Raw genomic sequence first — 57,671 nt, forward strand, 5'->3', positions numbered from 1 at the left:
AAGTACCCAGAGGAAAAGTAATCAAGCGAGATTCCCTAAGTAGCGGCGAGCGAACGGGGAAGAGCCCAAACCGATTCAGTTTACTGATTCGGGGTTGAGGACCAGCATAATTCAAGTCAGGCTTAGTCGAACTACCTGGAAAGGTAGACCATAGGGGGTAACAGTCCCGTAGACGAAAAGCAGAGCAAGATGGCTGAGATCCAGAGTACCACGAGACACGTGAAACCTTGTGGGAAGCAGGGGGGACCACCCTCCAAGGCAAAATACTCCTTGGCGACCGATAGCGTATAGTACCGTGAGGGAAAGGTGAAAAGCACCCCGGGAGGGGAGTGAAAAAGAACCTGAAACCGTATGTCTACAAGCAGTCGAAGACCCTTATGTGGTCGACGGCGTGCCTATTGAAGAATGAACCGGCGAGTTACAGTAACTAGCGAGGTTAAGCAGAAGATGTGGAGCCGCAGCGAAAGCGAGTCTTAATAGGGCGATTAGTTAGTTGTTGTAGACCCGAAACCGCAGTGATCTATCCATGGCCAGGTTGAAGCGCAGGTAAAATTGCGTGGAGGACCGAACCCGTGAACGTTGAAAAGTTTTGGGATGAGTTGTGGATAGGGGTGAAATGCCAATCGAACGCGGAGATAGCTGGTTCTCCCCGAAATAGCTTTAGGGCTAGCCTCAAGAAATAAGTACAGACGGTAGAGCTCTGATTGGGCTAGGGGCCTTATAGGTTACCGAACTCTGTCAAACTGCGAATGGCTGTACTCGGACCTTGGGAGTCAGACTGCGAATGATAAGATCCGTAGTCAAGAGGGAAACAGCCCAGACCATCAGCTAAGGTCCCCAATGCCGTACTAAGTGGCAAAGGATGTGGAACTTCAGAAACAACCAGGATGTTGGCTTAGAAGCAGCCACCATTTAAAGAGTGCGTAATAGCTCACTGGTCGAGAGGTTTTGCGCCGAAGATGTCCGGGGCTAAAGTACGGAACCGAAGCTATGGATTTGTATCTTAGGATACAAGTGGTAGGGGAGCGTTCTATACGCATCGAAGCAGTACCGTAAGGAGCTGTGGAGTATATAGAAGTGAGAATGCCGGTATGAGTAGCGAAAAGACAAGTGAGAATCTTGTCCACCGAAAGCCTAAGGTTTCCTGAGCAACGCTCGTCGTCTCAGGGTAAGTCGGGGCCTAAGCCGAGGCGTAAATGCGTAGGCGATGGACAACTGGCAAACATTCCAGTACCACCCACATCCGTTTGAGTGATGGAGTGACACAGAAGGGTAAGTAATCGCGTGAATGGAAGAAACGCGTCTAAGCTTGTAGGGTGTTTAGTAGGCAAATCCGCTAAACGTTAAGCCTGAGGAGTGACGGGGAGTTGACCGTAAGGTTGATGAACTTACTGATCCCATGCTGTCAAGAAAAGCTTCTAGCGAGGCTGTGGGTGCCCGTACCGCAAACCGACACAGGTAGGCGGGGAGAGAATCCTAAGGTGCGCGGGAAAACCCTCGTTAAGGAACTCGGCAAAATGTCCCCGTAACTTCGGGAGAAGGGGAGCCTCTTTAGGTGATTACCCTAGCGGTATGAGCTAAAGGAGGTCGCAGAAAAGAGGCCCAAGCGACTGTTTACCACAAACACAGGTGCCTGCTAAAGCGAAAGCTGACGTATAGGTGCTGACACCTGCCCGGTGCTGGAAGGTTAAGGGGAGTGCTTAGAAGCAATTCGAAGGTGTGAACTGAAGCCCCAGTAAACGGCGGCCGTAACTATAACGGTCCTAAGGTAGCGAAATTCCTTGTCGGGTAAGTTCCGACCCGCACGAAAGGTGTAACGACTTGGGCACTGTCTCAACGAGGGACCCGGTGAAATTGAAATACCTGTGAAGATGCAGGTTACCCGCGACTGGACAGAAAGACCCCATGGAGCTTTACTGTAGCCTGACATTGAATTTTGGTAAATGATGTACAGGATAGGTGGGAGACTGCGAGACATGTACGCTAGTATGTGTGGAGTCGTTGTTGGGATACCACCCTTTATTTACTGGAATTCTAACTTTAGTAGTAACGATACTAAGGACAGTGTCAGGTGGGCAGTTTGACTGGGGCGGTCGCCTCCGAAAATGTAACGGAGGCGCTCAAAGGTTCCCTCAGCGCGGTTGGAAATCGCGCGCAGAGTGCAAAGGCAGAAGGGAGCTTGACTGCGAGACGTACAGGTCGAGCAGGGACGAAAGTCGGACTTAGTGATCCGGTGGTACCGCGTGGAAGGGCCATCGCTCAACGGATAAAAGCTACCCTGGGGATAACAGGCTAATCTCTCCCAAGAGTCCATATCGACGGGGAGGTTTGGCACCTCGATGTCGGCTCATCACATCCTGGGGCTGTAGTAGGTCCCAAGGGTTGGGCTGTTCGCCCATTAAAGTGGTACGTGAGCTGGGTTCAGAACGTCGTGAGACAGTTCGGTCCCTATCCATCGCGGGCGCAAGAGATTTGAAGGGAGCTGCTCCTAGTACGAGAGGACCGGAGTGGACGAACCAATGGTGTACCAGTTATTCCGCCAGGAGTACAGCTGGGTAGCTACGTTCGGAAAGGATAAACGCTGAAAGCATCTAAGCGTGAAACCAGCCTTAAGATGAGATCTCTCATAGCGTAAGCTAGTAAGTCCCCTTGTAGATGACAAGGTTGATAGGCCAGGTGTGTAAGTCCAGCAATGGATTCAGCTGACTGGTACTAATAGGACGAGGGCTTGACTTAAATTTAGTTAGCAGCATGCTGCTAACAACTAACATGCAGTCTTTCTTCTGTGAAGTTTTGAGAGAACATAGTAGTATGTTTATCTCTATTGTAGAGCCATAAGGTTCTATGATGTTAACATTTCGATGTTAACGAAGCGACTTACACAAATCTTTTAACAAAGATTTGGTGCGCTGCTTCACTTTAATCCAGTGGCGATAGCTAAGGGGTTCCACCTGTTCCCATACCGAACACAGCAGTTAAGCCCTTATACGTCGAAAGTACTTGGTTGGAAACGGCCTGGGAGGATAGATAGTTGCTGGTTAGAGCACTCATTCTTTGTGAGTGCTCTTTGTTTTTCTCAAAAAATGCTTATTGCGGTAAGCGATACTGGATCTTGATGTATTTGTATCTGGTGACGATAGCTAAGGGGTTCCACCTGTTCCCATACCGAACACAGCAGTTAAGCCCTTATACGCCGAAAGTACTTGCTTGGAAACGAGCTGGGAGGATAGGTAGCTGCCAGTAAAAGCACTCCTGTTATGAATGCTTTTCAAAAGATCAGAACCAAAGAAAAAAGATGAAAAATAGTACTTGACATAATGTGTGACAAAGTGTTATACTGAATAAGTTGTCAGCGACGCTGGCAATAAGTACTAAAAGAAAAGTGTTGACAGAAAGTAACCTTTCATGTTAACATAAAGATCCGCGCTAAACGGCGGAACGATCATGAATAAATGATCGAATGTGTTCCTTGAAAACTAAACAATGTAAGTAAGGTTAAAATAAGCCAGATGTGCGGTACTCGTTTTTCGAGTGCAAAACAAAGTTGTTCTGCGAAAGTGAGAGCAACACAAACAAGTTTTTTAAAGAGCCATCAAGGTTCTTCATAATATAACTTTTATGGAGAGTTTGATCCTGGCTCAGGACGAACGCTGGCGGCGTGCCTAACACATGCAAGTCGAACGGTCTGGTATTCAACACTGAATATTTAGCAGTGTAGCCAAGCGTCAAGCGCGAAAGAAGAGAGCGCTTCACGCATTTAACAAGTGCCAACACAAAAGCTAAGGATTGAGTGTTGAATATCAGATAGTGGCGAACGGGTGAGTAACGCGTAGACAACCTACCTTCTAGCTGGGGACAACACTGCGAAAGTGGTGCTAATACCGAATGTTGTATTTTGAGTGCATACTTAAAATACTAAAGGTGGCCTCTATTTATAAGCTATCACTAGAAGATGGGTCTGCGTCTGATTAGCTAGTTGGTGAGGTAATGGCTCACCAAGGCGACGATCAGTAGCCGGTCTGAGAGGATGAACGGCCACACTGGGACTGAGACACGGCCCAGACTCCTACGGGAGGCAGCAGTGGGGAATCTTCCGCAATGGACGAAAGTCTGACGGAGCAACGCCGCGTGAGTGAAGAAGGTTTTCGGATCGTAAAACTCTGTTTTCAGGGACGAATGTGTGGATTGTAAATAATGGTTCATAATGACGGTACCTGACAAGAAAGCCACGGCTAACTACGTGCCAGCAGCCGCGGTAATACGTAGGTGGCAAGCGTTGTCCGGAATTATTGGGCGTAAAGCGCGCGCAGGTGGGATAATCAGTCTGATGTTAAAGTTCGGGGCTTAACCCCGTGAAGCATTGGATACTGTTATTCTTGAGTGCAGGAGAGGAAAGTGGAATTCCTAGTGTAGCGGTGAAATGCGTAGATATTAGGAGGAACACCAGTGGCGAAGGCGACTTTCTGGACTGTGTCTGACACTGAGGCGCGAAAGCCAGGGTAGTGAACGGGATTAGATACCCCGGTAATCCTGGCCGTAAACGATGGGTACTAGGTGTTGGGGGTATCGACCCCTCCAGTGCCGGAGTTAACGCAATAAGTACCCCGCCTGGGGAGTACGGCCGCAAGGTTGAAACTCAAAGGAATTGACGGGGGCCCGCACAAGCGGTGGAGTATGTGGTTTAATTCGACGCAACGCGAAGAACCTTACCAAGGCTTGACATCGTCTGATGACTCTAGAGATAGAGAGTTCTTCTTCGGAAGACAGATAGACAGGTGGTGCATGGCTGTCGTCAGCTCGTGTCGTGAGATGTTGGGTTAAGTCCCGCAACGAGCGCAACCCTTATCCTATGTTGCCAGCACGTAAAGGTGGGAACTCATGGGAGACTGCCGTGGATAACACGGAGGAAGGTGGGGATGACGTCAAGTCATCATGCCCCTTATGTCTTGGGCTACACACGTACTACAATGGGCTTAAATAGAGGGTAGCGAAGCCGCGAGGTGAAGCCAAACCCAAAAACAAGCTCTCAGTTCGGATTGCAGGCTGCAACTCGCCTGCATGAAGTCGGAATCGCTAGTAATCGCAGATCAGCATGCTGCGGTGAATACGTTCCCGGGCCTTGTACACACCGCCCGTCACACCACGAAAGTTGAGAGCACCCGAAGCCGGTGAGGTAACCAGCAATGGAACCAGCCGTCGAAGGTGAGATCAGTGATTGGGGTGAAGTCGTAACAAGGTAGCCGTATCGGAAGGTGCGGCTGGATCACCTCCTTTCTATGGAGATTTGAAGGATGAAATACTCTTTCATATCCAAGGTCGACACATCTGGTTGTTCACTTTTACTTACATTGCTTAGTTTTGAGGGAATACATCCCATGCTGCTGCCAGTGATGGTAGTAACATGAATATGTAGTACCTTTGATGTTCTTTGAAAACTGCACAGAAGAAAGCAACGTAATAATTCTAATAGCAATATTAGGGTGATTACCGAGCATGTTAGGATTTTTTGAAACATGTATATGTATATATTTCGGCGTTAAACCCGAATATACACAAACCACAGGTTGGCAAGAAATAGTTAGCTGCTAGGAGCGACGAGGACATGAAATGAGTCGTACTACTTGTACGTCGAATGGAATGCCCGCAGAAGCGACAACGCAGATGACTGTTTATTGACAGCCGACTATTAGAGTGACGAAGTCAAGCTAATAAGGGCATACGGTGGATGCCTTGGCGCCAAGAGCCGAAGAAGGACGGGGTAAGCTCCGAAAAGTCACGGGGAATCGCAAGCAGGTATTGATCCGTGAATATCCGAATGGGGAAACCCAACAATGGTAATGCATTGTTACCCATGGCTGAGACCATGAGGAGGGCACCTGGGGAACTGAAACATCTAAGTACCCAGAGGAAAAGTAATCAAGCGAGATTCCCTAAGTAGCGGCGAGCGAACGGGGAAGAGCCCAAACCGATTCAGTTTACTGATTCGGGGTTGAGGACCAGCATAATTCAAGTCAGGCTTAGTCGAACTACCTGGAAAGGTAGACCATAGGGGGTAACAGTCCCGTAGACGAAAAGCAGAGCAAGATGGCTGAGATCCAGAGTACCACGAGACACGTGAAACCTTGTGGGAAGCAGGGGGGACCACCCTCCAAGGCAAAATACTCCTTGGCGACCGATAGCGTATAGTACCGTGAGGGAAAGGTGAAAAGCACCCCGGGAGGGGAGTGAAAAAGAACCTGAAACCGTATGTCTACAAGCAGTCGAAGACCCTTATGTGGTCGACGGCGTGCCTATTGAAGAATGAACCGGCGAGTTACAGTAACTAGCGAGGTTAAGCAGAAGATGTGGAGCCGCAGCGAAAGCGAGTCTTAATAGGGCGATTAGTTAGTTGTTGTAGACCCGAAACCGCAGTGATCTATCCATGGCCAGGTTGAAGCGCAGGTAAAATTGCGTGGAGGACCGAACCCGTGAACGTTGAAAAGTTTTGGGATGAGTTGTGGATAGGGGTGAAATGCCAATCGAACGCGGAGATAGCTGGTTCTCCCCGAAATAGCTTTAGGGCTAGCCTCAAGAAATAAGTACAGACGGTAGAGCTCTGATTGGGCTAGGGGCCTTATAGGTTACCGAACTCTGTCAAACTGCGAATGGCTGTACTCGGACCTTGGGAGTCAGACTGCGAATGATAAGATCCGTAGTCAAGAGGGAAACAGCCCAGACCATCAGCTAAGGTCCCCAATGCCGTACTAAGTGGCAAAGGATGTGGAACTTCAGAAACAACCAGGATGTTGGCTTAGAAGCAGCCACCATTTAAAGAGTGCGTAATAGCTCACTGGTCGAGAGGTTTTGCGCCGAAGATGTCCGGGGCTAAAGTACGGAACCGAAGCTATGGATTTGTATCTTAGGATACAAGTGGTAGGGGAGCGTTCTATACGCATCGAAGCAGTACCGTAAGGAGCTGTGGAGTATATAGAAGTGAGAATGCCGGTATGAGTAGCGAAAAGACAAGTGAGAATCTTGTCCACCGAAAGCCTAAGGTTTCCTGAGCAACGCTCGTCGTCTCAGGGTAAGTCGGGGCCTAAGCCGAGGCGTAAATGCGTAGGCGATGGACAACTGGCAAACATTCCAGTACCACCCACATCCGTTTGAGTGATGGAGTGACACAGAAGGGTAAGTAATCGCGTGAATGGAAGAAACGCGTCTAAGCTTGTAGGGTGTTTAGTAGGCAAATCCGCTAAACGTTAAGCCTGAGGAGTGACGGGGAGTTGACCGTAAGGTTGATGAACTTACTGATCCCATGCTGTCAAGAAAAGCTTCTAGCGAGGCTGTGGGTGCCCGTACCGCAAACCGACACAGGTAGGCGGGGAGAGAATCCTAAGGTGCGCGGGAAAACCCTCGTTAAGGAACTCGGCAAAATGTCCCCGTAACTTCGGGAGAAGGGGAGCCTCTTTAGGTGATTACCCTAGCGGTATGAGCTAAAGGAGGTCGCAGAAAAGAGGCCCAAGCGACTGTTTACCACAAACACAGGTGCCTGCTAAAGCGAAAGCTGACGTATAGGTGCTGACACCTGCCCGGTGCTGGAAGGTTAAGGGGAGTGCTTAGAAGCAATTCGAAGGTGTGAACTGAAGCCCCAGTAAACGGCGGCCGTAACTATAACGGTCCTAAGGTAGCGAAATTCCTTGTCGGGTAAGTTCCGACCCGCACGAAAGGTGTAACGACTTGGGCACTGTCTCAACGAGGGACCCGGTGAAATTGAAATACCTGTGAAGATGCAGGTTACCCGCGACTGGACAGAAAGACCCCATGGAGCTTTACTGTAGCCTGACATTGAATTTTGGTAAATGATGTACAGGATAGGTGGGAGACTGCGAGACATGTACGCTAGTATGTGTGGAGTCGTTGTTGGGATACCACCCTTTATTTACTGGAATTCTAACTTTAGTAGTAACGATACTAAGGACAGTGTCAGGTGGGCAGTTTGACTGGGGCGGTCGCCTCCGAAAATGTAACGGAGGCGCTCAAAGGTTCCCTCAGCGCGGTTGGAAATCGCGCGCAGAGTGCAAAGGCAGAAGGGAGCTTGACTGCGAGACGTACAGGTCGAGCAGGGACGAAAGTCGGACTTAGTGATCCGGTGGTACCGCGTGGAAGGGCCATCGCTCAACGGATAAAAGCTACCCTGGGGATAACAGGCTAATCTCTCCCAAGAGTCCATATCGACGGGGAGGTTTGGCACCTCGATGTCGGCTCATCACATCCTGGGGCTGTAGTAGGTCCCAAGGGTTGGGCTGTTCGCCCATTAAAGTGGTACGTGAGCTGGGTTCAGAACGTCGTGAGACAGTTCGGTCCCTATCCATCGCGGGCGCAAGAGATTTGAAGGGAGCTGCTCCTAGTACGAGAGGACCGGAGTGGACGAACCAATGGTGTACCAGTTATTCCGCCAGGAGTACAGCTGGGTAGCTACGTTCGGAAAGGATAAACGCTGAAAGCATCTAAGCGTGAAACCAGCCTTAAGATGAGATCTCTCATAGCGTAAGCTAGTAAGTCCCCTTGTAGATGACAAGGTTGATAGGCCAGGTGTGTAAGTCCAGCAATGGATTCAGCTGACTGGTACTAATAGGACGAGGGCTTGACTTAAATTTAGTTAGCAGCATGCTGCTAACAACTAACATGCAGTCTTTCTTCTGTGAAGTTTTGAGAGAACATAGTAGTATGTTTATCTCTATTGTAGAGCCATAAGGTTCTATGATGTTAACATTTCGATGTTAACGAAGCGACTTACACAAATCTTTTAACAAAGATTTGGTGCGCTGCTTCACTTTAATCCAGTGGCGATAGCTAAGGGGTTCCACCTGTTCCCATACCGAACACAGCAGTTAAGCCCTTATACGTCGAAAGTACTTGGTTGGAAACGGCCTGGGAGGATAGGTAGTTGCTGGTTAATTAAAAAGCACTCATTTATGTGAGTGCTTTTTGTGTATTAAGAAAAAAAGTATATTTCTTTAGTTTTTTATTAGGTTTTGCAGGAAGGCAATGTCTTTTTGGGGAAGAATACAAAATGGAAGGAGTGTCATATGTGAATATAGTTCTAGAACAAATTGAGGCAAAAGTCATGCAGGGAATTCGTCTTAATCGAGAAGATGGCATTGCTTTATTTGAATGTAACAATTTGACTTGGTTAGGTTATTTAGCAGATATCGTTAGACAAAATGTGAGCGGCGATTATGTATATTATAATGTGAACCGTCATATTAACCTTACTAATATCTGTACTGCTCGTTGTGAGTTATGCGCTTTTGGATGTGATGCAGATAGTGTCCACTCCTATGCCATGAATAAGGAAAAAGCTTTAGAAATTGCTAAACAGGCAGCGAAAGATCCAGACCTTAGAGAACTGCATATCGTGAGCGGCTTGCATCCAGATTGGCCTTTTTCATACTATGTTGATGTAATAAAGGAATTAAAACAGGCATTGCCACATATTCATTTAAAAGCGTTCACAGCAGTAGAGATTATATATTTTTCTACTATTTCCAGAAAGTCCGTTACCGAAGTATTAATTGAACTGCAAGATGCTGGTTTAGACTCTATGCCTGGGGGTGGTGCTGAGATATTGTCAGATCGGGTAAGAAATGAGATTTGCCCTAAAAAGGCTACTGCCGCTGAATGGTTGGAGGTAGCTCGCGTCGCACATAGTCTAGGGATCCGCAGTAATGCTAGTATGTTATATGGTCATATTGAAACAGTAGAAGAAAGAGTAGATCATTTATTATCGTTACGCAATTTGCAAGATGAAACAGGCGGCTTCCAAACGTTTATTTGTTTTCCTTTTCATCCTAATAATACAGTACTTGGTGAACGAATAGAAAGAACTTCAGTATGGGATGAACTTAAGACGATGGCTATTTCTCGTTTGATGCTAGATAATTTTAAGAATATAAAAGCTTATTGGGTCATGCTAACACTGCCGATAGCTCAGCTTGCATTGGGATTTGGTGCAAATGATATTGATGGTACAGTAAGTGAAGAGAAAATAATGCATGCAGCAGGTGCAAAATCTGCTACATCATTGAGTAAAGATACGATCATTAAGACAATTCGTCAAACTGGGCGTATTCCAGTGGAGCGGGATTCTATGTATAATATAGTTAATATATTGTAATAAAAAGGAACAGCCTAAATTGATATTAGCTGTTCCTTCTTTATGAATCGAGCTGTAGAGGTTAAATTAAATCTTCTTTATAGGGGTTCATTCAGTGTAGAAACCAGTAAATGCGCACAGACTACATTTGTTGCAACTGGGATATTATGAACATCACATATTCTAAGAAGGGCTGTGATATCTGGTTCATGGGGTTGAGCCGTTAGAGGATCTCTTAGAAATATTACTAAATCAATTTCTTCACAGGCAACACGTGCTCCGATCTGTTGGTCACCACCAAGCGGTCCGGATAAATACGTGGTGACATCCAGACCAACAGATTCTTTAATTAGGCGACCAGTAGTGGCAGTAGCCACTAAATGGTGTTTAGCTAGAATTTGTTGATGTTTAACAACAAATTCCAACATGGTTTCTTTTTTTCGATCATGAGCAATTAATGCAACAGTTTTCATGACAACACCTACCTCTAATTATAGATAGGTAAATTATATCATAATTAACTTTACTAGTATGTTAAAGTTAATAACATAGTGTTAATTTTTTCAAAGAACTAATCCTGCTAAGAGAAATAGGCTGTAGAATTTAAACTAAGACTGTTCTGTGGATTTTTTTGATTCTAGGCTCACTTATACTTTGGATCAATAATTTATTATATAATATGATTCTGGGGAAGAAGCAGGATGAGTATTGATTTATGGCGAATAGAAAGTAGTAATGAAGCTTTAATTTGCAAGGAGTGATTAAATGTGTTGCCATTTCTAATAATAGCATTCTTAGTAGTTAATTTCCTATATTTCTTTATGGAAATGCCCGTATTAGCATTTGGTTTTACGGATTGGTCGAATGTGATAATAGCCTGGGGGATATTATTTTTGTTTATCTCAGCATTAATTTTGCTGAATAAGTTTAGGCTATTTATATCCAAAACAGCCTGGGGAGAAGTATTAAAAAAATTATTCCCTCAGTTATTTCAGGAACGGCCGCATGTTGTCGATATTGCTAATTATCAAAATCAAGGACAAAATTATAAACGCTATAGAATGCTCGGTTTGGTAGGGATTATATTATTAGTGGTTGGTGTGAGTAATTTGTTGATTCTACCAATATTAACAAGCGCTCCGATGCTATATAGCAGCTCTTACAGAGGTTTATTGGGCGAGGTCAAAGAAAGTTCCTTTACTTCTGATATCGAGCCGATAAATTTATCGCAAATACGAATTGTAGATGAGGAAACGGCTCGTAAGCTGGCAGAGAAAATCATTGGTGAAGTACCGGCTTTAGGTAGTGAAGTGCAAATTGGTGAATTATCACTGCAAAAGGTACGAGAAAAGTTATATTATGTAGCACCTCTAGAGCATCGCGGTATTTTTCAATGGCTGACGAATTATACTAGAGGCAGTAAAGGCTTTGTTATGGTCTCTGCTACGAATCCGCAAGATGTACATTTAGTGCAGTCGGTTAATGGCAAAGAGGTGTATCTAAAGTATCAAATGAAGGGTTTCTTCTTTGATTATTTACCCAGATATGTATATTTTAATGGATTCTTTAATATCGGGATTTCAGATTTTTCTTTTGAAATAGATGATGATCTTAATCCATATTGGGTTGTGACCTTATATAAAAATAAAGTAGGTTATCATGGTTCTGATGCAGTAGGTGCAGTGATTGTAAATGCTCAAACAGGTGAAATCAGCCGGCACACTATTGAGGATTTGCCTCGCTGGATTGACAGGGTTCAGCCAGAATCCTATGTGTATAAGCAAGTTAAAGATTGGGGCGATTACATAAATGGTTTTTGGAATAGTGTATTTGCCAAAATGGGAACATTAAAGCCAACGGGAGATGAGCTTCATCTCATTTATGGCAATGATGATAGTGTATATTGGTATACAGGGATTACCTCATCAGGTAAAGATGGAAGCTCGGTCGGTTTTATTTTGATCAACTCTCGTACGAAAGAAGCAAAATGGTATAAGGTTTCTGGTGCTGATGAAGGCGGCGCAAAAAAATCAGCAGAAGGTCAGGTACAGGAGAAATCCTATCGAGCTGGATATCCTATTTTGTATAACATCGGCGGTGTGCCAACGTATATTGCTCCTTTAAAAGATAAAGAAGGATTATTAAAGGCTGTATCCTTTATCTCGGTAGAAAATTATAATTTAGTAGGCGTTGGAGCTGATATTGAAGGTGGCTTGCGTGCTTACCAGCAAGTATTAGCCAGCAAGGGAAATCAATTTGTTCCAAGTCAGGAAAATAAAGCATTGAAATTGCAAGGTAAAATCAGCCGTGTTTCTCAAGTGGTGAAAGGTGGAGAATCTTACTTTTATTTTATGATTGAGGGCGATAATCGAATTTTTGTGGGAAGTTCGAATACGTCACCGAAAATTCCTTTAGTTAAGGTAGGAGATCTCATATCGGTAACTGCAAATGATACGAAAGAAAATACATTAAGCATTACTGAGTTTATCGGTGAGAATTATTAAATAAACAAGTCATCCTGCTACAGCAAGTAGAAGGATGACTTGTCTTTATATGGCAGATAAATTATAGTAGTGGTATAGAGAGATACTATAAAAGAATAAATCAGTATCTTTCTATAGGAGGTTTTTCGTATGAACTTTGATTTTGAGAAATACTCGACAAAATATACAGATAAAAAGCTGTTTGAGAAATTAAAAAGATTTTCCCTTAAAGCGGGTAAAAAGTTAGTATATGTTGTGTTACTTTTATATTACACGCTGCAAAAAGACAATGTTCCCAAAAAAGTGAAGGCGGTTATTATTGGCGCACTGGGATATTTTATTTCCCCTTTTGATTTCATTACAGATTTTTTGCCTTTTCTGGGATATACAGATGATTTTGGTGCGTTGATGATGGCGTTAGCGGTAGTTGCTATCTATATTGATAAAGAGACAAAAATCCGAGCAAAGTCCCGTTTGGAGTCTTGGTTTGGCGAAGTGGATGAAAGTGAGCTGGAAGAGGTTAATGCTAAGCTATGAGTGCTAATAAATATAAGGCCACTTGTATATTGGGGATTGTTTCTTGTGGATTCTTAGCAAGCTATCCTTTTTCCCATACGTTCTTTGGCGGTCTTTTAGCCAGAGGGTTTGGTGCTGCAATGATAGGCGGCTTAGCGGATTGGTTCGCTGTGTCCGCCTTATTCCGCCGCCCCTTAGGCATACCTTTTCGGACGGCGATTATCCCCCGAAATCGGGAAAAGATATTTCAAGCTTTGATTGATATGGTGGAGCATGAGATATTAATAAAAGAGAATATAAAGAAAAACTTGGATGACTATGATTTAACGGCTACATTACTGTATTTTGCCAATGAGAATAGTGGTAAGCAAGATGTGAAAAAAATGCTATATCGCTTTTGGCAGGACTTTGCTCTTCAAGTGAACCCGGAAGATTTAGAGGTATTAATTCAAGATTTTGTGGAAGATAATATGGACAATATTAAGGTTCTTCCCTATGGGATTCCCATTGCCCAATGGTTTATGGATCACGAATATGATGACAAAATATTAGATCTTATCATTGAGCAGTGTATCCTTGCCGCCGAAAATGAAAAGTTTGTCCATTTGCTGGCAAATGTTTTTGCTGCTGTCACCAAGAAATATGAACATGGTATGAATCGGAGGAAATTATTTAATTTGCTGATGGATTTATCTCCTAAGCAATTGGCGAAGGCAGCTCAGCATGGACTGGTCAGTATATTATTAGAAATGAAATCTCCCCAGCATCCTTTCAGGCTAGACGGAAAGGCAAAATTCAAACAGTTTGTAGCCAGGTTGCAAACTGATGCCGATTTTGGGCAACAGGTGGAGTTGTGGCTCCAGCAAAATATAATATACAAATTTAAATTAGGCGAAAAAATATCCCGGTCCATGGTAGCTGTATTTCATAAAGTGATTCGTGATAATAGACTGGCAGTGCGAGGGATGGAGTCTCTTATGGCGCAGCTGGACATCGTTCTGGAAGATTTCGCGAACAATCAGGAAGATCGGGTGAAGATGGATTTGTACCTTAAGACTGTTTTAGGGGAATGGCTGGATCGCAACCATGACCAAATTGGCAGAATTGTAAAGGAGAGCCTTAATGAATTTACCAATGAGCGATTGGTAAATTTCATTGATAGCAAGATGGGCAATGATTTGCAGATGATTCGTATTAATGGCTCATTTGTTGGCGGTTTGGTAGGAATGATTCTATACATATTGACCTATTGGTTATAAATGCAGGTGAAGAGAAATGAATAATAAAAGCATGGCAAATCAAATTTTACTATTGGTATTTTTACTTTTTTTATTGTCTGTCGGGCTTAAACATTACTATCAAGATCGATTTGCTGCAGAGATGTTCTTTGCTGTAATGGAGGCGGCGTTGGTAGGTGGGATTGCCGATTGGTTTGCGATTACTGCACTTTTTAAAAAACCTTTAGGTTTTCCTTGGCATACAGCATTGATCCCCAGGCATCGTCAAAAGGTAATCAGGTCCATTCGGAATATGATTGACCAAGATTTGCTTACGGTACAATCCATTAAAAAAAGAGTAGAGAGCAGCTGCTTTGTTACTTTGCTGATTGGTTTTGTAGATCATGAGAGAGGAAGAGAGTTTATAAGAAATTCTCTGGAGCGATTGGGTAAGGATATGATCAGTAAGCTTGATATTCGAGATTTCGTTAATCATATGGAAGGTTTTATTAAGAAAGAAATCAAAAACATTGATCTTATCTCGCAAATGAACAATGTAGTCAGATGGTTATTAGAAAATGACCGTGCTCGAGTTTTAACAATGTATATTGTAGATGAACTTATCAATCAATTAGATAAGAATGAGGCAAAAAGCAATATTTATCAATATTTAGAAGAAATGACGCAAACAAAGAATCGGTCACCCTTAGAAAGAGCCTTCATTTGGTTAGGCGAGCAGACGAATAGTGTAAGTCTTTCCGATGCAACGGATGCTTTTTATGCAGAGATTCTGGCGATTTTGCAAGAGATTAAGAACTCTGATCATGTTATACATAATAAAATTCATGAAAATTTAACAGCGATAGCCGAAGCACCTGAAAAGAATTATATGTGGTTAGAAGAAGTGGAGAGCTGGAAAATGACGCTGGCGACAGAGGTAGAATTAGGTGATGCAGTGATTCATGTATCGGAGGATTTTCTAAAGACAGCGAATCCGCAGCTCAGTCCTCAACTCATCGATTGGATCTATACTCAAATGGATCGGTACTGGATGTTTTTTAAGGGAAATATTGAGCTGCAAGAATGGCTGGAAGTTCGTATTAAGCAGGTGATTTATGAGCTTATCGAAAAAGAGCATTATATCATCGGTGAAATTGTTCAAAGGGTTTTAGGGGAATTTAACGATGAGAAGCTGAATCGTTTCGTGGAAGAGAAAGCAGGGGATGATTTACAATGGATTCGCATCAATGGATCTATCGTAGGCGGTATAGTCGGTTTAATGATGTTTTTGTTCTTACGTTATGTTTATGATCCCTATGTCGTTCCCACTATCCAAAGCTGGTTTTAAGGAAAAATGATGAAAGAACGTTTTGTAATTGCAATACTTATCATTATGGTAGTCATATTAGAAATCGTTGATGAAGTCGCAAAAAGAATCACCTCTCTATACACGAGAAGGTGATTCTTTTTTGTAGTACAATGATATTAAAACGCTATTTTAAGAGTTCGGTCATATACTGATAGAAGGTCGCTGGGAAGTTATTTTATAAATAACAAGGGAGTGGTGCAGGTGAAGATTGGTTTAGTAGGGATTGGACGTATGGGAAGAGTGTTGGCAGGATTATTAGCAGGTCAGGTAGATTTAGTCATATTTGATCGAAATATAGAGAAGGTGGAAAAAGCAGCAGAAGAACTTAGTGTTTCTACTGCTGATTCATTAGAAGAGATGGCAGAATTGGGAATCGTAATTTTGGCTCTCCCTGATCCCGAAGTAGTGAATTGTATTAAAATATTTAATAGCATAAATAAAAATGTAATTGTGATTAATATTGCAACGAATGCGAGCCAAGACATGCTAAACAGTATAGCAGATTCCCATGTGAAGTGTATTTGTGCTAAATTTGTTGGGCATGCAGGTGAGATTGCATTAGGACATTCTCCGGTCATTATTGTCAATCAGTTTCCTGTAGAATTAGTTGCGCAGACTGTGGAAATTTTTCAATTAGTTGGACAGGTAATCATCGGCAAGGCGGATTTAGTATATACCATTAATACGGTAGCTGCTCAGAAAGCGATTGAAGCGGGCGTGGCTATTGAGGAGGTCTTAAAGCAAAACGGGGTTTCAGATCCAGGGATTATTAAAAGCGCTATCGGGCAAGTTGCCGCTGGAGTGATGAAATCCTATGCTGATGGCACCTTGGGACCTTTTGCCAGGGAAATCGTCCAATCTGTCAAACATAAGAAAGAGACAAAAAGCTTGTAATTTTTGTGGGTGAAAAGATAAGGAATATTATGAACCACAAAGGCGCAATGCCGCTGATGCGGCACACAAAGGAGTACACAAAATAAGTTATAAATAGAACCCTTTGTGTCCTTTGCGTCTTTGTGGTTCGATTTTTTTCAAATCTGTACCTATTAAAAAATATGATTCTGTATATTTTAAAGAGGTCTATTTTGTTTTATAATAGCATTATATTTTTAGAAGTCCTCAATAAGATCCTAGGACGTAAATAAAAAATAAGTACAGGAGGCATAACAATATGCAGCAAGGAACTTTTCGCGTAAAGGCCGGCTTGGCAGAGATGCTTAAGGGTGGCGTGATTATGGATGTAACTACGCCTGAACAGGCAAAAATTGCTGAGGAAGCAGGAGCTTGTGCTGTAATGGCATTAGAACGTGTTCCAGCAGATATTCGCGCGGCAGGCGGGGTCGCTCGGATGGCTGATCCCACGATTATCTTGAATATCATGGAGGCTGTGACCATTCCAGTTATGGCTAAAGGAAGAATTGGTCATTTTGTAGAAGCGCAGATCATAGAGTCACTAGGGGTTGATTATATTGATGAAAGTGAAGTACTAACCCCTGCCGATGATAAATATCATATTGATAAACATCAGTTTAAAGTTCCCTTTGTATGTGGTGCTAAGAATCTTGGTGAAGCACTGCGTCGTATTGGTGAAGGGGCAGCGATGATTCGTACCAAGGGAGAGCCAGGAACGGGCAATGTAGTTGAGGCGGTAAAGCATATTCGTATGGTTATGAGTGAAATTCGTCAGCTGCAGAACTTACCGAATGAAGAAGTATCTGCCTTTGCCAAAAATATTGCAGCTCCTTTAGAGCTTGTTATGGAAGTGAAAAAACTAGGACGTCTGCCAGTTGTTAATTTTGCTGCAGGAGGTATTGCGACACCGGCTGATGCGGCTTTGATGATGCACTTAGGCTGCGACGGCATTTTTGTTGGTTCGGGTGTCTTTAAGTCAGGTGATCCTGTAAAAAGGGCAAAGGCAATTGTAGCAGCTACTACCTATTATAATGATCCCAAGATTTTGGCTGAAATTTCTCGCGATCTTGGCGAGGCTATGGTGGGGATTGAGATTTCTACTATAGCAGATCATGAGCGCATGCAGGATCGTGGCTGGTAAGCAGGAGAGAAAGCAGGGGTTATTATGAAGATCGGAGTATTAGCATTGCAAGGCGCTTTCCGGGAACATTGCCGGATGCTGGAAGGCTGTGGGGTAACAGCAGCAGAGATTCGAAAGCCAGAGGAATTAGACGAGGTTAAGGGTTTAATCATTCCTGGGGGAGAAAGTACCACGATTGGCAAGTTAATGATAGAGTGGGGACTGATGGATAAGATTAAAGTAAGAGTGGAGCAGAAAATGGCGGTATATGGAACTTGCGCAGGAATGATTCTGCTGGCGAAGGAAATTAAAGACAGCAGCCAGCCTCGTTTAGGGATCATGGATATTGTAGTTCGACGTAATGCTTTTGGCCGTCAGCGTGAAAGTTTTGAAGCGGATATGACAGTGCCTGAATTTGGTCCAGAATCATTAAAAGCTGTCTTTATTCGCGCACCTTACATTGAAGAGGCAGGTCAGGATGTAAAAGTAATGGCAAAGGTACATAATAAAATTGTTATTGCCAGACAAAATAATATTCTTGTTACGGCATTTCATCCTGAATTAACCAAAGATGATCGAATTCACCAGTATTTTATTTCAATGGTCAAGAATGCGTAATAACTAAAACATCATTGAACACTTTATTTGTTTAATGATGTTTTTCTGTTGCATCATCGACTGAATTTTCTTTGAAATATAAATAGATATCATAGCAATTACAGGAGGGAATAACAAAATATTACAGAATATTACAAGGGAGAACTAATAATTGAAAAATCAGGAAGAATATTGACATAATCAGTAAAATGATAGTATAATTTTCAAAATTAATAAGGACGGTCATGAATACTGTAAGGATGGTGAGTCTAATGGAAATATGCAATTCAAAACCCAGTTTAGGATTAGTTATTTCTTTAGCAGGGAGCTTGTTGACACTGCCTTTAAATAAAAAATATCATATTGCTTTTGGCATTCTGCTCACGGTGTGGTCGGGGATACATTCTTGGCAGCATCGCAAAAGCTTAGGGAAGAATATATCCAAGGAGGTGAACACTGTGAGAGGGTTATTTGCTGGTTGTGCTAATTTTTTTAACCAGAAAACGGCTGTCTCCTTTTTATCTCAGAATGTTGAAGTACTGCATTATGTGCCAGGCAGGGTACGGCTTTATTCAAATCAGCTAATCAACAATCCTGGCAACGTGCAGCAGGTTGAAAGCTATTTGAACTCTGTTTCTGAAATTCAGACATTTTCCATCAATCCAGGAACAGGTTCTGTTCTGATTCAGTATTCGCCGGATGATGTGGCAGGTAATCCATTGTTGACAGAAGTGGAGAAATTGGTGGCTAGGCAGTACAGGAGGAGATGAAAGGATGAGTTATTTAACCGGATTGGCTTTAGGAATTTCTGCAGGGAAGCAAGTCGGAAAATTATATCGCAGCAAAGGGTTTCAATTGGTGCATAAAAGTCGCGGACGGCGTCGCTATTATCATGAAGGATTGGTTAATAATGCCGGATTCGCTGAAAAACTGGAGCAACAGCTAGCAGGTGCTTCTGCTTTGCAGCGTTTTACCATCAATCAGGTAACGGGGACTCTATTACTGGAATATACTTGCCAAGATGAGCAAATGGATAGGATCATCGGATATTTAGAAGATCTTGCACATCGCCCTAGCCCTACTAGCGCCTATGGAAAGATTGGCAGTGACATTCGCCGCGGTTTTGGCAGCGTGAATAAAAAAATCAAGGAAAATACGGGTTTAACCTTTGATTTGCGTACGCTGGTATCTTTATGGCTAATGGCTTGGGGTGCCAATAAAATGTGGACGTTGGGACAGCGTCCTTCTGGACCGCAAATGCTGTGGTGGTCCTATTCCTTGCTGAAAGGACGAGACTCATGACGTATCAGTATAGTGTATTTCCTGTTCCAGCTGGGATGAGTGTACAGCAAAAAACCATGCTGGAAATACAAGTTCGGAAGCTGGCAGGAGTCGTTAGCGCTTATGTTGATGACAAGGGCGGTATGACAGTACGTTCTTGTGGCGTTCCTTCCAAAAAGATCATCGGACGATTGATTCAGGACACAACGTTTCATTCAAAAACGATGGTGAACGCTGTAGCCTTAAGAAAAAAAGAAAAGCACTCTGAGGTAAATGAATACAGGCGTGATGCGATTACTGCAGGTCTGGGTTTAGTAGGACTTCAGTTACTTCGTATGTATTCCCCCATGGCTTTTAATGGCATATATCTTGTTAGGAGTGCATTTACCTTATTTGTTGCTCGCAATTTTATCAGCAACGGTATTAAAGGACTAATAAAAGATCGGCAGCCAAATGCGGATACACTTACTGCTACGGCGGTTCTGGCATCGGTTATATCTGGCAAACCCGAGTCAAGTTTAACCTTATTGATGTTGGCCAATGCAGCAGAAATGCTGACAACATATACGGCAGAGAAAGCTCGCAATCATATTTCAGATATGCTGCGCCTGGATCAGCCTCATGCTTGGAAAATCGAAGAGGATGGATATGAAAGAAGGGTATCTGTTGAGAGTCTAAAACCCGGGGATCACATTGGCGTACACTTGGGTGAAAAGATTTGCGTTGATGGCAGGGTAAAAGATGGTGTAGCAGCGGTTGATCAATCATCCATTACCGGTGAATATATTCCCGTAGAAAAATCCAAAGGGGATTATGTATATGCGGGTACAGTGGTTAAGAATGGCTTTTTAGAAATTATCGTAGAAAAAGTGGGCGACGCTACGGCTCTTGCTCGTATTGTTCATATGGTGGAAGAAGCACAGTCCAGGCGTGCGCCCGTGCAGAATTTTGCCGATCAAATGGCAACTAAGCTGGTTCCCATTTCCTTTATTGCCGCTGGCTTAGTATATGGATTGACTAAGGATTGGCAGCGGGTACTGAATATATTGTTTATTGATTATTCCTGCGGCTTAAAATTATCTACTGCCACTGCAATTTCAGCGGCGATTGGACATGCTGCTAAACGAGGCGTACTGATTAAGGGCGGGAATTATGTAGAATCTTTAGGCAGCATTGATACGGTTGTTTTGGATAAAACAGGTACCATTACCGTAGGTACTCCTAAAGTAATGCTGGTAGAGCCAGCTCCAGGGATACAGGATAAGGAGCTAGTGTTATTAGCAGCTGCCGCGGAATATCATTCTGCTCATCCCTTAGCTTCAGCCATATTAGATTATGTAGAAGAGCAGGGCTGGGAGGTTCCGCCGCATCTTACAACGGAGACCATCGTAGCCAAGGGAATTCAGGCTAATGTGCCTGATTATGAGAAAATCGTTGGTGGTGAAATTCTAGTCGGCAGCATTCCTTTTATGCGTGAAAATCATGTAGAATGTCAATCGGCAGTCGAGCGGGGAGAGACCTATTCTGATTGCGGCTATAACGTGGTATATGTAGCTCGTGATGGCATCTTGTTAGGGATGCTGGTTATTAATGATCCCATCAGACCGAATATGAAAAGGACAATCAATCGTTTGCGACGCATTGGTATTGACGAGATTGTAATGCTTACGGGTGACAGTAAGAATGTGGCACAGCATGTAGCCGCAACATTGGATATTGACTCTTATCACGCCGAAGTATTGCCTGCGGACAAAGCTCTATTGGTGTCTAAATTGCAGCGGGGTTCTCAGGTGATGATGATTGGGGACGGCATCAATGATGCTCCGGCCTTAGCCTTTGCCGATGTAGGTGTAGCTATGGGCGGGCGGCGTACAGATATTGCAGTTGAATCTGCAGCCATGACAATTAATTCGGATGAACCTTTGATTATTCCTGAAATGATTGATTTAGGACGAAATACAATGAAAATTGTACAGCAGAATTTTACTACGACCATTGCTGTTAACACAGCAGCAATGCTGCTGGGAGCCATTGGGAGAACCAGTCCCATGGTTTCGGCTCTTATCCATAATGCTGCTACAATTGGTGTGGTTTTAAATAGCGCACGCATTTTATTAATGGAGAAGAAAAAATGAGAAGTAGAGCGTATGAGATTGTTCATGTACTCCCAGGCAGAGTGAGAATTGTTATCGCATCTTCGTTGTCAGTACTATTTTCCAGCCATTTACCGCAACTAGAGGAAATCCGCGGCATAAACAAAGTGACTTGGAACCCGGTTACTCGTTCGATAGTGGTGGAATATGCGGTTGCCACCATGGAGTTATCAGGGGTATTATTAGTTTTTGATCAGATTTTTGCTGAAATGGGATATAAAGTGGGGGGGCAAAATTGCAGCAATGATTTGTTCTGGTCTCTCTTAGCTGGTGGGGCGATTGTTTTGGCTTTTGCGTTAAGGCGAGTTACGCCCAATAGCGGAGCAGCCAGTGTGCTGGAGACAGCGGCCTTTGGCATTACAGCGTATTCTGTTGTAACGCACTGCGGTGGACAAAATAGCTCTTCTAAGGCCCTTCATTTAGATAGTATTGCCGGTCTGGTAAGTGTGCTGAATCTTGGTTCCAATAGAGCCTTTGCAGGTTTATTCATGACTTGGTTATTTAATTTTTTGGAGATTGTTGGCTGGGTTCCGTTGAAAAATCGGCAAGGAAATGGAAGAGCCTCTCTTGGCTGTGGCTTAACGAGTTGTTGAAATGAAATATTGAAAGGAGGTGAATGATAAATGTTTGCTAGAACTGATTTTTGGATTGGCTTAGCAGTTGGTGTAGTGGCAGGCGCATTTGGTTATAAATTAATGGAAGAGCATTCCCAAAAATGTATTTCAACATTGCAGCCTCCAGTAGCCCAAGGAGTGGCCGAGGTGCCCGTGGATGAATTAATGAGACAAAAAGAGCGTTTGGAAGATTTGATTGCTGAGCGACAAAGCATTGGTGCATAACACGTATTATGAAAACAAGTCCAAGTAGCTGTTTGACTACTTGGACTTGTTTTGCTTATTTCCTAACTTTTTGTATGTATCGCAATGGCGGTAGCGATGGCAGCACCAATACCTGAGCCATCTTTTGTAAGGGTGCTGGTAATTTTCTTTTTAGTTCCAAGCTCTTCATCCAAGGTCATCTGGATTGTTTCAGCGTAGTTAGGAGCTTTTTCGTATAGTGAGCCGTCGATGGCAATGGTATGGTTTTGAGAACAATCCGGATCAATATGATGCAGAATTCCGATATAAGTAGCTGCCACCAGGCGGGCGGAGCGGATAGATACAAGGGAGGCAATTTTTTTTAAGGTTTGGCGATCCTCAAGTGTAGAGTCTGCAATACTTAGTTTGCTCTCAAGAAAGTGGGCAATCTGTTCTTTCTTCTCACTGTTATCTTCCAGTAAAAGCGAAATATGAGCACCATGTAATATATAGGGAGTGGTTAGTATTTTTCTTGTAGAGGTGCTTCCTGCCAGTAATCCATGGTCGAATAAACTACATGCTATGATGCGCACTAACTCGCCAATATAGTGACCAGAAACCATTTTTTCTAATTGTTGCTCGCCGGGCTTCTCACTTTGCTGGTCCAATAGGGCGTCATAAGCGGTAACGGGTAATTGATCAAAATTACCTGATTCTAAGTTGATAATCATTGGCCTTTTGGTATCCGGTGCACAAAGTTCAATATAAGCGGTGTTGTGGCCAGTACCGCAAATCGAGCCAATATCCGTAAAGGGATCTTCATAGGCTGAGGCAAGTAAGGTGCCGACAGTATCATTGATGATGGCTTTAGGTATCACATTAGGAAGATTCTGTCTGTCTAAGGCTGATCGCAGCAAGGTTGTAATGTCTTTACCTTCCACACCTGTGGTTTCAATTTCTTTTGTCCAATGAATTAATGTGCCTGTATTAAGACCTCTTTGGTCTGTGGGGAAGGAAAATGTATGACCTAGGGGATATATCTGATCCGGTTTTACAAGAGGGGCAATTTGCTTAGCAATAAAATCAAATAAGTGCTCGGCAGTAGATTGTTTGGATATATGATTGTATTGCCCTTCTTTCTGTTTAAGGGGCTTTCCTGCCCGGGCATGTACTAGATACTTCCCCTCTCCTAACAATTCCGTTAACAGGACTCTAACATTGGTTCCGCCAAAATCTAAAGCCAGAAATGTTCCTATTTCTTTTCGGGAGGGTTTGGTTAAATAAGAGGGCAACATTTTTAATGAACTAGGTGCTCCAAGCAGGCCATTTTGCATAGCTTGTTGAAATTTAGCGGCGATGGCACCAATTTGTTCAGGGGAAATGGTGAGTTGTGTAGCTAGCTCATGTAGTTGAGTTAACAACTTGCTCATACTGTAAACCTCCAGTATTAAATCGATTCGCCATTGTTTATGACAGCGTTTATGGAGATTATATCATAAACATGTAGAATTTAACTGATTTTTTACGCAATTTCCCTAAAAAGTTAAATAGATACAATCGATTTAACGAGCTTGAATATTCATCGCTTGCTGGCGTAAGACAGTCTTTAGGATTTTTCCGGTAGAACTTTTAGGCAGAGAATCTATGATGATGAACTCCTTAGGGATCTTGTAAGGAGCAAGCTTTTTTTGCAAATAGGATTTTACTGCTTTTTTATCGATAGTAAATCCTTCATTGACCGTAAGATACGCTTGTACTAAAGTACCATGTTGTTTATTTGGTATTCCGATGACAGCAGCTTCGGCGATTGCAGGATAGGCATATAAAAGTTCCTCGATTTCTCGTGGATAGATATTTTCTCCATTAATTATAATCATATCTTTTAATCGATCCACAATAAAGAGATAGCCATCCTGATCCATATAGGCTAAATCTCCTGTATGAAGCCAGCCATTTTGAAGGGCTTTAGCCGTTTCCTCTGGTAATCGGTAATAGCCATGCATTACGTTCGGACCACGAACCAATAATTCACCTGTTTCTCCGGGGACAAGAGACTGATTGTCAGTAGTAACAATCCTTACTTCAATGCCGGGCAATGGCTTTCCAATGGACCGGTATTTTACCTTATGGACTGGATTTAACGATACAATAGGCGATGCTTCCGATAACCCATAGCCTTCAACTACTGACTTGCCGATTTTCTTTGTAAATTGCTCAGAAATTTCTTGTGGCAGGGAAGAACCGCCTGAGACCAGGAGCTTAACATGAAGGAAGTCTTCTTTTTGCGCCCTTTGGGCAAGTAGACGAAACATGTTAGGAATACCGAAAATTACGGTCAAAGCATGATCCTTAATGGCAGAAATAGTTTCCCGTATAGAAAAATTCTCTAAAATTAGAATGGATGAGCCGTTTAGTAAGGGCGTCAATACAGCGGCCGTCCAGGCAAAGCAATGGTACATGGGTAAAACACAAAGTATGCGATCCTCATGCTGGTAGGTGAAGACTTGTGAAAAAGCCTGAGCATTGCTAACCAGATTTTTATGAGTGAGCATAGCTCCTTTAGGGTTTCCTGTTGTTCCGGAGGTATAGATGATTGTACATACTTCATTTTCATCAAAGGTTTGAGATACTGGAGCGGGGGGAAATGATTGTTGTGAGACTGTATGGGAAATGTCGGTGATGAGTAATTGGCTTACTTCCTCTTGATAGCCATATTGAGCAAGTTCCGTATCCAAATCAAGTATCGACATGGTAATTAATTTTTTTATATTGGCATTGTGTAGAATGTATGCAATTTCACGGGGAACGAATTGGAAATTAAGAGGTACAATGACAGCGCCTAAACTAGTGATCGCTAAATAGCTATAAATAAACTCAACACAATTTTTGGAGAATAAACCAACGTTTTCTCCTGGGCGTATACCTTGCTGATAAAAAAAGTTTCGATAGTTTGAAACTGCATTGGACAATTCACCGTAGGTAACCGGGTTTTCTCCTGAAAATACAACTTGATTGCGATGGATGCTGTTTTGTTGGATTATTTCGTGAACAAGCATAATTGCCTCCTTAAAAAGTGGTGTTGGGTATAAAGTTGCTTCGAGATGCATTCATTCTTTATGGTAACGTAAATCCTTTCAATGGTAAAGTCTAGAGCAAAAAAAAAGGAAAGAACATAGAGTGATGTGTTAAAACATTGTAAATATATTGCTATGTTTGTCATTTGGCGCAGGTAAAATGATAAATATATAGAATGATAATAACTTGATAGATTGCTAATTAATCGTAAAAAATTATTGCTGGTGGTGAGACGATGAATAAAATTCGAGTACTAATAGTTGATGATTCTCCTTTTAGTCAGAGATTAATTAAAGATGCTTTGAAAGAGTCAAAGTATGAAGTGTGCGGTTGTGCTGGTACAGGTAATGATGGTATACGTCAGTACCGTGAACTGCAGCCGGATTTGGTAACAATGGATTTGACATTGCCTGATATGGATGGGTTGGAGTGCTGCCGTGAATTGTTGACCATTGATCCAGCAGGTAAAATCGTAGTGGTAAGTGCCATGAAGGATGAAGCCATTATCAATCGGGGGACAGCCATTGGCGTAAAAGCATTTTTCCAAAAGCCGGTGAAGTCGGAGGAACTGCTCCTTGGAATCGAACAGATTATCGTGCAGCAGGGGAATGAAGCAGGTCCGCAGCATTTCTTGGAATATTTTATTGCCGCCTTTACGAAAAATATTATAGACATGACGGGAATGGATGTTATTTCTATAGATCATAGTACGATTCAGCCAGTAGTATCCCATGGTTTAGGCGTTATCATTGGCATTACAGGAAGTCAGCAGGGGCGAATTATGCTGGATGTATCTGTGGACGTGGCGCAAGAGTTTACTAAAAAGTTATTAAGAACTGATGAAGTTGCGGATGAGGATGTATTTAATAGTATTTCTGAATTTACTAATATTATTGCAGGTCATAGTATCTCTGACATTAATAATGTGTTAAAAACTAAGGAATTTGAGATTCGTCTTACACCACCGAGCATTATAATTGGTGAATCCATTGCTATTATTAATCCTAAAATGACTTCGAATACAGTCACAGCAAAAACCGCGATTGGTTCATTGCATATGAATGTTGGGTTTGTAGGAGGGAAATAATTTTGGATGTAAAACTGATTAATCCATTTATTGATGCGATTATGAATATTATGCCGCAATTAGGTTTTCAAAATGTTGTGAAGGGCAAGCTTTCAGTAGGGGATCAGTTTGTCGAGAGTAAAGGAATCACCGTGTTAGTGGGATTGACAGATCAGTTGCGAGGCAATATTGCATATAATTTCACGGAAGCAACGGCCATGTCGATTGCATCAAAAATGATGATGGGGATGCCTGTTGCAACATTAGATGACTTAGCACAAAGTGCAATTTCTGAGCTAACCAACATGGTTACGGGAAATGCTGCAACTCGCTTTGAGAAAGATGGCTTACGGGTGGATATTTCCCCCCCTAGTCTAGTTGTGGGAGAGAAGTTTAAACTGAAAGTAAGCAGTGCAAAATTTTTAGTAGTGGAAATGATTGCCGATTCATTAGTAATTGAACTAAATATTGGCATCGAATAATTTATGATGGGACGTTTGAGAGGTATTGTTCCCTTATGAGATAGTGGTAAAAATATATAACTGACTGATTGGAAAACAAAAGGTGTAAGGAATGCTGCTCTACGAGAAAAGAGAAGGCCTTAGGCCTTTTTATTTATAAGCTTTAGAGGTGTTAGAACGATTTAACCGCAGAGACGCAGAGGAGATTTTTAACCCTATCTATCTTTTCTCTGTGTTCTCTGCGTCTCTGCGGTTCGATTATTTTTTTCCACGCATTTTCTATACCCTTTTTAAAGGGCTTTTCTTGATAATGACAAAAGAACGTAACGTATAGAAAATCTTAAGAAATGGGAAGGTGACAGTCTATGTATGAAATCATACTATTTGACTTGGATGGAACGTTGACAGATCCTAAAATCGGTATTACATCATCCGTTCAATATGCCTTAGAGAAAATGGGGATTAAAGAAGAAGATCCAGATGTATTGATTCCTTTTATCGGACCACCTTTATTAACATCCTTTAAAGAGCTCTACCATATGAGTGATCAGGAGGCAGTGCAGGCGATTGGATATTATCGAGAACGTTTTTCGGTAACAGGATTATATGAAAACAAAGTATATGAGGGCATGGAGGAACTATTAACCAGTTTAAAGATTCAAGGGAAAAAACTAATTGTAGCAACTTCAAAGCCTACGGAGTTTTCAGTGCAAATTTTAGAACACTTTGGTTTAAAGCAGTACTTTGCTGCCATTGTGGGAAGTAATTTTGATGGAACAAGGACTGAGAAGGGTGATGTGATCGAGTTTGCCCTATCAGGGGAAAATATAACTGATTTAAGTAAAGTTGTAATGATTGGAGATCGGAAATATGATATCAGCGGTGCCAAACAGAATCATATTGATGTGATTGCTGTTGCTTATGGATATGGCAGCCAAGAAGAGCTGGCCGCCGCTGAGCCTAATTATATCGTTTCATCAGTGTCAGAACTTGCCATTCTCCTGGGAAGGTCGTAAATCTAAACTGGAATGTAAAGGAAAGTAAGCAGCCTTTTTTCAAAATGATTATAATGCCCTGAAAAAATAAAAAAAATGAAAAAAATTTTCTGAATGAGCAGGTATCCTTAGACTTACACTAGAATAATACAGTAGCAAGAGGAATTGATTTGTTACTGAAAGGGAGGAAACAGGGATGTTATATGATATTGGATTGGTTGGTTTAGCTGTAATGGGTGAAAATCTAGTGATGAACATGGCTAATAAAGGCTTTGGTGTAGCAGTATATAATCGTACGGTAAGTAAGGTAGATGAATTTTTGGCGCAAAATGCAGAGGGAAAAAAGATTGGCGGGGCTCATTCTATCATGGAGCTGACTAAGATGCTCGCCAAGCCCAGGAAAGTTATGCTGATGGTTAAGGCCGGCAAGCCAGTAGATGATATGATAGCTGAATTGCTGCCTTATCTAGATCAGGGGGATATCATAATTGACGGTGGCAATTCTTATTTTCAGGATACCCGCAGGCGGTTTGATGAATTATCTCGTAAAGGAATTCGTTTTATTGGTATGGGCGTGTCTGGGGGAGAAGAGGGAGCACTAAAGGGACCAAGTCTCATGCCAGGAGCTGAACTTTCTGCTTACCAGGAAGTGGCACCGATTTTTACAGCGATTGCTGCTCAGGTTGCAGATGGCCCATGCTGCGCTTATGTAGGACCAGACGGGGCGGGTCATTACGTGAAAATGGTACACAATGGAATCGAATATGGCGATATGCAGCTTATTAGTGAAGCATATTATATTATGAAAGTTGCATTAGGGTTGTCAGCAGAGGAACTCTATGAAGTATTTGCTGAATGGAACAAAGGGGAGCTCGATTCGTATCTTATTGAAATTACACGAGATGTTTTTTTACAGCAGGATGAACTCACGGGTAAGCCATTAGTAGAAATGATTTTAGATAAAGCCGGTCAGAAAGGAACAGGTAAATGGACCTCGCAAAGTGCTTTGGATTTGGGAGTGCCGACGCCAACAATTACGGAAGCTGTATTTGCCCGTTGCATGTCGGCATACAAAGAAGAACGGGTGGCTGCTTCTCGCATCTTAATTGGTCCCGATGATCAATATAAGGGAGATCGGAAGGTGTTTATTAAGGCGATCCATGATGCTTTATATGCATCGAAGATATGTTCTTACGCCCAAGGATTTGCTCTTTTAAAAGCTGCTGATAAGGAATATGGCTGGAACTTAAACTATGGTGATGTAGCTCTTCTTTGGCGAGGCGGATGCATTATTCGGGCTCAATTTTTAGATCGGATTAAAGAGTCCTTCCAGCAAGATGCTGATCTGCCGAATTTACTGCTGGCTCCTTATTTCCAAGAGGCGCTAAGCCGAGTTCAAGACAACTGGCGCCTAGTTGTAAAAACGTGTAAAGAACTAGGGATTCCGACGCCTTCCTTTAGTGCTTCCCTGGACTATTATGACAGCTATCGCAGGGCCGTGCTCCCCTCCAATCTGATCCAAGCGCAAAGGGATTACTTTGGTGCTCATACCTATGAGAGAGTTGATCAACCTGGTACTTTTCATACGGAATGGATAAAAAAATAGGTTCATAAGTAGAGAGGTATAGATTTAACCGCAGAGACGCAGAGAACACAGAGAAAAGATAGATAGGGTTAAAAATCTCCTCAGCGTCCTCTGCGTCTCTGCGGTTCGATTATTTTTTTCCACGCATTTTCTATTTCTTTAAAAGATTGTTGTTTACTGCGTTAGCGCAATATTATAATTTGTTAGCGTGGTATTATTCTGGTTAATAAAGGTTACCCGGATTGGACGGCGGGTATCAAATAATGATCGTTCCATGGCAATATAGTCATAACCCTTGGTAGTCGTCACGCTCTCATTAAGGCGAGGGCTTTTGGTTCTTACTGTAACAGTAAGGTCATTTCCTGATTGTGTGATCTTTTCAATGCCGATACCGTACCCAGTTGAGTCTACGGTACCGAGGTGAGTATAAACAACGATTTGATGGCTAAAGTCGACATTTTTCATCTGGTTTATGATGTCTTCCGGGACTAAATTCGCTCCTCGTAAACGGGGATCTTGAATCAGAGCACCAAAGGTCATGTCGGCGGGATAAGAGGTATTGTACCATGTCCATTCACGGAAATCATTCGTTTGATATAGGGTTTGGGGAGCATTGGGGGTGATGACCACTGGACCCGTAATGGGGCGGTGGGTAAAAAAGCTGGCAGGAGTATAAGTAGCAGGATATCTTGAATTACCAATACCACGTATTGCAGTAATCTCCCATCCTTGATTGCGAGTTTTGGTTAGGTTTACTTTAAAAGTCTGACCGCTGGTTCGCACTTCAACAGTTGCTTTGTTTGCTGACTGATCAAGAATTGTAAATTTATCACGGAAGGGGTTAAAGCCGTAGGTATAGGCATGTTCCTTTACGGTTCTTACGGGGTCCATTTTGGATGAGTTCGACCAATTTTTTGATTTGGAAGTTCGATCTGCTTCAGGAGTCTGGTTTGTTTCATTCGAAGCGGCAAAAACTTTTGCAACAGGAAGACCAGGCAACATTGCCGAAGACATAACTGCTGCTCCTGCAACAGCGGCTAATAGTTTCTTCGAATGGTTTTTTATTTGCTTTCTGCGAATTATACTTTTCATAGCTAATCTTCCTTTCATACATTTTTGTTAGTGTTTCCATTACTCCAACGATCCATGTTAGGGAGTTTTAACCGAAAAATAAGTAAAGATTGGATACCTAAATATTCATGAGTTAAAAGAACATTTAGGTATTAAAAAGAACTAGTCCTTTCTAAGAAAATGAAAGGACTAGTCGTTTTGTTTGAAGGGTTGAAATGCAGCATTATGAAAAGCAATGAACTGGCGAAAAAATCTCGTAGCAAGAGGGGATTGCTTCGCTCTGCTCGCAATGACAAAAAATAGAAAAGATACTAGAGTTATTTCTTCACGTTCTTTGTAGTCTTCGTATCTTTGCGGTTCAAATTTTAGAGCAAACCGGGCAGTTTTGCATGGAGAAGGGCTGCTCTAAGCCTGCCTGTTCTAATATATCTTTATCGCGAAAGATTTCAAGGGTAGGGCCATCAGCGAGAATGCTGCCATTATGCAAGACGATGGTCCGTTTGCAAAGATCCAGTACCATATCTAAATCATGAGTTGCAATAATTTTTGTATGACAAAATGTGTGCAAAAGATTGATCAACTGGCGGCGGGCCAAGGGATCAAGGGCTGCGGTTGGTTCGTCCATTACCAATATTGCCGGGGCCATGGCTAACACTGTCGCGATAGCTACTGCTCGTTTTTGTCCTCCTGAGAGGCGATAAGGGGGACGGTCTTTTAAAGCATAAGCACCTACGGTTTTTAATGCTGATGTTACACGCTTTTCCACTTCTAGAGGCGGATATCCTAAGTTCAGAGGACCAAAAGCTACATCATCATAAACAGTTGGCATGAACAGCTGATCGTCAGGATTTTGAAAAACCATGCCAACTGTACGTCGAATGTGGGCTAGCGTTTCTTTGACAACGGGATAGCCACCAATATTGACCGTTCCTGCTGTGGGAAATAGCACGCCATTCAAATGGGATAGCAAAGTGGTTTTACCTGAGCCATTGGAGCCAACGATTGCGATCGCTTCCCCATGATCGATGTGAAGAGAGAGGCTGCTTAATGCAGTTGTGCCGTCAGGATAGGTATATAGTATATTTGTTAAATCAATTGTATGATGACTCATTGGAAACCTCCTGTAAGCAATGTTCCCAGGACCTCTGGGATATTAATAAAACGGCAGAGGAGAAAGAAGGATAGACAAAAAAGTAGATAAAGATGATCTTTTTTTGTCCATCTTGCAGCAGATCGTAAAGGAACCTTTCCGTCAAAGCCGCGACATAGCATCGCTTGATAGATTCGCTGTGCTCGATCCATGGTTCTAAGTAGTAATTGTCCCAGCAATGACCCCCAAGCCTTATAATGAATTCCAGCCGTCTTGAAAGAACGAAGATTGTAGGCCTGATTTGTTTTTAGAAATTCTTCAAGCAATACATGGAGATAGCGATACAAAAAGAGGATTTGAATCACAATGGGCTTGGGAACACCAATTTGCGACATGGCTGTACAAATTGAATTCATACCCGTTGTTGCAACCAAAATTAAAGCCGATGTTACGGTCAAGAGCAGTTTGATGGTAATGGATAGAAAGGATAGCCAGCCTCCAGTAATCAGAAAGGATCCGAGCTTTGCAATCGGCCTTTGGTCAAAAACTGGATTGAATAGGCCAATAAAAACAATAAAAGGAGCGATCAGTATCAAGCGTTTTACGATCGGTTTATAAGGCAGATTTCCTAAAGACATTAAAGCAACGGGATAAAATAATAGGGGAAAAAGACTTGTAACTTCGTATTTAGAAAAGGAGGTAACCAGCACAACAAAAACTAAGGTTGTGATCAGTTTGGTACAGGAATTCAAAGAGTGAATGAAAGTCTTTTGAGTGGCGAGATCATCAATAGTTCGCAGATCGAGCCAAGTTGACTCCAGTTTGATCATAGTAACCCTCTTTCAAAGAAAAAATAGTATTTGCCTATCCATAAGAATAAGGGATACGACGATACGTCGCATCCCTTATAGTATACTAGCGTTTTGCTGCAACTTGTAGCCCTTTGCCAATAAAATAAGCTAAAATCAAGGTAATAAATGATCCTACGAGACCGGCTACCGAAGTTCCTGTATCTACGGCAGGCCAAGTTGCTTCTGTGGCTGCCTCGGTTCCTTCTACTGAAGCTGGATGGGAGGCAGGAGCAGCTTTAAAATTGTAATCAGGGAGGAAGGCGATTTTTTCCTGTAATTCGGCGAAATAGCCATGAACCTCATCGGATGCCTGGAGCTCTTCTTCTCCGTTGATTCCGGCAATCGACCATTCCAGTCCATCGGGATTACTGGAAGCAAACCAGGATAAGCCACCTCCTGTGATTATAGCGAGGGTAAATAAGACGATAATCACTTTTTTTATAGAAGCAGCACCTAATGATGGATTTAAAGCTGTGGGTTGGATGATCTGGGGTGCTTCTTGATAAATGAATCCAATGACCACAGCGGTAATAATGCCTTCAATCAAACCAATAGCAAGGTGAATGGGCTGCATGAGCAGTACAAAGGTTGTAAAAGGAAGGGCTGATATTCCAGAAAAGAGGGTTTGTAAAACTACGCTAAAGGCTCCTAGTTGGAGTCCGGCAACTGCTGCTGCGATGGAGCCAAGCATAATGCGTTTTTGTGAGGGAGTCGTGCCGACTAATGGTTTATAAATAAATGGATACGCTATATAGCAAGGAATAAAACCCATGTTAAAAATATTACAGCCAAGAGCCAGTAAACCTCCATCGGCAAAAAATAATGCCTGAACCGTTAATATAGAAGCAATCGTTAAAAAAGCAGCATGAGGGCCAAGGAGTATTGCCAGCAGCACGCCTCCACCGATGTGACCGCTTGATCCTGTACCAGGTATGGTGAAATTAATCATTTGGGAAGCAAAGACAAAGGCACCCAGGACGCCCATTAAGGGGATTTTTTGCTCATCCATATCATTTTGAACTTTCTTGGCTGCGTAGGAAGCCAATCCAGCAGTAGCGGCCCAGAGGGTTCCACCTACCACTGGGGAAATTAGTGCATCCGCCATGTGCATACATCATCACTCCTAATTATATTTTTCAATTTACAAAACCTATGCAAAGGATATATATCCAAGACACTTAATATAATACTTCTCGTTTTTCTTCATAAAAATGGCTACGCAAGAAAAGCTCCAAACTTCTTGGAGCATGACTTTCGTAGCCATCTGACAAGCCTTCATGACCTGTAGTAGTAAATATATATATATTTATGATGTTCAATTTCGCCGCTTTTTTTCTTTATCCTGCTTCTTGCAGAAAAAAATAATAAAAATGGAAAAGATACACAGGATCGATCTTCCAATTGATTTAGTGCATTAAACATAATAATATACTAAATTTTATTGACAAGGCGAAATAAAATATTGCATTATATATTAGTGTAAGAATATTATTTTGCGTTTCGTTATAAAGGAGCAGGATGTTGTTATGAGACTTGATAGTTATGACCGAGCGATTTTGAGTGCTTTACAAAGAGATTCTTCTATATCCAATTTGGATTTGTCTAAATTAATTGGTCTTTCAACCTCTGCATGTCTTACGAGAACAAAAAACCTAAAAGAACTGGGGGTTATTAAGCAATTTACAACGATCGTGGATGAAAGAAAGCTTGGGATGGAAACCATTGCCTTTATTATGGTGATTTTGTCTCCTCTGAATCGGGAAACAGCAGATTTTTTCTTAGAGCAGATTAATAAGCTTCCTCAAGTACTTGAGTGCTACAGCATTACTGGTAATAAGGACTATCTTTTAAAGATCGTTGCTAAAGATATGCCAACGTACAAAGATTTTGTAATCGATTCACTTATGGCGATACCCGGGGTAAGCCGGGTGGAAACCAGTATCGTAATTAATACTGAGAAGAGAACAGTAGCGATACCAACGGAAGAATGATCTAAACAATACAATCGAAAAAAGGGGAAAAGTATGGATAGTAACATAACAAATCAACAGATACAGCGAGGTCTGAAAAATCGTCATATCCAAATGATCGCGTTAGGGGGAGCCATTGGTACAGGTTTATTTTACGGTTCCGCCACGGTGGTAAAAACGGCTGGACCTGCGATTACTTTATCATATTTAATTGGCGGCATTATTATTTTCTTTATTATGCGGGCATTAGGCGAGATGGCTGTGGATTGTCCAGTATCGGGATCATTCAGTCAGTATGCCTATCAATATTGGGGTGAGCTTCCTGGATTTATTGCCGGCTGGAACTACTGGTTTAATTATGTGGTTGTTGGTATGGCTGAATTATCAGTTGTAGGGACTTATATGAATTATTGGTATCCTGATATTCCTACATGGGTAACAGCACTTGCTTGTTTAGTGGTTGTTACATTCATTAATACGGTAAATGTAAAAGCCTATGGCGAGCTTGAGTTTTGGTTTGCGATTATCAAAGTTCTGGCAATCATTGGAATGATTGTTTTTGGCGTAGCTATGATTGTTTTTGGCATTGGTAATAGTGGACAGCCTGTTGGAATCAGTAATTTGTGGGAACATGGCGGTTTTTTTCCCAACGGGGTATTGGGAGTGGTGATGTCACTGGTTTTAGTCATGTTTTCATTTGGCGGAGTTGAGCTTGTGGGGATTACTGCCGGTGAAGCTGAAAATCCTAATAAGACAATTCCACAAGCCATCAACCAAGTAGTATGGCGGATACTGCTTTTTTATATAGGAGCTATGGGAGTTATTTTAGCAATCTTTCCTTGGAATGAAATTGAGGCAACGGGCAGCCCTTTTGTACAGATATTTTCTCACGTGGGTATTCCATCCGCGGCTAATTTATTAAACTTTGTCGTTCTTACAGCCGCCCTATCTGCATATAACAGTGCCCTATATAGCAATGGAAGAATGTTATATGGCTTAGCAGTACAGGGAAATGCTCCTAAATTCTTTGGAAGGCTCAATTCAGCTGGAGCACCAATCATTGCAATTTTATTTTCTACCGCTTTTACATTACTTGCGGTGTTAATCAGCTACTTGGACCCGGAAAAGGTGTTCCTGTACTTTATGGCGCTGGCGACGATTTCTATTATTATCAATTGGGCGACCATCTTGATTGTGCAATTAAAATTTCGAAAGCATAAAGAAAAGACAGGTGAGCCAATCTTGTTTAAGATGCCGCTGCATCCGATCTCATCGTATATTAGTTTGGTCTTTTTAGCCGTTGTTGTCGTTATTATGGCTTTTATTCCTGATCTGCGCTTTTCTTTATATATTGCTCCTATTTGGTTGCTTACTTTATATATTGGCTTTAAACTAAAAACGGCTGCAAAGAATTAATTACAATTATTAAAACGACTGCTCGGTGTCTACTCTTCTTATTGTTTTAGAGTAGACAATTCTGCCAAGAACATGGGTATCATGTGATGTATCTGCACACTCATCGATTCTTTCCCGGGGGTTTAACTTTTGGAGAAATCAGGGTTTTACCATTACGGTTGATGAATCCAATAAAGCAGTAGGATGTCGGCAATTAGAAGTGGGATCATGAATTAATGCCCTTTAATTTTAAATAGGAGCGATACGATTATGAGTAAAGAATGTCTTTTTATATGGTATCCTAAATGCACTACTTGTCAAAAAGCGAAGAAATGGCTTGATGATAATGGCATTTCATATGAAATGCGAAATATTAAGGAGCAGAATCCAACCGCATCGGAGCTGCGTCAATGGTGGGAAAAAAGCAACCTTCCCTTACGTAAATTCTTTAATACCAGCGGACTCCTATACAAATCCTTGGGACTAAAGGATAAACTGTCAGGTATGTCTGAGGAGGAACAGTTTTCCCTGCAGGCAACTGACGGAATGCTTGTCAAACGGCCTTTGGTAGTAACCCAGGATAACGTTCTGGTCGGGTTTAAGGAAGCGGAGTGGGAAAGACTCACTGTGCCGTGCTAAGAAGCAGGTATTTTATACGAAAATAGACAAAATAGAGCCATGCTTTAGAAAAAGCATGGCTCTATTTTTTAGGACAAGTAAGCAGCGAGATGATCTTAAAGATTTGCTTGCTGTTATAATAAAGATATGCTAGAATTGTTTCAACATTAATAATTAGTTAACTAATGATTTTGGGGGTTAGGAATCAATGCAATTTTTAGATCATAATGCTGCCTTGGGAGAATTGGATGTGCTGCGGCGTTTACCTAAAGTTCAATTAGGACCTCTAAATGTGAGTGCTATTTCAGTGGCAACGAACATCTATCGGGCGGGACAGTGTTTAAAGCTCAAAATGGAGCGAGAGAAGCTTTCAAAGTATGATCTGTCTTGGACAGCCTTTTCAATATTGTATGATCTTTGGATATGCAATTCACTGGAAACAAGGCAGCTAGCTGCATCTTCTGGAATAACAGCAGCTACTGTAAGCAATGTAATAAAAACATTAGAAAGTAAAGAGCTATGCAAAAGAGATGTAGATAAAAAAGACCGCAGATTAGTCAATGTCACAATTACTGAAAAAGGTATAAGTGTCATGCAGGATTTGTATCCTGATTTTCATCAGGGCGAAATGGAAATCGTGAAAGAATTAAGTCTCGAAGAACAAGAGACGCTTGCCAGGTTGTTGCGAAAAGTAATAAAAGGTATGCAGCTATCAACTAAATAGGAAGCTTTGACGGGAATCAGTAGTATGTTATCTCCCTGTAAACAGAGAGCCGATGTGAGGTGTGAATCGGTACAAAGATAAATATGAATTACCTCCCTGAGCTTTCTTTGTGAACACAGTGAGTAGCAAAGAACGGAGCGAACCGTTATTTCGTTGAGTGGAAGAAGAGATTCTTCAATTAGGGTGGTACCGCGTGCAAGAAACCACGTCCCTTTTTTGGGAACGTGGTTTTTTATATTTTAAATACAATTGGAGGAAGCAAAGATGAAAAATCAATTGGAACAATTAACGAGAGAGCAGCTTGCAGAAGTAGATAGACAGTTTTCCATCTATTCTTCTGGGGCAGCAGAGATCATTCCAGAAGAAGAACTCAAGCATAAAATTGCAAAATCAGTATTATTAGATAAGCCTTTAAAAATAAAACTGGGATTAGACCCTTCCGCACCAGATGTTCATTTAGGACATACCGTAGTACTAAATAAGTTGCGGCAGTTTCAAGATAACGGACATGTGATTCAGCTAATCATTGGTGATTTTACTGGAAAGATCGGAGATCCTACAGGTAAATCTACTGCGAGAAAGCAGCTGACGGATGAAGAGGTTCAGCATAATGCCCAAACCTATTTCCAGCAGTTTGGAAAAGTTCTAAAAATGGAAAAGATTGAACTTCACTACAATTCCAAGTGGCATTCTAAGTTGCATTTTGAAGATGTAATTAACCTGGCAGGAAAAATTACAGTGGCACGTTTAATAGAAAGGGATGATTTTGAAGAGCGTTTGGCCCTTAAAAAGCCGATTTCACTTCATGAATTTTTCTATCCTTTAATGCAGGGATATGATTCTGTAGTTCTAGAAAACGACATTGAGTTAGGAGGAACTGACCAGCACTTTAACATCTTAATGGGAAGACATTTTCAGGAGAAATTTGGTAAGGAAAAGCAAGTGGCAATATTGATGCCCCTGTTGGAAGGTCTCGATGGGGTAGAGAAAATGTCTAAGTCGAAGAATAATTATATTGGCATTGATGAGCCCCCAAATGATATGTACGGAAAAGCCATGTCAATCCCCGATGAATTAATGCCTAAATATTTTGAGCTTGCAACGGATTTCTCCCTAGATGAAATACAGAAAATACAGCATGAGGTAAAAAACAATATTCTACATCCACGTGATGCCAAGATGCTTTTAGGAAGGACGATCGTAAGAATATATCACGGTCAAGAGGCGGCAGAGGAAGCTGAACTTCGCTTTAAATCCGTATTTCAAAAGGGAGAACTTCCAACCGATATTCCTGCAGTTCACTGGCAAGGCTCCAGATCAATAGCAGTGATTGATTTACTTGTTACACTTGATTTGCAGAGTTCCAAAAGCGAAGCAAGGAGAATGATTCAAAATGGTGGTATAAAGATTAATGGTGAAAAGATCATGGATATACATGCAGTGATTACCATAACAAATGACTTGATCATTCAAGTTGGCAAGCGTATTTATCGGCAGTTAAAATGCAATTGATCGTTTTTCAAGATTTTTTACGATTGTAATCTGCTCACAAGGAATCCGCTCTACTAGGAATATTGTATTTTCTCATTCGATTTAACACTCCAGTATGGGATAAACCAAGTATTTTACCGACTTGACGGGAGGTTCCATACTTATTAATGGTTTCGTGAAGAATACAGCATTCCATCTCTTCTAAGACTTCTTTTAATTTGCGGGTGTTACTGGTTGGTGTGGCAACAGTGGAAGTCGTGGGAGTAATATGATCCAGGATAATGTCATCCTGGGTGATTTCTCCATGAGAAGCAAAACTAACGGCACGTTCCATTACATTTTCTAATTCCCGGACATTTCCCAGCCAGTCGTGCTGCAGCAGTTTGTCCATGGCAGGCTTCAAGATATGTTTAATATGTTTTTTCAAACGATGATTTTTCTTGAATAAGAGACTTTCGATGAGCAGGGGCAAGTCTTCTTTACGCTCACGCAGAGGAGGAATGAAGATTGGAATCACATTCAAACGATAATATAAGTCCTCACGGAACTGATTTTTCCGAAGCATCTCTTCTAAATTACTATGGGTTGCTGTAATAATTCGGACATCGACATCGATTTCCCGATTGCCGCCGACGCGTCTGATTTTCCCCTCCTGCAGCACTCGTAATAATTTTGCCTGGAGACTAAAGGAAAGCTCACCGATTTCATCTAAAAAGATTGTCCCGCCATTGGCATATTCAAAAAGTCCACTTTTGCCATATTTCTGTCCTCCTGTAAAAGCACCTTCTTCATAGCCAAATAACTCACTTTCCAGAAGAGCATCTGGCAAAGCTGCACAATTCACAGGTGCAAAAACTTTTTCTTGCCTTGGACTTGCCATATGTATGGATCTTGCAAAAAGTTCCTTGCCAGTACCGCTTTCTCCGCGAATGAGCACGGTAGAATCATTTTGGGCAACTAATTTTGCCACGTTTATGGTATGTTCCATAACTTTGCTTACATGTAGAATTTCTTCAAAACTATTAATCTCAGGTTTGGTTACTGAATATACCAATTCCTCTACGTCTTTCATGGCTTTTAACACCGCGACAGCTCCGATTACGATACCGTTGGCATCCTTTATAGGACGTCCGCTTGTAAGATAATGATTCTTACCTTTCACCGTGGTAACTATGATTTCGCGATTATTATAAGGAAGTCCATTATGCAGTGTTTCTAATAATGGTACTTTGGAGATAAAAACATCTTTAATATTAGAGCCAATGATTTTACCACTTTTGCAGCTCATCATTTTTTCAGCAGCGGCATTAAAATGGGTTATGATTTCCTGTTGATTAATAGCTAAAATCCCATCACCAATCGTGTCCATTACTGTCTTTAATTCTTGTTCCCGTTCCTGATGAGGCATGCGAGATATCCGATTCACATTGCCAATCTGGGGGATCTCACCCAATTGGGTATTGAGGAGTACTTCCTCGTAAGGGGACAAGGATTCAATTTCTAAATACATGATATCGGGCAAGACTTCCATAGAAAGAATATTGATATTTTGCTCTGCGAGCACACGAGAAATATCAAGAACAAGTCCTACCCGATCCTGATTGCAGATTTTTAAACAGAGATTGGCCATCTCCTTCACTCTCCTTATAAGAAAATCTCTTGCTCTTCCTCTTGTTAATAATATGAAAGATGAAGCTATATTATTAACAGGCTAGGTTCAATGCTATATTTTTTAGCTCTCTCAATAAGGACAACCTTTTTTCTAAAAATAGTATAACATTGCAAATCTCCAGAATAAAGAAATTTTTTGAATTAAATGTCAATTTTACAACGAGCTTGTCAGGATTACTGTGCTAGGTGGTACAAAATTGTTCCATGCGGAACATTTTTGTACCACCTTTTGGAATGAAAATATTACAGAATATATAGAAAAGTTAGTAAAGTCTGAATTGTCATCTTGGCATGTTTGTTGCATTACTAATAAGCAAGTACTCATGATAAGTACTTGCTAAATTATTAGATGGAGGTTTTTTATAATGATTATTGGTGTATCGAAAGAGATTAAAAACAATGAAGCTCGTGTAGGCTTGACGCCAGCAGGTACTGAAGCTCTGTGTAAGGCTGGTCACGCCGTCATGATTGAAAAAGGTGCAGGCATTGGTTGTGGTTTCTCAGATGAAAGTTATCAAAAAACCGGCGGAGTTATTATTACTGACAGGAAAACCTTATTTGATAAAGCAGAAATGATTATTAAAGTAAAAGAGCCAATCGAATCAGAGTATGAACTTTTTCATGAAGGACAAATTCTCTTTACATATCTGCACTTGGCACCAGAGCCTAAATTAGCTCATGCTTTACTAGAAAAGAAAGTAATTGGTATTGCCTATGAAACCATTATAGGGCGTAACAATACATTGCCATTATTATCACCAATGAGTGAAGTGGCAGGCCGAATGTCTATACAGATCGGTGCCCAATTTTTAGAAAAACCCTGGGGTGGTAAAGGAATTCTCTTAGGGGGCGTACCAGGAGTTGAATCCGCCCAGGTCGTTATTATCGGCGGCGGCAATGTCGGCACAAATGCAGCTAAAATGGCTTTAGGTATGGGGGCACGGGTTGCCATTATTGATAAATCAACCGATCGCCTGGCTTATTTGGATGATATTTTTGGCGGAAGAGTTACAACTGTCATGTCCAATAGCTACAATATTGCCCGATGGGTCAAGAAGGCTGACCTTTTAGTAGGAGCAGTGTTGATTCCAGGTGCGAAGGCTCCTAAATTAGTAAGTGAACAAATGGTTAAAACCATGGAAGAAGGATCGGTTATTGTGGATGTTGCCATTGACCAGGGCGGTTCCATTGCTACCATTGATCACGCTACCACTCACAGTGATCCTACCTATACCAAACATGGCGTGGTGCATTATTCCGTAGCGAATATGCCAGGAGCAGTATCTCGTACTTCCACACTGGCATTGACAAATGCTACATTGGACTATGCACTGCAGATTGCAAATAAAGGTTGGAAACAAGCTGTACTGGATAATGAAGGGCTGGCTAAAGGAGTTAACGTATTGAACGGCAACGTGACCTACAAAGCAGTAGCAGATGCTTTGAAATTACCCTATGTAGCTTTAGAAGAGTTGATTCGCAAATAATAAATAATCATCATTGTCATGAAGATACAGGTTGAGAACAGCTATTTTAAAAAACAAAATGAATTTATAAGCAGATAAAAAAGAAAGAATGTTTTTTCGGGTAAATCATCTAAGCACTGGTAATAGGACCATAAATACTAGGATTCATTTTATGGTCCTTTTCCTGGTTTTCTTCCATATGTAACAGTACGATTATGTAGTTTAACTTATATATAAAACATTTAAAATATGAGAATATTCGCGCAAGGAGGTATTTCTATGAGTCAGTTAAGCAATCATAATTCACCTGAAAAAGAACTGCGAGCTGATCTTGGGTTGATCTCAGCATTGTCTTTAGTAGTCGGTATGGTCTTGGGTGCTGGTGCGTTCATGAAACCACCAGCTGTATTGGCAGCGGCAGGGGATTTTAATTTGGCCTTAGCTGCTTGGGCTATCGGTGGTCTTTTCTCAATTAGCGGTGGTTTGACACTCTGTGAATTGGGTGTTATGTTTCCTCGTACAGGCGGCATTTTTGTCTATCTGGAAGAAATATATGGTCCTAAAGTGGCCTTCTTATACGGTTGGATGATTAGTGTGATTTTTGGACCGGCCCTGGTTGGAGCGCTTACTGGATATTTTAGTTCTGTATTCTGCTTGTTATTTAATATTCCCGATTCTTATAGTGGCGTTGTCGGTGCCGGAGCCTTAGGCTTTATTGCCTGCGTGAACTCCATAGGTGTAAAAGAAGCCGGATACCTGCAGACTGTAGCAACCTTCTGTAAACTGATTCCAATTGTTTTATTAGCCGTATTTGGAATTTTAAAAGGGAATGGGCAGGTGGCTATATTTGGTGCCAGTGGTGGGGGCATAGCGACAACAGCTCCCTTTTCTGTTGCAATTCTTGCAACTTTATTCGCCTATGATGGATGGGCGCAAGTTGCATCTGTAGCTGGTGAAATCAAGAATCCCAGTAAAGTATTGCCGAAGGCGATTATTGGTGGGATATCATTTCTGATTATCGTATATATCAGTATTAATATTGCCATGTTTAATATTTTCCCGGTGAGTGAAATGGTTGCCCTTGGTCATGATGCATCTTCCATTGCGGCACAAAGGATGTTTGGTCTGATGGGGGGCAATTTGATTGCAGTGGGCATTATGATTTCGATCCTGGGTGGTCTTAACGGATATATTATGACGTTGTCCCGTACGATTTATATTATGGGAAAGAGAGGGCAGATTTTCGGAGCTTCTATTTTAAGTAAGATTGATAATGACAGTAATTCACCAGTCAATGCGATACTGATGCTGGTTACAAGTTCTTATATCTATTGCCGCCTGTTAGATGCTGACAAGCTTTCCGATATTGCGATGTTCTCCGTTTGGCTGTTTTATTTACTGGCGTTTATTGGTGTTATCATTGCCCGGAAGACCCATGCCGATGTACCACGATCCTATAAGGTGCTTTGCTATCCAGTTGTACCTCTAATTGCAATTGGCGGTGCCATATATGTCATTTATGGTATGCTCAGTTATCAATTTCTTAACGGTATCATCTCGATTGGCCTTACCCTGGCAGGATTGCCCTTATATTACTATCTAAACAGGAGCGAAAAGAAAGTAAACCTGTTTTCAAAGTTGAAAACAAAATACGTGGTTGGTATAGGCGCTTTGCTTGTCATTGGACTGCTGACTCTATTTGTACAGGTTGTTGATAATCGGGAAGAAATTACGGTAGGTATTGTACCGCAATTCGCACCGTTTGCTTATGAAGATCAAAATGGTAAGCTTACGGGATTTGATATAGAACTCATTAATATCATTGCAGAAAAGGCAGATTTAAAAGTCAATTATCGAATGGTTTCGTTAGAATATATTTTTGAAGCGGTAAACCATGACTATGCTGACATCGCGATATGTTCTTTATCGGTAACACCAGAAAGGCAAAAGAGTGTCAATTTTACGAAACCTTATATTGAAAAAGGCGGCTTAGCCCTATTAGCCAGGCAAGGAGCGTCGATTCAAGGTGTGAAAGACTTGGCAGGTAAGGTCGCAGGTGTGCCGCAAGGATCGACGAGTGAAGTATTCATCCGCAATAACAGTAACGCAAGAATACAGGTTTTTCAGTCCAACTTGGATATGATCCAAGCTTTTAATCAAGGATGGATTGATGTAATCGCTTTTGATAAGCTAACATTAGAATATTTCATATCACAAAAAATGCTTGCTTATCCCGTGGAGCTGCAAGTGATCCATCAAGAAGACTATGCAATTGCTTTTTCCAATAAGAATAAGGCGATCGGTGAAAAGATTAATAAGATTATATCAGACATGAGGAAAAACGGTGAATTGGAAGCATTGTATCAAAAATGGTTTAATAATGTGAGTATATAATGGAATGAGCAGATGGTGCATGCTTGCTGATAATATATGGATACGAGGTGATGAGTATGAAGCCTACAACGATTTGTGAACAATTAGAATCTGTGATCCAAAAGCTTACTTCTATAAAGGCGAGTGATATTGATAGTGTGGAAGATGCATTTAAAGATCTTTTGCATTGTGAGACGAATACTATGAAGCTTTATGATGAAATAAAAGGCGAAATTTTACGGGTTCATAGTGAAGAGGTGACGGATGAAGAGTTTAGACAAAAGATGAACCTGGCAGTTAAAAAAATTATTAGTAATTAGTCAGTATGTTTCCCTCGTGTTTTGTCGATGTATTTGTTTTACTAGGAAACTTGTTAAAATAGCCAGAATAATCTTTAAAAGCTGTTGATATAAAGATTCCCGGCCTGCGTTATTTACTTGAAAAGAATAAAAGCGATATCTCACATGCTATAGAGATATCGCTTTTATTTATTTTCTTCAATTGGTATAAAAAACTTGATTATATCTACGTCTAAGCCATCAGCAATAGCAAATAGAACATCTAGTGAATAGGCTTTTGTGGAATTAGGTGCTTCGATCTTACTCAGATAGCTCTTGCTGATGTTAATCTTATCAGCGAGTTCATCCTGGGAAAATCCTCTTTTCATACGATAATAAGCAATTTTTTTAGCTATCTGTCGATAACGTTCATCATAACTGGTTTTCATAATCGCTTCACCCCTATAATGAAATTATAGAGGGGTTTCACTAATAGTGTGTTACACCTATGGTGAAATAAAATTCTGTCAATTTATTGCACTTATAGTGATATTTATGTATAATAGGTTAAAGCTGATTACAAAATTTTTATTTGAAAGTTATTAAGTTAAAAACATCGATATCTTTAAGATAGTAGCTACGATATTAACAATCAGTAGTAGTTTGTTGTACCTATTATCGATTATTATGAATGAATACACAGATAAGAATAACCTTTGTCAAATGGCTGGCAAAGGTTATTCTTTCCCAATTATAAAATACGGATTAGCGTAGCTTTTTCGAATGTTTTAAGAGAAATAAGCAATTGATATGAGAAATTTATTTATCAATGAGGGGAGGAACAATATGAAAGTATATATTCGAGAGCCAATGACAGGAAAGATATTAGCTTATTGGGATGGTGAATACGTACGTAAACCTTATAGTGGTGAAGTGATTGTATCAATTGATGGCGATTATATTCGTAAGGGAGTAAGTAATGGAGAAAATTTAGCTATTTTGGATGGCGCTTTTATCAGGGACGGTGCCTTGAAAGGAAGGATAGTGGCTAATATTGAGAAAGATTATATTTGCGCTGGAGTATGTGGTGGAAATATACTTTATTTAATTGATAGTGGTGTAACGGATATTGAAAAATGTGCATTAGCAGTTGCAATATTAATGATCGTTAATTAATATTAGATTCGTATGGCGTTAATTTTAAATAATGGGTAGATTCTTGAAAAAGTTCATTAAAACAAATCATCAATCCAGAAGGGATCATTGACGAAAAGTGTAAATTAGTAATAGAATTAATTACAGCAGACTAGCAAATCTGCTAGAGGCTGTATTCCATGAGTTTGGAGTACGGTTTTTATTTTTAGATGGAACCAGGTACCCGTTCTAAAAATAAAACGATTATAGGCTTATAATATTAATGAGTATGATTACCGATATCTGATATAAAGGAGAGAGTTGTTTGGAGGATATAATTATCATACGGGAAATGAGTATTGAGGATTACGAACAAGTAATAAGGCTTTGGTCAAGCATTGAAGGGATAGGTTTAAGTGATGCGGATACTCAAGTAAATATAAATAAGTTTTTAAAACGAAATGTTGGTTTGAGTTTTGTCGCTGAAGACAACGGGCAACAGATTGTGGGTGCCATATTATGTGGACATGATGGGAGAAGAGGATATCTCCATCACTTAGCTGTGAGTTCTATTTGCAGGAAAAAAGGAATTGCAAGCAGATTAGTCAAAAACTGCTTTGCAAAGCTTAAAGAAGAAGGCATAAGTAAATGTCATTTATTTGTGTTTTCGAATAACCAGCAAGGTATGAACTTCTGGAGGCATATCAAGTTTCATAAAAGAAATGATTTAAATATTTTTTCAAAGGTCATTGAATAATCTATGTTATTTGGGAAATGAGTACAAGCAGATACTTATGATGAACATAGAGAGCCTACAGTAATATTGAAGTAAGGTTACAATACTAAGAGTACAACAAATCTTATTATACGAGGAGTGTTCCCATGTGGACATGAGCAATATATATCTATTTATTTCTATATCGTTTATTCTACTGATATCACCCGGACCAAACACGATATATGTTTTTACCAAAGGGATGACCGAGGGACGTAAAGCAGTGTTTAAGGCAGTATTGGCAGCTTCTTTAGGTTAGCAGTACTATTACAAGTATCATCGTTAGCGTTTTTTATTGTAGAAATATAAAAAACAACGTAAAACAGCGATATAAATGAGTTTAGTAACTATGGGTAGATAAATGTGCTAAAATCATTTTTAAAAGTTGATTTATTTATCTTTTTGACTAAAAATAGACATTGACATTTTGCAAATGAGTTTGACATTCTTTGAGAATGATGGTATTCTAAGTCCAGATAATTGAATTCTTCGTTAGGTGAGGCTCCTGCATAAATACAGGCCACTGCCCAAAAACGTCGAGAGACACCAATGGGTATAACAGGTATTACCGGATTAAGGTTTTACATAATGTGGCTGAGTAATTTAAGTTCGTACTCTACGTTATGCAGTGCTAAAACTCAAACGAGTGAGGAAGGTTTATGCTTATAGTTTGATAATGAACAAAAGCCTTTCACTTTGTGGGAGGTTTTTTATTATTTTGGAAGGGGGTGGTAAGGATGGATTCGGATAGTAGTATAATGCAAATACTATTCTTAAATTGCGGGTTTTTATTACATTCTATTATTTTGCGAATAGTCTTACCACGAGGAGGAATTACCTATGGCATTTTTCTCAACCACTATACCAAAGCATCGTTTAAAATGGGTTGATGCGATTGTCCTAATTTTTGTTTTTGCAATACTCTATTCTGTATTAAATTTAGGCGCAAGTATGAATGTGCCCTTTTCATTAGAAGAACAAAGTAGAATTGAGCTTGATCCCTCGATGCTTCCTTATTACGCAGGACGTTCCTTACTGCGCATGTTTATCGCCTTTGGAGCATCGTTGATATTTACCCTTATTTATGGCTATATTGCCGCTAAAAGCCAGACTGCTGAAACGGTATTAATTCCCCTGCTTGATATGCTGCAGTCCATTCCTGTATTGGGATTTTTATCTGCAACTATTGTTGCTTTTATAGCGTTATTTCCTGGGAATTTACTGGGGGTCGAGCTTGCTTCCATCTTTGCTATTTTTACAGGGCAGGCTTGGAATATGACCTTTAGTTTCTATAACTCACTTAAAATGATTCCTAAAGATTTACAAGAAGCATCTAATGTTCTGCGTATGAACTGGTGGCAGCGGTTTTTAAAACTGGAATTACCTTTCTCTATGATTAGCCTGGTTTGGAATAGCATGATGTCATTTGGAGGAGGGTGGTTCTTTCTGGCCGCCAGCGAAGCGATTAGTGTATTGGGGCAGGATATACGATTGCCGGGAGTTGGTTCGTATCTTGCAACAGCAATTGAAGCTGGAGAGATGCAAGCTATCGCATACTCTATTGTAACTATGATTTTAATGATTACACTGGTTGACCAATTGTTTTGGAGACCGCTTGTAGTATGGAGCCAGAAATTTAAAATGGAGTTAACCGAATCAGTTGATGTTCCAACTTCCTTCGTGTATAACATATTATATCGATCAACTCTAATTAGCCTGCTGATGCGCATTTTAGTAACCCCACTTTGTAACGCAATCGATCGGCTGTTGGATAGAATGGCATTAGTAACCGAAAAGGCAGCACGGGATCTTCAAAGAGTATCCACATCCCTTATTATTACCAAACTGATCAAGGTTTTTCTTGCGGTAATTATTTTACGGTTCATGTACGAGCCTGTATATGAGGCGTTTATGCTGGTATCTTCTATGGATAACAGTAATTTAGCAGAAATAATACGGCTGGGTTTATATACCCTTGGGCGTGTCATGATAGCAGTTTTATTGGGGGCACTTTGGACTGTTCCGGTGGGAGTATGGATTGGTCTAAACCCAAGATTGGCAAAGGTGCTGCAACCAATAATTCAAATCGCAGCTTCTTTTCCGGCAAATATGATGTTCCCATTCATCACTATTTTATTCTTAAAGTATCAGGTAAACTTCGAGTGGGGATCGATTTTCCTTATGATGCTTGGAACGCAGTGGTATATTCTGTTTAATGTTATTGCAGGAACCATGTCCATTCCGAATGATTTGCATGAAGCTGGAGCTATTTTTAAACTGCAAGGATGGCAAAAATGGAAAACGCTGATTCTTCCAAGTATTTTTCCTTATCTGATCACTGGTATTATAACTGCATCTGGAGGTGCGTGGAACGCTAGTATTGTTTCAGAGATGGTAAGTTGGCATGATGAGCAACTAGTCGCAACTGGTATTGGTTCGTTCATTAGTAATGTCACTGATCAGGGCGATTGGGGCGGAATCATTTGGGGGATCACTGTCATGTGCGTGTTTGTAGTTCTAATAAATCGGTTTTTATGGAGACGTTTATATCAAATGGCTGAAACAAAGTATCATCTGGAATAGGGGGGGATTAAATATGAATACATTAATTAAAGTGAAAGATATAGATGTAAGTTTTGGTGCTAAAGGACAGGAGAATACAACTATACTTGAAGATATTAACTTGGAAATCAAAATAGGGGAGTTCCTTGCAATTCTTGGACCTTCGGGTTCGGGGAAATCTACTCTATTACGAATTATTGCGGGGCTTATTCCAGCTTCAAAGGGCAAAGTCACCTATTTGGGTAAGGATATTCAAGGGGTGAATCCTGGGGTTGCAATGGTATTTCAATCTTTCGCTTTATTTCCTTGGCTGACTGTCCTGGAAAATGTGCTAGTCGGTTTAGAATTCAAGAAACTTTCCAAAGCAGAAAAGTATGAGAAAGCATTAAAGGTTATTGATATCGTTGGCCTTGATGGTTTCGAAAACGCATATCCAAAAGAACTTTCCGGTGGAATGCGGCAGCGAGTGGGGATTGGCCGCGCCCTTGTAAGCGATCCTGATGTACTGTTGATGGACGAACCATTTTCCGCTTTGGATGTCCTTACTGCCGAAAATTTACGCCGTGACCTGTTAGAGTTGTGGTTAGATAAGAAGATCTCTACTAAGTCCATTATTTTAGTTACCCATGGTATTGAGGAAGCAGTGTATATGGCTGACCGTGCCGTAATTATTTCAAGTGGACCAGCTAAAGTCGTCGAAGATATTGCTATCGATATTCCTCGCTGGCGTGATAAAAAGGATGCTGATTTTACTGCCCTCGTAGATAAAATTTATTCTTTGATGACTAAGAAAGAGATGAAGCGCAGTGAGGATGCTGTATACCAGCCAAAGCCTATTACGGTACTTCCTCGTGTATCAGCCGGGGCGCTTACTGGTTTTCTTGAGTTATTAGAGGATCAAAATGAAAGAACAGATCTCTATAAATTGGCTGATCGTTTAGTAATGGACAGTGAAGACTTTTTTCCGATTATTGAATTAGCCTCATTGTTAGATTTTGCTAAGGTAGTGGAAGGAGATATCGAACTTACTCCAGAAGGGATTGAATTTGCGACGGCGACAGTATTGGAACGCAAAGAATTATTCAAAAAGCAATTATTAAAAAATGTTTCGTTTATGACACAAATGATCAATGTTCTGCAATCAAAATCCAATAAACATATGAATATAGAGTTCTTTGAAGACCTTATTGCCCGTACTCATGGAGATGCATTAGCGAAAACTCAAATTCAACTTTTGGTCAGTTGGGGACGTTATTCCGAACTTTTTGGATATGATGAAGCGACGAAATTAGTTTATCTTGAAAGTGAAGAGTAAGGGATGCCCCTATAGATAAATGAAGGGAGTTAAGTAAGAAGGTATTGATCATGCAAAAAAAGAACTTGCAATAACTATTTACCTATGGATAGTTATTGCAAGTTCTTTTTCAGATATTTCAAATGGGGTTCTACTTTTCAAAAGGATAGAAAGATAGTGAAAAAAACATTAGAAGATATTGACATGGAAAGAAAATGCAGATATTATTAGTACTATAAAAACTAAATTGGTACTAGTGGTATAAAATAAGGCGGTGACTTTTTTGCGCAATCGAATCATGATGGCAACAATTGAAGAAATTAATGAAAATGGCATCAAATTTACTATGACCGAGCTGGCCAAGCGCTTGGCTGTTAGCAAGAGCACGTTATACGAACATTTTTCTTCCAAAGAGGAGTTGATTGGGGCAGTAGTTGACTCGCTCCTGGAAAATGTGCGCCAACAGGCTGAAAAAATAGTTAACAGCGACCTGAATATCAAGGAAAAACTTAAAGCACTATTGTTAACTGAACCGAATTTGGGCGGATTGATAAGCAGTAGGTTTGTTTTTGATTTGAAGCGATATATGCCGGATGTATGGAAAAGATGTGATGAGTACCGCGAATATTCGTGGCAGCGTGTTGAAGCTCTTTTAGATCAAGGCATTACAGCCGGATATTTCCGCCCCATTGATCTTCCTATTGCAAAAGTAATTTATAATGCTACTATAAACGAACTGCTCCATGAGAACTTTTTAATTAAGAATAACTTAACTGTTCTTGATACTATCGGAAAAGCGATGGATATCCTTTATTATGGAATGGTAGCTAGGGAAAGTGAAAATGATTAGCCTACTGTAAACCGCAGGCAGGTGCAAGATGCCGGGTAATAAGGAGACATTATTTTATGGAGAGTTTTAAAAAACATTTTGTATTGTATTTTTCCTGGTTTTTTCGACTTTTACGGTTCAAGGGCGGACATAGTACAAGAACCGGGCATACAAAAAACAGAAGTAAATATTACGATTACAACCGATGCTGAAAAATCCTTACAGCCAGCCAATCCATTAATGTTCTCAATAAATGCGCGGTCGCAGTTTTAAATTAGTTAAAAAATAAGGGAGGCAAAATTATGAATACCCTAGCAAAGAAAGTTATTGTATATTCAATGGTATGTATCATGCCAATAGGGTTTGGTGCATCTGTAATCGAAGCCTCACCAAGAGATAAGGATCAACGCAATGAACAACGTTATGAAGACCGGGGCCATGACCGCAACCGTGAACGCGAGCGTCAGCATGATGAGCGAATACGTAAGGAAAAAGAACGCCACGAACAGGAAATGCGGCGGCGTCCGCATGAAAGCAAAAGAGAATGGAATGCGCGGCAAGAGCGTGAAAGGCAACGTCATGACCGGGAATTACGTGAGATTCGGGAACGGAGTGAACGTGAGCGACGGGAATGGGAACAACGAGAACAACGGGAACGACGGGAGCGTCAGCGTGAGCGCGATGAGCGAATACGTAAAGAAAATGAACGACACGAACGGGAAATGCGCCGGCGCGATCATGAAAGCGAAAGACAGTGGCATGAGCGGCAGGAGCGTGAACGGGATCGCCATAACCGTGCATTACGTGATATTGCGGCTATTCTGATTGGAATTGCAATTGGCTCATCGAGTAATTAAAATAAAAGTTCCGGATGGGATTATCACCCATCCGGAACTTTTTGTTTGCAAATAATAAAAGATTCATTAAAAGTTAGTAAAATCTCTTATCGACTAGCCAGAAGGACTTTTGACTTGAAGGTTATTTGAAAATATTAATATAATTAGATCAGATAATCAATGGCGCGCTTGATATCTAAAACATGAGGAAATGATGATGCTCTTCAAGTATCTATCCTGAAAAATATAGTGAAATTTGGTTTACATGGAAAGGGTGATGTAATTGCATTTGACAGAATTGTTTGACGAAAATATGATCGAACTTCATGGCGAGTATTCTTCACAGACTAATTTTTTTAAGAAAATTTCGTCAAGACTTCAAGAATTACAATATGTTAAAGAAGAGTTTTGTAACAAAATCCAAGAGCGGGAGAAAAAATTTCCTACAGGTCTAGTAACAAAATCATTTGATGTGGCAATTCCCCATACAGATCCAGAATATGTAAAAAGGTCCTTTATCTATGTTATCAGGCTGAAACCTACCCTCGCTTTTTGTAAAATGGGCACGGATCCGATGGAGCATGAGCTGGTGTATCCAAAGTTGATCTTTTTGCTAGGGGTAAACAAAGGAGAGTTACAACTGACGATACTGCAATCGCTGATGAAGCTTTTTTCCAATGAAAAACAAATGAGTAGCCTGCTGGAAATTAAGGAGAAAAGCAGTTTTTTGCAGCATCTGCAAAAATATTTATCCACAAATGAGATCTAAAAAAATGTGAAGAAGGTGTTTAAAATGAAAAAATTAAGAATTATTTCTGTATGTGGTTCGGGTACTGTTACTAGTTCTATGATTGCAAATAAGGTTAAAGATCTGTTAGAGGATAACGGGATATCAGCGACTACAGTCGAAGTCAATCCGGGTGGTGTAGAGCAATTGGTCGTCTCAGGCTCTTACGATTTGATCGTGCATACCAGCCCGCTGCTCAGTGCTTATACTATTCCAACCATCAATGCGGTAGGATTTCTTACAGGTATGGAAGAAGAGGAATTCATCGAAGAGCTACTTAAGACAGCGAAAGAACTGACTAAATAATAGATTAGTAATCCGTAAAGCACAGCAATAAGGAGGAAAATTACATGTTGGAGATATTATCTAAGATTATGGGAGCGTTTGGTGCGTCCATCATCGTTCCTGTGGTAATTTTAATCATTGCACTCTTTATGAATGTAAGACTGAAACGAGCGTTTCAATCAGCGCTCAGTGCAGGCATAGGATTAATCGGGTTCAATATGCTGATCGGCGCCTATACACCGATTGTCACTCCTGTAGTCAACCGTATGGTAGAACATACCGGTGTCAATCTTCGTATCTTAGATACCGGCTGGCAAGCAACCAGTATTGTTGCGTATTCCACGGAAGTCGGAATGATATTTTTAGGGTTTGGACTATTGCTTCAATTTGTCTTATTTAGCGTAAAATTTACCAATGTCTTTATGCCATCGGATTTATGGAATAATTATTCGTTTATGCTCTGGGGATCAATGCTGTACCTTGTTACCAGCAATATGATGCTTTCTATTGGTCTAATGGTACTTGCTAATTTATTCACCCTTTTGTTCTCAGAAGTTTTGGCAAAAAGATGGGCATCGTACTACGGTTATCCGGGAACGACGATATCCGCTCCCCATGATGTTGTGCAAGTTCCCTATGGAATGTTAATGGACTGGATTTTAACTAAAGCAGGTGCTGATAAAGTGCAATGGAACCCTACCTCCGTACAGCAGAGACTCGGGTTTCTCGGCGAGCCTACTACCCTGGGCTTTATCCTCGGGCTGGCACTCGGCTTTTCCGGTAACTATATGAGATTATATGATTTGGGGGCTTGGGGAGAAATTATGACGGTAGGGGTATCGACGGCAGCCGTAATGTCGATTTTCCCGAAAATCGCAGGTATCTTTGCCTCTGCATTTACAAGCATTACCGATGCTTCAAAAAAATCAGCGAAATCATCCGGCAAGGATCGTCAGTGGTACCTTGCGATCAATGATGCTGCTGGATATGGCGAACCGGCAACATTGATTTCTGGGCTGCTGATGATACCGATTATTCTGGTACTGGCGATTATCCTGCCTGGTAATGAGACTTTGCCAATGGTAGACTTGATCGCAATTCCGTATATCATTCAGCCGATTGTCGCTATTTCTAGAGGAAATATTTTTAAAACGCTTATCTCCGGCATTGTACTGCTCGTTATGAACCTATATGTTATTACTGCAGTCGCACCGATCTTTACCGATGTAGCGCAGAGTGTCGGCGTAATCATACCGGCAGGTACGCTTTTAATTGCAAGCTTTGTTGTACTGGGAAACTATTTTCTCGGGACATTGTTCTTGATTTTTCTTACGCAAAATCCGCTTTGGATCGGTCTTTCGGTCCTCTTATATCTCATATTATTTTTCTTTGTCAAGAAGAACAAGGAAGTTATTGTCGATTATCTAGAACGTGATCCTGCGGTTTTAGAAGACGGAAATAAGTCTTAATTTGAAATTAGGGATTAGAGAGCATGATGTTCCTATGCTCCTAATCCAATTTATCAGAGGAGGAGATCTATCATGAAAGTAGTTGTGATCGGAGATGCGTTGGTCAAAAGTGCAACCTTAAAGGATGCTGTTTTGCAAATGAATCTAGAAGGAAAAATAGATAAAATAGAAGTTTTTGAATGGCATTCTGATTTAACAAAAGATCACTTTCAAAAGCATATTCTGCAGATTGAGCGATATGGTCCTGAAAAAGTAGAGATACCCCAGGGAATTTTGGAAGCTTTAAAAGATGCAGAATATTTATTTGCACATTATGCACCCATATCAGAAATAATGCTTAAAAGTGCACCAAAATTAAAGATGATAGGAACTTGCCGCGGAGGGTTGGAGAATGTAAATGTAGCTGCCGTGAGGGAACTTAATCTGCCGTTTCTGCATGTTATCAGAAATGCAGAACCTGTCGCTGATTTTACCATTGGGCTTATGTTCGCTGAGACGCGAAATATCGCCAGGGCACATCTGTCTATCAAAAGTGAGCAGTGGAGAAAGAGCTTTTCAAATGATGCTTATAAAACGACACTTGCCAATATGGTGGTTGGTATTATTGGCGCAGGCTATATCGGTAGACTAGTTATCAAACGATTGAATGCGCTTGGTATCAAAGTGATTGTATATGATCCATTTGTAGATCCGGCTATTTTTGCTCGTGACCAGTTGTCGGTGGAACTAAAATCCATAGAGGAAGTTTTTAAAGAGGCAGATATTGTATCCTTGCATATGCGGGTGACGGAACAAACGAAAAATATGATCAATAAAGATTTGATCCAGCTCATGAAGCCAGGTTCTTATATTATCAACACGGCAAGAGCGGATATTCTGGCCAAGGATGACTTGGTGGATGCACTGAAAAATCGTAAAATTGCAGGTGCTGCTTTAGATGTCAGTTGGATAGAGCCAATACCAAAAGGAGATCCATTACTTTCGCTGGATAATATTACGCTGACAACCCATATTGCAGGTGATACGGTGGATGCGATCCCAAGAGCGCCATATCTGTTGAAGGATGTTGTGAATGCTTACCTGAAAAACGGTTATAGTGACATGCTGATCAAATAAAATTATATGAGAGATGAGGAGTTATAGGTTATGTTAATGGAAAAAGAGCGGGAGCTTATTGTAGAGTATGGGAAAAAATTAATTACCTCAGGCTTAACGAAGGGTACAGGCGGTAATATCAGTATTTATAACCGTGACCTTGGCTATATGGCGATTAGTCCGAGTGGTATTGATTATTTTGAAACACTTCCGAAAGATGTTGTAATTACAGATTTGGATGGAAATACGGTGGATGGAAGTCGTAAGCCGTCCAGTGAAAAGGATATGCATCGCATTTATTATCAGAAAAGAGAAGATGTTAATGCAGTTGTACATACCCATTCGATGTATAGTACGGTTCTTGCTACTTTGGGTTGGAATCTTCCGGCAGCCAATTATTATATTGCGGTTGCAGGAGGTAAGGATGTCCGTTGTGCGAAATATGCTTCATTCGGTACATGGGAGCTAGCAGAAAGCTCCTTTGTGGCTATGCAGGAAAGAAAAGCCTGCTTTTTGGCAAACCATGGGATCTTAACTTGTGCAGCCGATCTTCCAAATGCTTTTGTCATTGCTGAAGAAACAGAGCGTATGGCAGAGATCTATTATCGTGCCAAAGTGGTAGGAGAGCCGATCATACTAAATGATATAGAGGTTGATCTGATGCTAGAAAAATTCAAGTCTTATGGACAGGCGCCAAGCAAGTAGGCAAGATTTTTTGAAAATTATACGTATTCTACTTTCCTGCATTTTTGTTTTAGGAGAATAGCTAGACATGACCAACTGCATGGAGGGAGTAATGATGAAAAAACGAAGTGCAGATGTTTTGCAAAAGATATTATCTTATGATAGTAGTATTTTAAATATTTCAAAATTATCGGAAGTCTATCAGGTTTCACAGAAAACATTGCGTAATGATATTGCAGAAATTAATCTTTTTTTAAAAAAGCTACAGCTTCATACGATTGAGATTGTGGATAACGGTATATTGAAAATAGGTACGGACCTTGATCCAGAATTTGTGAGAGATCAGCTCTTCAAATTAAACAGCTATTCCTATCGATTATCCCAGGACGAGAGGCAGATATTGATCCTTGTCATCTTGCTCAAACAAAAAAGCTATCTTACGATGGAGTATTTGGCAGAAATGCTGAGTGTCAGCAGGATCACCATATTGAGTGATATCGAATCTGTCAGAGAAATATTGCAGGAATTTAATCTCAAATTGCGTTCAAAAAGCAGCAAGGGGATTTATTTGGAGAAAGCGGAGAAGCAGCATTTGCGTATGATGCTCATGGAATTATGCCGGCGGGTTATTGTCAATGTCAAAAGCGATGGATATTTTCAAAGGCTGATTCTTTCACAAATGGATATCAGCCATTCTTTGGCATCAATCGTTGTTATCTTACAGGACTTTGAGCGGGAAAAAAAAGTGGTGTTTTCGGATTATAGCTTTTATGAACTGTCTCTATATTTGTTCATTTGCATTAATCGGCCAATCGATTTCTCGACAGAGATTTGCGATGGAATTGTACCGATTCAGCCCGGGGAGATGCCTTTAGGCACAGAAATTTTTTCCTATATAGAACAGAGACTGAATATGACCTTTATGGATGAGGAAATCGTTTTATTTCAGCAGTATATTATAGATAATCATCTTTTGCCCATGTCAAAATCCATTGATGATATTGAACTCTATAATATGATCACTTATTTTTTAGTTGGGATCGGCAATCGATTAAATATTGATTTTGGCAACGATCATATTCTTGTGGAATCCCTGTTCCTGCATATCAAATGTATGTCGGATCTTCTTGATTTTCAGTTTCCCATTGATGAAAATATACA

At 40.9% G+C, this 57,671-nt stretch carries 46 protein-coding genes, 6 rRNA genes, 1 riboswitch and 1 other annotated feature (2 of these 54 running past the window's edge); of the genes, 43 read left to right on the forward strand and 9 right to left on the reverse strand.

Going from position 1 to position 57,671, the window contains the following annotated elements; translation table 11 throughout:
- From FR7_RS00890 to mqnE, 7 genes are all read left to right on the forward strand, one after another.
- A 23S ribosomal RNA gene (locus FR7_RS00890) occupies nucleotides 1-2,736 on the forward strand; it begins 197 nt to the left of the window's first position.
- A gap of 187 nt (nucleotides 2,737-2,923) precedes the next feature.
- Nucleotides 2,924-3,040: ribosomal RNA gene (gene rrf / locus FR7_RS00895) — 5S ribosomal RNA — on the forward strand.
- Between the two features lie 86 nt (nucleotides 3,041-3,126).
- A 5S ribosomal RNA gene (gene rrf, locus FR7_RS00900) occupies nucleotides 3,127-3,243 on the forward strand.
- A 372-nt stretch (nucleotides 3,244-3,615) separates the two neighbouring features.
- Nucleotides 3,616-5,274, forward strand: a 16S ribosomal RNA gene (locus FR7_RS00905).
- Nucleotides 5,275-5,698: 424 nt separating this feature from the next.
- Nucleotides 5,699-8,631 (forward strand): 23S ribosomal RNA (locus FR7_RS00910).
- 187 nt (nucleotides 8,632-8,818) lie between these two features.
- Nucleotides 8,819-8,935 (forward strand): 5S ribosomal RNA (gene rrf / locus FR7_RS00915).
- Together the 16S, 23S and 5S rRNA genes form the textbook arrangement of a ribosomal RNA operon.
- A 135-nt stretch (nucleotides 8,936-9,070) precedes the next feature.
- Nucleotides 9,071-10,156 (forward strand): aminofutalosine synthase MqnE, encoded by a 1,086-nt coding sequence (gene mqnE / locus FR7_RS00920; protein ID WP_007937902.1) that lies wholly within the window; start codon nucleotides 9,071-9,073, stop codon nucleotides 10,154-10,156.
- A 77-nt stretch (nucleotides 10,157-10,233) separates the two neighbouring features.
- Here mqnE and FR7_RS00925 read toward each other — a convergent pair whose 3' ends face one another.
- Nucleotides 10,234-10,608, reverse strand: a complete 375-nt coding sequence (locus FR7_RS00925; protein ID WP_007937904.1) for a methylglyoxal synthase — start codon at nucleotides 10,606-10,608, stop codon at nucleotides 10,234-10,236.
- A gap of 294 nt (nucleotides 10,609-10,902) precedes the next feature.
- On the opposite strand from FR7_RS00925, the gene FR7_RS00930 reads away from it, so the two are divergent.
- The 12 genes from FR7_RS00930 to FR7_RS00985 all read left to right on the forward strand — a co-directional run bounded on the left by FR7_RS00930 (nucleotide 10,903) and on the right by FR7_RS00985 (nucleotide 22,622).
- On the forward strand, nucleotides 10,903-12,639 hold the full coding sequence (locus FR7_RS00930) for a hypothetical protein (protein WP_007951674.1): 1,737 nt from the start codon (nucleotides 10,903-10,905) through the stop codon (nucleotides 12,637-12,639).
- Nucleotides 12,640-12,768: 129 nt separating this feature from the next.
- A complete protein-coding gene (locus tag FR7_RS00935; protein ID WP_007937908.1) occupies nucleotides 12,769-13,155 on the forward strand; it encodes a YkvA family protein in 387 nt (128 codons plus the stop codon).
- Entirely contained in the window at nucleotides 13,152-14,393 is a 1,242-nt protein-coding gene (locus FR7_RS00940; protein ID WP_007937913.1) for a DUF445 domain-containing protein, read from the forward strand. Before FR7_RS00935 ends, FR7_RS00940 begins: the two co-directional genes overlap by 4 nt.
- Before the next feature lie 16 nt (nucleotides 14,394-14,409).
- A complete protein-coding gene (locus tag FR7_RS00945; protein ID WP_007937915.1) occupies nucleotides 14,410-15,699 on the forward strand; it encodes a DUF445 domain-containing protein in 1,290 nt (429 codons plus the stop codon).
- A 222-nt stretch (nucleotides 15,700-15,921) separates the two neighbouring features.
- Nucleotides 15,922-16,614, forward strand: coding sequence for an NAD(P)-binding domain-containing protein (locus FR7_RS00950; RefSeq protein WP_007937917.1), 693 nt, complete (start codon nucleotides 15,922-15,924; stop codon nucleotides 16,612-16,614).
- Nucleotides 16,615-16,891: 277 nt separating this feature from the next.
- Entirely contained in the window at nucleotides 16,892-17,773 is an 882-nt protein-coding gene (pdxS, locus tag FR7_RS00955; RefSeq protein WP_007937919.1) for a pyridoxal 5'-phosphate synthase lyase subunit PdxS, read from the forward strand.
- A gap of 24 nt (nucleotides 17,774-17,797) precedes the next feature.
- A complete protein-coding gene (gene pdxT, locus FR7_RS00960; protein WP_007937920.1) occupies nucleotides 17,798-18,370 on the forward strand; it encodes a pyridoxal 5'-phosphate synthase glutaminase subunit PdxT in 573 nt (190 codons plus the stop codon).
- Nucleotides 18,371-18,621: 251 nt separating this feature from the next.
- Nucleotides 18,622-19,119 (forward strand): HMA2 domain-containing protein, encoded by a 498-nt coding sequence (locus FR7_RS00965; protein WP_017531287.1) that lies wholly within the window; start codon nucleotides 18,622-18,624, stop codon nucleotides 19,117-19,119.
- A 4-nt stretch (nucleotides 19,120-19,123) separates the two neighbouring features.
- Nucleotides 19,124-19,651: an HMA2 domain-containing protein gene (locus FR7_RS00970; protein WP_007937923.1), complete on the forward strand. Its 528-nt coding sequence runs from the start codon at nucleotides 19,124-19,126 to the stop codon at nucleotides 19,649-19,651.
- The gene (locus tag FR7_RS00975; protein WP_007937925.1) at nucleotides 19,648-21,765 is read left to right on the forward strand and encodes a heavy metal translocating P-type ATPase; all 2,118 of its coding nucleotides are present in this window, start codon (nucleotides 19,648-19,650) and stop codon (nucleotides 21,763-21,765) included. The genes FR7_RS00970 and FR7_RS00975 overlap by 4 nt, the downstream gene beginning before the upstream one ends.
- Nucleotides 21,762-22,376 carry a hypothetical protein gene (locus FR7_RS00980; RefSeq protein ID WP_007937927.1) on the forward strand — a complete coding sequence of 205 codons (615 nt, stop codon included), beginning with the start codon at nucleotides 21,762-21,764 and terminating at the stop codon, nucleotides 22,374-22,376. The genes FR7_RS00975 and FR7_RS00980 overlap by 4 nt, the downstream gene beginning before the upstream one ends.
- Nucleotides 22,377-22,406: 30 nt before the next feature.
- Nucleotides 22,407-22,622 carry a hypothetical protein gene (locus tag FR7_RS00985; protein ID WP_007937929.1) on the forward strand — a complete coding sequence of 72 codons (216 nt, stop codon included), beginning with the start codon at nucleotides 22,407-22,409 and terminating at the stop codon, nucleotides 22,620-22,622.
- A 62-nt stretch (nucleotides 22,623-22,684) separates the two neighbouring features.
- Here FR7_RS00985 and FR7_RS00990 read toward each other — a convergent pair whose 3' ends face one another.
- On the reverse strand, nucleotides 22,685-24,010 hold the full coding sequence (locus tag FR7_RS00990) for a hexokinase family protein (protein ID WP_007937930.1): 1,326 nt from the start codon (nucleotides 24,008-24,010) through the stop codon (nucleotides 22,685-22,687).
- Nucleotides 24,011-24,142: 132 nt separating this feature from the next.
- Nucleotides 24,143-25,636, reverse strand: coding sequence for a class I adenylate-forming enzyme family protein (locus tag FR7_RS00995; protein ID WP_007937931.1), 1,494 nt, complete (start codon nucleotides 25,634-25,636; stop codon nucleotides 24,143-24,145).
- Nucleotides 25,637-25,890: 254 nt separating this feature from the next.
- On the opposite strand from FR7_RS00995, the gene FR7_RS01000 reads away from it, so the two are divergent.
- From FR7_RS01000 to gnd, 4 genes are all read left to right on the forward strand, one after another.
- Entirely contained in the window at nucleotides 25,891-26,742 is an 852-nt protein-coding gene (locus FR7_RS01000; RefSeq protein ID WP_007937932.1) for a response regulator, read from the forward strand.
- Between the two features lie 2 nt (nucleotides 26,743-26,744).
- Nucleotides 26,745-27,203 carry a chemotaxis protein CheX gene (locus tag FR7_RS01005; RefSeq protein WP_007937934.1) on the forward strand — a complete coding sequence of 153 codons (459 nt, stop codon included), beginning with the start codon at nucleotides 26,745-26,747 and terminating at the stop codon, nucleotides 27,201-27,203.
- 344 nt (nucleotides 27,204-27,547) lie between these two features.
- Nucleotides 27,548-28,198 (forward strand): HAD family hydrolase, encoded by a 651-nt coding sequence (locus FR7_RS01010; protein WP_007937936.1) that lies wholly within the window; start codon nucleotides 27,548-27,550, stop codon nucleotides 28,196-28,198.
- Between the two features lie 175 nt (nucleotides 28,199-28,373).
- Complete coding sequence (gene gnd / locus FR7_RS01015; protein WP_007937939.1) at nucleotides 28,374-29,783, forward strand: decarboxylating NADP(+)-dependent phosphogluconate dehydrogenase; 1,410 nt, start codon at nucleotides 28,374-28,376, stop codon at nucleotides 29,781-29,783.
- Nucleotides 29,784-29,936: 153 nt separating this feature from the next.
- Here the strand turns inward: gnd and FR7_RS01020 are convergent, their stop codons facing one another.
- The 4 genes from FR7_RS01020 to FR7_RS01035 all read right to left on the reverse strand — a co-directional run bounded on the left by FR7_RS01020 (nucleotide 29,937) and on the right by FR7_RS01035 (nucleotide 33,885).
- Nucleotides 29,937-30,854 (reverse strand): protease complex subunit PrcB family protein, encoded by a 918-nt coding sequence (locus FR7_RS01020; RefSeq protein ID WP_007937942.1) that lies wholly within the window; start codon nucleotides 30,852-30,854, stop codon nucleotides 29,937-29,939.
- A gap of 337 nt (nucleotides 30,855-31,191) precedes the next feature.
- Nucleotides 31,192-31,944, reverse strand: a complete 753-nt coding sequence (locus tag FR7_RS01025; protein WP_007937946.1) for an energy-coupling factor ABC transporter ATP-binding protein — start codon at nucleotides 31,942-31,944, stop codon at nucleotides 31,192-31,194.
- On the reverse strand, nucleotides 31,941-32,753 hold the full coding sequence (gene cbiQ / locus FR7_RS01030) for a cobalt ECF transporter T component CbiQ (RefSeq protein WP_007937948.1): 813 nt from the start codon (nucleotides 32,751-32,753) through the stop codon (nucleotides 31,941-31,943). Before cbiQ ends, FR7_RS01025 begins: the two co-directional genes overlap by 4 nt.
- Before the next feature lie 85 nt (nucleotides 32,754-32,838).
- Entirely contained in the window at nucleotides 32,839-33,885 is a 1,047-nt protein-coding gene (locus tag FR7_RS01035; RefSeq protein WP_007937950.1) for an energy-coupling factor ABC transporter permease, read from the reverse strand.
- 415 nt (nucleotides 33,886-34,300) lie between these two features.
- On the opposite strand from FR7_RS01035, the gene FR7_RS01040 reads away from it, so the two are divergent.
- The 5 genes from FR7_RS01040 (at nucleotide 34,301) to tyrS (ending at nucleotide 38,993) form a co-directional block, all read left to right on the forward strand.
- Nucleotides 34,301-34,765 carry an Lrp/AsnC family transcriptional regulator gene (locus FR7_RS01040; protein WP_007937952.1) on the forward strand — a complete coding sequence of 155 codons (465 nt, stop codon included), beginning with the start codon at nucleotides 34,301-34,303 and terminating at the stop codon, nucleotides 34,763-34,765.
- A gap of 33 nt (nucleotides 34,766-34,798) precedes the next feature.
- A complete protein-coding gene (locus FR7_RS01045; RefSeq protein ID WP_007937954.1) occupies nucleotides 34,799-36,160 on the forward strand; it encodes an amino acid permease in 1,362 nt (453 codons plus the stop codon).
- A gap of 249 nt (nucleotides 36,161-36,409) precedes the next feature.
- Nucleotides 36,410-36,778 (forward strand): arsenate reductase family protein, encoded by a 369-nt coding sequence (locus tag FR7_RS01050; RefSeq protein WP_007937956.1) that lies wholly within the window; start codon nucleotides 36,410-36,412, stop codon nucleotides 36,776-36,778.
- Between the two features lie 187 nt (nucleotides 36,779-36,965).
- On the forward strand, nucleotides 36,966-37,481 hold the full coding sequence (locus FR7_RS01055; protein ID WP_007937958.1) for a MarR family winged helix-turn-helix transcriptional regulator: 516 nt from the start codon (nucleotides 36,966-36,968) through the stop codon (nucleotides 37,479-37,481).
- Nucleotides 37,479-37,697, forward strand: a binding site (T-box leader). Its footprint overlaps the gene before it by 3 nt.
- Before the next feature lie 48 nt (nucleotides 37,698-37,745).
- Nucleotides 37,746-38,993 (forward strand): tyrosine--tRNA ligase, encoded by a 1,248-nt coding sequence (tyrS, locus tag FR7_RS01060; RefSeq protein ID WP_007951683.1) that lies wholly within the window; start codon nucleotides 37,746-37,748, stop codon nucleotides 38,991-38,993.
- A 34-nt stretch (nucleotides 38,994-39,027) separates the two neighbouring features.
- Here the strand turns inward: tyrS and FR7_RS01065 are convergent, their stop codons facing one another.
- Entirely contained in the window at nucleotides 39,028-40,602 is a 1,575-nt protein-coding gene (locus FR7_RS01065) for a sigma 54-interacting transcriptional regulator (protein ID WP_007937963.1), read from the reverse strand.
- A 406-nt stretch (nucleotides 40,603-41,008) separates the two neighbouring features.
- Between FR7_RS01065 and ald the strand changes: the two genes are divergently transcribed.
- From ald to FR7_RS01080, 3 genes are all read left to right on the forward strand, one after another.
- Nucleotides 41,009-42,130, forward strand: coding sequence for an alanine dehydrogenase (ald, locus tag FR7_RS01070; RefSeq protein WP_007937965.1), 1,122 nt, complete (start codon nucleotides 41,009-41,011; stop codon nucleotides 42,128-42,130).
- A gap of 258 nt (nucleotides 42,131-42,388) precedes the next feature.
- Nucleotides 42,389-44,503 carry an amino acid permease gene (locus tag FR7_RS01075; protein ID WP_007937968.1) on the forward strand — a complete coding sequence of 705 codons (2,115 nt, stop codon included), beginning with the start codon at nucleotides 42,389-42,391 and terminating at the stop codon, nucleotides 44,501-44,503.
- A 56-nt stretch (nucleotides 44,504-44,559) separates the two neighbouring features.
- Nucleotides 44,560-44,802, forward strand: a complete 243-nt coding sequence (locus FR7_RS01080) for a hypothetical protein (RefSeq protein ID WP_007937969.1) — start codon at nucleotides 44,560-44,562, stop codon at nucleotides 44,800-44,802.
- Nucleotides 44,803-44,966: 164 nt separating this feature from the next.
- Here FR7_RS01080 and FR7_RS01085 read toward each other — a convergent pair whose 3' ends face one another.
- Nucleotides 44,967-45,209, reverse strand: coding sequence for a helix-turn-helix domain-containing protein (locus tag FR7_RS01085; protein WP_007937971.1), 243 nt, complete (start codon nucleotides 45,207-45,209; stop codon nucleotides 44,967-44,969).
- Between the two features lie 397 nt (nucleotides 45,210-45,606).
- Between FR7_RS01085 and FR7_RS01090 the strand changes: the two genes are divergently transcribed.
- From FR7_RS01090 to FR7_RS01150, 12 genes are all read left to right on the forward strand, one after another.
- Complete coding sequence (locus FR7_RS01090; protein ID WP_007937972.1) at nucleotides 45,607-45,936, forward strand: hypothetical protein; 330 nt, start codon at nucleotides 45,607-45,609, stop codon at nucleotides 45,934-45,936.
- Between the two features lie 283 nt (nucleotides 45,937-46,219).
- Complete coding sequence (locus FR7_RS01095) at nucleotides 46,220-46,651, forward strand: GNAT family N-acetyltransferase (protein ID WP_007937973.1); 432 nt, start codon at nucleotides 46,220-46,222, stop codon at nucleotides 46,649-46,651.
- Between the two features lie 499 nt (nucleotides 46,652-47,150).
- Nucleotides 47,151-47,327: riboswitch (M-box (ykoK) riboswitch) on the forward strand.
- 182 nt (nucleotides 47,328-47,509) lie between these two features.
- Entirely contained in the window at nucleotides 47,510-49,252 is a 1,743-nt protein-coding gene (locus tag FR7_RS01105) for an ABC transporter permease (RefSeq protein ID WP_007937976.1), read from the forward strand.
- A 13-nt stretch (nucleotides 49,253-49,265) separates the two neighbouring features.
- Nucleotides 49,266-50,546, forward strand: coding sequence for an ABC transporter ATP-binding protein (locus FR7_RS01110; protein WP_007937977.1), 1,281 nt, complete (start codon nucleotides 49,266-49,268; stop codon nucleotides 50,544-50,546).
- 253 nt (nucleotides 50,547-50,799) lie between these two features.
- Nucleotides 50,800-51,375 (forward strand): TetR/AcrR family transcriptional regulator, encoded by a 576-nt coding sequence (locus tag FR7_RS01115; protein ID WP_237714918.1) that lies wholly within the window; start codon nucleotides 50,800-50,802, stop codon nucleotides 51,373-51,375.
- Between the two features lie 281 nt (nucleotides 51,376-51,656).
- The gene (locus FR7_RS01120; RefSeq protein WP_007937980.1) at nucleotides 51,657-52,211 is read left to right on the forward strand and encodes a hypothetical protein; all 555 of its coding nucleotides are present in this window, start codon (nucleotides 51,657-51,659) and stop codon (nucleotides 52,209-52,211) included.
- A gap of 262 nt (nucleotides 52,212-52,473) precedes the next feature.
- Complete coding sequence (locus FR7_RS01125) at nucleotides 52,474-52,959, forward strand: PTS sugar transporter subunit IIA (protein ID WP_007937982.1); 486 nt, start codon at nucleotides 52,474-52,476, stop codon at nucleotides 52,957-52,959.
- A 6-nt stretch (nucleotides 52,960-52,965) separates the two neighbouring features.
- Nucleotides 52,966-53,283, forward strand: coding sequence for a PTS sugar transporter subunit IIB (locus tag FR7_RS01130; protein WP_237714919.1), 318 nt, complete (start codon nucleotides 52,966-52,968; stop codon nucleotides 53,281-53,283).
- 44 nt (nucleotides 53,284-53,327) lie between these two features.
- A complete protein-coding gene (locus tag FR7_RS01135) occupies nucleotides 53,328-54,731 on the forward strand; it encodes a PTS galactitol transporter subunit IIC (protein WP_007937986.1) in 1,404 nt (467 codons plus the stop codon).
- Nucleotides 54,732-54,803: 72 nt separating this feature from the next.
- Entirely contained in the window at nucleotides 54,804-55,847 is a 1,044-nt protein-coding gene (locus FR7_RS01140; RefSeq protein WP_007937988.1) for a 2-hydroxyacid dehydrogenase, read from the forward strand.
- 30 nt (nucleotides 55,848-55,877) lie between these two features.
- Nucleotides 55,878-56,531, forward strand: a complete 654-nt coding sequence (locus FR7_RS01145) for an L-fuculose-phosphate aldolase (protein WP_007937990.1) — start codon at nucleotides 55,878-55,880, stop codon at nucleotides 56,529-56,531.
- A gap of 94 nt (nucleotides 56,532-56,625) precedes the next feature.
- Nucleotides 56,626-57,671 carry the 5' portion of a BglG family transcription antiterminator gene (locus FR7_RS01150; RefSeq protein WP_017531288.1) on the forward strand. Its footprint extends 1,021 nt past the window's final position, so only the first 1,046 of its 2,067 coding nucleotides appear in the window; it begins with the start codon at nucleotides 56,626-56,628; the stop codon falls past the right edge of the window.

The sequence above is a fragment of the Pelosinus fermentans DSM 17108 genome, assembly GCF_000271485.2.
In the GTDB taxonomy this organism is placed as follows: Bacteria; Bacillota; Negativicutes; order DSM-13327; family DSM-13327; genus Pelosinus; species Pelosinus fermentans.

Coding starts and splice junctions, on each gene's coding strand:
- FR7_RS00925 (WP_007937904.1), bottom strand. CDS start 10,608: ATGAAAACTGTTGCATTAATTGCTCATGATCGAAAAAAAGAAACCATG.
- FR7_RS00935 (WP_007937908.1), top strand. CDS start 12,769: ATGAACTTTGATTTTGAGAAATACTCGACAAAATATACAGATAAAAAG.
- FR7_RS00940 (WP_007937913.1), top strand. CDS start 13,152: ATGAGTGCTAATAAATATAAGGCCACTTGTATATTGGGGATTGTTTCT.
- FR7_RS00945 (WP_007937915.1), top strand. CDS start 14,410: ATGAATAATAAAAGCATGGCAAATCAAATTTTACTATTGGTATTTTTA.
- pdxS (WP_007937919.1), top strand. CDS start 16,892: ATGCAGCAAGGAACTTTTCGCGTAAAGGCCGGCTTGGCAGAGATGCTT.
- pdxT (WP_007937920.1), top strand. CDS start 17,798: ATGAAGATCGGAGTATTAGCATTGCAAGGCGCTTTCCGGGAACATTGC.
- FR7_RS00965 (WP_017531287.1), top strand. CDS start 18,622: ATGGAAATATGCAATTCAAAACCCAGTTTAGGATTAGTTATTTCTTTA.
- FR7_RS00970 (WP_007937923.1), top strand. CDS start 19,124: ATGAGTTATTTAACCGGATTGGCTTTAGGAATTTCTGCAGGGAAGCAA.
- FR7_RS00975 (WP_007937925.1), top strand. CDS start 19,648: ATGACGTATCAGTATAGTGTATTTCCTGTTCCAGCTGGGATGAGTGTA.
- FR7_RS00980 (WP_007937927.1), top strand. CDS start 21,762: ATGAGAAGTAGAGCGTATGAGATTGTTCATGTACTCCCAGGCAGAGTG.
- FR7_RS00985 (WP_007937929.1), top strand. CDS start 22,407: ATGTTTGCTAGAACTGATTTTTGGATTGGCTTAGCAGTTGGTGTAGTG.
- FR7_RS00990 (WP_007937930.1), bottom strand. CDS start 24,010: ATGAGCAAGTTGTTAACTCAACTACATGAGCTAGCTACACAACTCACC.
- FR7_RS00995 (WP_007937931.1), bottom strand. CDS start 25,636: ATGCTTGTTCACGAAATAATCCAACAAAACAGCATCCATCGCAATCAA.
- FR7_RS01000 (WP_007937932.1), top strand. CDS start 25,891: ATGAATAAAATTCGAGTACTAATAGTTGATGATTCTCCTTTTAGTCAG.
- FR7_RS01010 (WP_007937936.1), top strand. CDS start 27,548: ATGTATGAAATCATACTATTTGACTTGGATGGAACGTTGACAGATCCT.
- gnd (WP_007937939.1), top strand. CDS start 28,374: ATGTTATATGATATTGGATTGGTTGGTTTAGCTGTAATGGGTGAAAAT.
- FR7_RS01020 (WP_007937942.1), bottom strand. CDS start 30,854: ATGAAAAGTATAATTCGCAGAAAGCAAATAAAAAACCATTCGAAGAAA.
- FR7_RS01025 (WP_007937946.1), bottom strand. CDS start 31,944: ATGAGTCATCATACAATTGATTTAACAAATATACTATATACCTATCCT.
- cbiQ (WP_007937948.1), bottom strand. CDS start 32,753: ATGATCAAACTGGAGTCAACTTGGCTCGATCTGCGAACTATTGATGAT.
- FR7_RS01035 (WP_007937950.1), bottom strand. CDS start 33,885: ATGCACATGGCGGATGCACTAATTTCCCCAGTGGTAGGTGGAACCCTC.
- FR7_RS01040 (WP_007937952.1), top strand. CDS start 34,301: ATGAGACTTGATAGTTATGACCGAGCGATTTTGAGTGCTTTACAAAGA.
- FR7_RS01045 (WP_007937954.1), top strand. CDS start 34,799: ATGGATAGTAACATAACAAATCAACAGATACAGCGAGGTCTGAAAAAT.
- FR7_RS01050 (WP_007937956.1), top strand. CDS start 36,410: ATGAGTAAAGAATGTCTTTTTATATGGTATCCTAAATGCACTACTTGT.
- FR7_RS01055 (WP_007937958.1), top strand. CDS start 36,966: ATGCAATTTTTAGATCATAATGCTGCCTTGGGAGAATTGGATGTGCTG.
- tyrS (WP_007951683.1), top strand. CDS start 37,746: ATGAAAAATCAATTGGAACAATTAACGAGAGAGCAGCTTGCAGAAGTA.
- FR7_RS01065 (WP_007937963.1), bottom strand. CDS start 40,602: ATGGCCAATCTCTGTTTAAAAATCTGCAATCAGGATCGGGTAGGACTT.
- ald (WP_007937965.1), top strand. CDS start 41,009: ATGATTATTGGTGTATCGAAAGAGATTAAAAACAATGAAGCTCGTGTA.
- FR7_RS01075 (WP_007937968.1), top strand. CDS start 42,389: ATGAGTCAGTTAAGCAATCATAATTCACCTGAAAAAGAACTGCGAGCT.
- FR7_RS01080 (WP_007937969.1), top strand. CDS start 44,560: ATGAAGCCTACAACGATTTGTGAACAATTAGAATCTGTGATCCAAAAG.
- FR7_RS01085 (WP_007937971.1), bottom strand. CDS start 45,209: ATGAAAACCAGTTATGATGAACGTTATCGACAGATAGCTAAAAAAATT.
- FR7_RS01090 (WP_007937972.1), top strand. CDS start 45,607: ATGAAAGTATATATTCGAGAGCCAATGACAGGAAAGATATTAGCTTAT.
- FR7_RS01105 (WP_007937976.1), top strand. CDS start 47,510: ATGGCATTTTTCTCAACCACTATACCAAAGCATCGTTTAAAATGGGTT.
- FR7_RS01110 (WP_007937977.1), top strand. CDS start 49,266: ATGAATACATTAATTAAAGTGAAAGATATAGATGTAAGTTTTGGTGCT.
- FR7_RS01120 (WP_007937980.1), top strand. CDS start 51,657: ATGAATACCCTAGCAAAGAAAGTTATTGTATATTCAATGGTATGTATC.
- FR7_RS01135 (WP_007937986.1), top strand. CDS start 53,328: ATGTTGGAGATATTATCTAAGATTATGGGAGCGTTTGGTGCGTCCATC.
- FR7_RS01140 (WP_007937988.1), top strand. CDS start 54,804: ATGAAAGTAGTTGTGATCGGAGATGCGTTGGTCAAAAGTGCAACCTTA.
- FR7_RS01145 (WP_007937990.1), top strand. CDS start 55,878: ATGTTAATGGAAAAAGAGCGGGAGCTTATTGTAGAGTATGGGAAAAAA.